The organism is Trueperella sp. LYQ141, from assembly GCF_046599555.1.
GTDB lineage: Bacteria > Actinomycetota > Actinomycetes > Actinomycetales > Actinomycetaceae > Trueperella.
In genome coordinates this window covers 57,672-114,209 of sequence record NZ_JBKIWQ010000010.1, presented here as the reverse complement: position 1 = coordinate 114,209, position 56,538 = coordinate 57,672, and the positions used below count along the sequence as shown (strand labels likewise).

Here is a 56,538-nt window from a genome sequence, read left to right as displayed (position 1 = left end):
ACAGACCTGGCGAGGCTCCGCCAGAGTACTGCGTCAAGGATGTGAAGAGATTGGAAATGAATGCTAGGACAAGGGCAGCCATCAAGGGCGGAGTACCGATAGCGATGGCAGCTCCGAGGAAAGCCGCATACATAGCTGTGATGTGTGCTGTTGCTGAAGCGAAGAAGTAATGCGAATAGAAGTAGAACAAAGTCAGGATGATGAACCCTACAATCCAGTGCATTCCGCTGACAGATCCAGCAATATATTTCGACACCCACGCCATGGGCCGAAAGCTGACAGCGCGTTTGCCATCATGACGAGAATGGCAAACCAGATCATCGTATCCCAGGCAGATTTTTCGCTAATGACGTCATCCCAGGTTAAGACGTTAGTAAGAATTAAAACGGCTAGTCCGATGAATCCGGCTGTGGTTGCTGGCAGCGCCCACAAAGCATCTGCGACGGTCCACAAGAAGAGCAGCAGAACGAAAGTGCCTGCCATAATGATCTCGTCGCGAGTTATCCGCCCGATTCTCTTAAGTTCAGCTTTTGCCATTTCCACGACTTCTGGAGTGCGTTTTAGCTCCGGTGGATATACGCGGTAGACGACGTAGGGAACGACTAATAATGCTGCTACTCCTGGAACGATAGAGGCTAATGCCCATTGCTCCAGGTGAGACTCACGCCTGCGGAATCTGCTGCAAGGGCGGCAATGAGAGGATTGCCGGCCATAGAAGTGAGGAACATTGCGCAGGTAATCGCGTTTACTTGCCCGACGTTAATGGCGAGAAATGCTCCGGCGCGACGGGCAGTTGGCCCTGGTTGGGAATCGTAGGTTTCAGCGACAGAACGCATGATGGGATACATGATGCCAGCTCCGCGAGCAGTGGCAGATGGAATAGCGGGGGACATGACTAAATCGGCGAGTGCTAAGCCGTAGGAGACGCCAAGCATGTGGCCACCGATTTTTGAGACAAACCATAAGGCTATGCGTCTGCCAAGACCCGTTTTGATAAAGCTCCGTGAAATCAGGAAAGCAGTGACGATAAGCCAAATTGTGGAGTTGCCAAAGCCGGACAGTGCAGTGACTTTTGCGTTTTCTGTTGCGCTTAACGGGGTGACTCCGATGAGTGCGCCCACGAGCATGCCGATAACAGATACCGCTCCCATCGGCATAGGTTTGGTAATAATAGCGATAATAGTGGCGCTGAATACCGCAAACATCGTCCAGGCATGTGACGTGCTCGCTGCCGGATGGGGGATGAGCCAGATGAGGAATCCGGCAGCAATCGGAACGAGGTAACGCCATAGCCGTTGCGATACGGTTGCCCCGACACTATGTGTGTGCTCAGCAGATGTTTTAGCTGCGCGCTCTTTCCTGGGATCGCGCCGTGGAGTGTGAGACATGTTCATTTTCTCCTGTTGCTGTGAGCTGGCAGGTTAGTTAGCTGCTGAGGCTAAGGTGTGGAGAGCGGGAGAGAGATCGAGGCACTGGGTGTCGTTCCAGCGGTCAATTGCAGCGCCAACCATGAGTTCTGCTTCGCCGATGTAATCTTGGGCGGTGACGAGCGGATCTGGTAATAAGTGATCTTTTCCTTGTTCGCGTGCGACTTCAGGGAGAACATCGGCGAGGATTCGCCCGCTCAGGCGTGCTCGGGTGGCAGCTTCGTAGACTAAATCGTGAGCATTTTCTCGCCCCATTGCGGCTGCTAGTTGGATCATCTGTGCTTCAGCCATAATGAGGCCGCCATCGAGCGTCAGATTTTGTATCATCCGTTCGGTATCTACTCGGAGTCCTGCAGCAGCTTCGTTGGCAGCAAACAGTCCAGAACTAGCCAGGCAGCCTAATTGTGGGATGATGAGCCATTCGGCTTGCCATTCTCCGGCTGCTCGTTCGTGCCCTGCTTCTTGCATCCGCACCAGAGATGACGCCATTGCGCCAGCGCAGGCTGCCACTCCGATCATTAGTTCGGAGGATATGGGATTGACTTTCTGTGGCATTGTGGACGAGGCACCCCGGTGTGGATTGTAGGGTTCAAATACTTCACCGATTTCCCTCCAGGATAAATCGACGATGTTCCGGCCAAATTTAGCTAATGTTCCAGTCAAGGTGGCGCATGTCCAGCCGAATTCGGCAAGAACATCACGGTCGGTATGCCACGGGATGACGGGATCCGTTAATCGGAGTATGCGGGCAAGGTGGGCGCGAATCTCAGGTGATTTTTCCCTTGAGCGGCATTGGTTCCGCCTGCGCCAAATAGGGATATGACGCGAACTCGTTGATGTGTGGCAGGGAGCCGTTCGCGTTGGCGGCGTACCTGATCGAGGAGCGTTGCTAGTGTTGCGCCGAAGGTGGTGGGAACGGCTTGTTGGGCGTGTGTGCGCCCCGGCATGATCGAGTGTGCGTGTTGGCGGGCATGTGTTGCTAGCGCATCGCCGAAGCGTTGCAGTTGATGGTCAAGGTATTCGACGGAACGGCTCATTTGTAGCGCCAGACCTGTATCCATGATGTCTTGCGTTGTTGCCCCGTAGTGGACGCGCCCGTTTGGACCTTCGGGTAGATGCGCAGAAATTTGACGAACTAACCCAAGGATGGGGTAGCCGACGTTTTTACCGACTTTCCATAGCTCGTCTCGGTCAATATTTTCTAATACTGCTGCGCGTGCGATGTGTTGCGCCGTGTCTGGATCAATAATTCCTAGCTCTCCTTGAGCTAGTGCTAGACCTCGTTCGGTGGCTAACCAGGATTCTATTGCGGAATCTGCAGACCATAGTGTGTTTTGTTCTGGGTCTGTGGCGAATTGCCACATCAAAGAGAAAGGACTGTGTTGTTGAGTTTGGCTGGTCATTTTCGGGAGATTATTCATGGGTTGTTCTCCTTAGACGACGGTGCCGTAAAACAATTCTTATGGAATCGTTACCATAATAATAGAATGTGAGAAGTAGATCCGCAATACCTTTTATATATATAAGGCGTATATTCAAGTATGCGATCGCTTTTCTAATCTTTATGGAATCGTTGTTATCAGGATTTTTTGGTGTGAATATAGGTGTTATCACACGTTTCTATGGGGGGGGGGAATTTCGCTGACGCGGCATGCGCCAAAGTGTCTACGCTGTACCGGAAACTGAAAATGTGTAGATAGCAAGTGCCTGGGGAAGAATTAGGAAAAGAGAACTCCTTGGAGGAGTGATTTCCTGTGTGTCCACCTAGACAGTCCATATACGGTAATCGCTATGCGGCGCCACTGGTAGCACTATATGGCAGAAAACTATGGATGAGCAGAGGAGAACAGATGCTATGGGGTTCACTCGTTGGCATATTGCAGGAATATTACGGGATCATGCCAGAGAATAACGTTCGTATCGTTGCTTTAGTTGAGTTGTCGCTAACAGCACGCTCAGCTAGGCAATACATTCCGGTATTCTAGGTAGGTACGCCGTATCCTCGGGAATCCCGAGTGGCGCTGTTTGATAACTGAACCGTGAGGATGTCATGTCTGATAGAGAATATAACGATCGTTCTGGGCGCCCGCAGAAGAAATCCTCCGGTTGGCAACCGGCCGCACGCGATGGTGGTTCCTCCCGTCGTGGTCGTTCGCAACGCTTTGCTTCCCATGCAGATGGGTGGTCCCGCGATGGCCGCGGTGCTGCTCGTCGCAATGATGACCGAACGGCGGGGCGCGGTGAAGCCCGCTACTCTCGGGAAGGTTCAGAGCGAAATGGCTACGCCCGAGAAGGCCAAGGTCGGGATGGAAAGTCATACGGCAGTTATGAACGTCGAGGGAATGGGCGTCGTGGATATGGGTCGTCTGCCCGTGCTGCTTCTGGTGGTTATCGGCGCTGGGAAAACACGGATGGCGGCGAACGGCGTTGGTCGCGTGAGCGCGATGGTGAGCGTTCAGAGAATCGACGTTTCTCGGATCGGGATACGCGGCGAGAATATCGTGGTAACCAGTGGTCCGACGCAGACGGCCGCAAGCGCTATGCAGGCAGTGGGCGAGATTCTGCTACGCAACGGGATTCCTGGCATGGTCGCACTCATAACTGGGATCGAGACGATCGTCGCTCGCATAATGCGTATTCGGACGGGAAACGCCAGTGGGCGCGTGAGGATAATACGAAGCGTGGCAGCGGGGAACGCACACAGCGTTTTGACTCGCGTCGAGGGCAATCTCGCTATGGTGAGAATCGATATGACCGTTATGAAAATGCGCATGTTAGATCCCGAGAAACCGAGCGTCATGACGGATACCGAGTGGAATATCGCGAGGGAAACCGAGGTTCTCGCCGGTATGAGGATTCTCGTCGGTCAGCGGATTCGTTCTCTGACAGGCGTTGGAGCGGCTCACGTTCGGGCGGTGAATCTCGCTTTAATCAACGCTTTGACGAGCGGCGTCAATCCCGCGATATGCAACGGGAAATGCCCGAAGAATACGGTGTGGGACGAGAAAATTATGAGGGAGCGGCCTCGGATTACCGTTTCCGTGCCGAGCATGGGCGCGATGAAGATCGCAGATACGCCGATCGTCCGCGTCCTGGGCGCTCTCCGCAGCGGGAACAAAAGGAGATAGGGGCTTCAATAGCCGATATTCCACCGTCAATTACCCCGGAATCCTTGGATGGGGCAGCCCGGAAACATTTACGTTCTTTGAACCGCGATAATGCCGATTATGTTGCGCGGCACCTCGCTTATGCCGGTGAAATGCTCGATATTGATCCAGAGGTTGCCTATCAGCATGCCCGAGCCGCATACGGGCGTGCGGCGCGCATTGATATTGTGCGGGAAGCGTTAGGGTTAACGGCTTATGCCACGGAACGCTACTCGGAAGCACTCCGCGAACTGCGTACCTATCGTCGAATGAGTGACGACTATACGCATGTGGCGATTGAAGCGGATGCGGAACGCGGTCTAGGGCGTTCGGAGAAAGCCTTGCGTTTTATTGAAGGTATTGCCCTTAATCGACTCGAACCGCAGGCACAGATCGAACTTGCATTAGTGACCTCGGGGGCGCGCGCTGACATCGGAGATAGTGAAGGCGGCTTACGGGTAGTAGAGAAAATTATTATTGACCAACTCCCTCGGGAATTAGCGGCGCGCGTGCAACTCATTAAGGCAGATCGACTAGAAGAATGTGGTCGAACGGAGGAAGCGGCTGCATTGCGCGAACAGTGGGAGCCAGTGTATTGCGATGTCGGTGGGGATATGATGATTGATCTCGACGACGTACTCGATGATTTGGTAGATACCTCGGCAACTCATAGTGTGCAGACGGTTGGATCTAATACTGATAATGAGGGACTGCAAGAGGGCGAATCCGATCGGGAATCCGATCCGCACGACCTATGGGCAGACGCTATTGACACAGCGGATTTCTCGGAGATTGACGGACTGGATGAGGACTACGTCGTAGCTGAAGAAAATGAGCGAGCTGGTGGCAAAGAAACCGGAGCTGACGCTGATCCTGAATATGCAGACGAGCCAGAGGGAAACGCAGATAACGCGGATAGCCGCCAGGAAAAATATGCGAGCCTAACCGATGAGCGTGCGAATCTGGGCGATGATGACGAAGGCGAAGATGTAAATGCTGACGAGGAAGACGCAGAGTTAACCGACGAAAAGGATACGGCTATCCCCGAGATAGATCCAGAATTATTCGATGAGTACAGTGCTGACGATAGCGATGAAAACGACCATCATGGGCGCACCGACCGCGGCATTGGTGGCGATCGTGAAGATACAACTGACCTAGATGAGCTCAGCGATCTCGATGGTCTTGACGCTTACGTCGATCGCACTCGTGAGGATGACGAGGACTAACAACAGCGAGGATTGACAACAATGGCGACGCTATTATCGAGTGAGAAGCCGCTGAGTAGCATGCACGACTATCTCTTACTCGATTTAGACGGTGTATGTTATCGGGGATCGCAATCAGTGCCGTATGCAGCTCAGGGCATTGCGCTGGCGCGTCACGCTGGAATGCGTACTGCTTTTTTGACGAACAATTCCACACGAACGGCACAGGCAGTAGCCGACAAACTCACTGAGCACGGTATTCCTGCCCATCCCCACGAGATATACACCTCCTCACGCACCGCAGTCCGTCAGCTCTGCCAACATGTGCCTCCAGGCGCTAAAGTCCTGGCCCTAGGAACAGAAGGCCTATTTGCTGAACTAGCCCAAACAGATCTGCGCGTCGTCACATCTGCAGACGAACACCCCGAAGCCGTAATCCACGGACTCAGCGCCGACATATCCTACCGTGAGCTATCCGAGGCAGCTTTGGCAATCCAAGCTGGAGCACAGTACATTGCCACAAACCTCGATGCCACCACCCCGCAAGATCGTGGGAACATGCTAGGTAATGGGGCGATGGTGGCAGCAGTGGTCTGCGCAACTGGGGTCCAGCCACTATCATCTGGAAAGCCAGCACCGGATATGTATGTTCTTGCCATGGAAGAAACTGGCGCGCGCAATCCGCTATGCGTTGGTGATCGCTTGGATACAGATATTGCCGGTGCCAATGCAGCAGGATTCGCTTCGTTACACGTACTAACAGGAGTGGTAAGCGCTCGCGATGTGCTGTGCGCACCACCGGAATATCGTCCATCGTATCTGGGGATTGATTTATCTGACGTGAATCGTCCAGCTCCTGAAGTGATCTGTGGAACGCGGCGGTGGTGCTGTGGCGCGTCGGTAGTGGAAAATGATGCGGCACAGATTCTTCTCAACGGTGTGCCTTTTACCGTGCAGTGTGGGCATTACCAGATAACGCTCAATGATTACCGTGCTTTGAGCGCGGCATTCTGGGCACTCTATGACCGCGGTGAAGCGGTGGAGATGAGCCAGATACCGCAATGTGAGGTGGTGCGTGATGAGCAGTAAGCGTCGTCGTCATCGGCCGACGGCAAGCCCGGCAAAACCCGTGCGCAGTCAAGCACCGGCTGGGGATCTCTCGTCGGGGCATGTGGGCGCGCGTGTGCAAACGGATACGTCGGGTAATGGCATATCGCAGCAATCAGGGCAAGGAGCATCGGCTCGCCCCGTTCCGATGCCGCCAGCACAATATCGGCAGACGTGTGATGTTTCATCATTGTTAGCTGAGCTGGAAGATGCCAGTATTGATGAGCAGATTGCTACTTTGGAGCAGATTCATCACGAGTTATCGAATCGTCTCAGCGGTATCCGGTAGCTAGCACTGAAAGAAAAAGAACGAAGCGGCAATGGCAAACTTTATTCGCGTAGACGCAGAGCTTGTTCGACGAGGTATGGCTCGTTCGCGTACTGAAGCGCAGGAGATGATCACTGCTGGACGGGTCACGTTAGACGGGACGCTCGTCACGAAGCCGGCCCGCCAAATGACAAAAGATCAAGCTCTTGTGGTATCCGATGCTGATCGGGTTGAATATGCTTCACGCGGGGCTTACAAACTGTTAGGTGCGCTCGAAGCGCTTGGCGAGAATGCACCGCAGATTCGCGGGGTACGAGCATTGGACGCTGGTGCCAGCACCGGCGGTTTTACGGATGTGCTTTTGCGCCGTGGTGCTCGGGAAGTTGTGGCAGTAGATGTGGGCTATGGTCAGCTCGCTTGGCGGTTACGCGAAGATCCGAGGGTGTGTGTGCGTGAGCGAACTAATGTGCGCACCTTAGAACCGGCGGATGTTGCTCCAGCTCCGGATTTAGTGGTGGGGGATCTGTCTTTTATCTCCTTAACTCTCGTTATTCCTGCGCTCGTGCGATGTGCCAGCGAGAGCGCCGATTTTTTGCTGATGGTTAAACCGCAATTTGAGATCGGCAAGGAGCGGTTAGGAGCAGGCGGCGTCGTGCGTAACGTGTGCCACCACGTGGAAACGGTGTATCGGGTTGCGCGATCAGCTCAAGAAGCAGGGCTGACGATTTGTGCGGTTGCGGCCTCGCCGTTACCTGGGCCTAAGGGAAATGTAGAATACTTTTTGCATATGAAAGCAGGCGGTGACGCGGACCGTGACATTGGGGATAACCTCTTAGCGGCCATTAAAACCGCAGTACGATCAGGTCCAGCAGGCCCAAGCGCTGAACTGGATACGATGGAACTGTGAGTGAAGGAGGAGCAAATGAGTGTCAGTGTCGGTATCCTCACCCATGAGACGCGCGAAGACGTCATCGCTTCTGCTGATACTGCTGCTCAACGTCTGCAACAGGCCGGCGCACACGTATGCATTATTGATGAGGCAACTGATCTGACGCATATCGACCTGATCTTAGTCATTGGTGGTGACGGCACGATCTTACGTGCGGCAGAACTTGCCCGTCTCGATGAAATACCCATTTTGGGTATCAATTTTGGGCACGTGGGTTTTTTGGCGGAAGCTGAACCCTCGTCGCTTCTTGACGTCGTATCCGCCATCGTAGAGGGGCGCTGGTCTGTCGATTCGCGGTTGACCATTGATATTACGGTGACTGAACCGGATGGAACAGTCCATCACGACTGGGCGTTGAACGAGGCATCTGTTGAAAAAGGTCCGTATGCGCGCATGTTGGAAGCCGATATTGGGGTAGACGGTCGTGGTTTATCGTCCTTCAAAGCAGATACCGTCTTACTTTCCACTCCGACGGGCTCTACGGCATACAGTTTCTCGGCTGGTGGCCCGATTGTTTGGCCAGATGTGCAGGCTCTGTTATTAACTCCAATTGCTGCGCATGCCTTATTTGCCCGTCCGCTAGTGGTATCAAAGGATTCCACGTTAGAGGTAGGTATTCGCAGTGAGGACGCGGTTGTGTGGTGTGATGGGCGTCGTTCAATCGCAGCTCCTGCTGGATCACGTATTACTGCTGTTAAAGGCGCGCATCCGGTGCGCTTAGCTCGGTTAAATGATTCCCCATTTTCTGGTCGCCTGGTACGGAAATTTCATCTACCAGTCAATGGGTGGCGAACAAATGTGATGTATGAAGAGAACGACGAATGATTGAGCAGCTCGATATTTATAACCTGGGAGTCATCGAAACAGCTAATGTTCGCTTCGATTCCGGAATGAACGCCATTACTGGAGAAACCGGCGCGGGGAAAACCATGGCGTTGACCTCGCTTTCTTTGCTGATGGGAGGCAAAGCGGAAGCGACTCTCGTGCGTGCGGGGGCCTCCGAGGCTGTTGTTGAGGCAACGTTTCTGGTTGCAGCGGATTCCCCAGTGGTGGATATTGTGCGTGAGGCCGGCGGGCAGGTGGATGAGGCTGACGGGGATCAGGTCGCGGTGATTCTCGCTCGCCATATTCCGGCGTCGGGGCGTTCGCGCGCGTATGCTGGCGGGCGTGCGGTTCCTATGGCAGTTTTAACTGATATTGCACAATATCTGGTGACGGTACATGGTCAGGCAGATCAGATTAAACTCCGCAGCGAAGCCCAACAGCGCAGAGCCCTTGATCGTTTTGGTGGTGAAGAATTAGCGCAGGTGGCTGCGCAATATTCTCTCGCTTGGCAGCGGCGTGAGCAGGCGCAACGGCAATGTGAGGAGTTTCGTTCTGCAATGCGCCAGGCTGGGGCCGAGCGTCTTGCGTTGGAAGCTCTTATTGCTCGCGTTGATGAGGTTGAGCCGCTTGCTGGGGAAGAAGATGAACTACACAGTCGCATTCTTCGCCTTGAGCATAGCGAAGAACTCCGCGTGGCCTTAGCACAATCTTCCGAGGCTTTAGACGGTGGCGATGAATATGCCGGAGCGGTAAGCCTGGTCGGGCAGGTACGTCAGCTATTAACGTCGTTACCTGATATTAATACAGATATAAGTGACATGGCGGCGGAAATCGCTGAGGTAGAAGGAATACTGGCAGATATTTCGCAGCGGATCGCCACGCAACTCCTTACTATCGATGCCGACCCGGAGGAGCTAAATCGGATTCATCAGCGCAGATCCCAACTCAGAGCGTTACAGCGAGAGCTGGGCATGTCAATAGATGAAATTATTCATCAACGTCAGATAGCTGAGCAGCGACGTGAAGCCTTGAGTCTGCCGGAGGAACATCTCGCCCAGCTCGAAGGCGAATATGAGCAAGCAAACGATCATATGTTAGCTGTAGGTAGGCAACTGACGAAGATTCGCCGTGCGGCAGCAGATCGTTTGGCAGAACAGGTGACCCTAGAGCTGCATCAGCTAGCCATGAAAGATGCCACATTTATTGTTGAGATGACGGAACGGGAAACTCCAGCGCAGCATGGATGCGATACTGTGGTCTTTCATTTGAGCGCCCATGCGGGAGCGCGACCGCTCCCATTGGATACAGCAGCATCAGGTGGTGAAATGTCACGCATCATGCTGGCATTGGAGGTCACGCTTAATGCGGATCCGCGCCCAGATCACACCTTTATTTTTGATGAAGTAGACGCTGGTATTGGCGGGAAAACAGCACTTGAAGTCGGGCATCGATTAGCGCGTATTGGTCGTCATGCCCAGGTGCTTACCGTCACCCATTTGGCTCAAGTGGCAGCGGATGCAAACTGTCATATTGTGGTCCTGAAACACTCTGATGGGCATACTGCACGTACTGATGTGCGCGTCGTGCGTGATGAGGAACGCCATGCGGAGCTTGCCCGGATGCTTTCGGGGCATAGTGAATCTGAGGCCGCACTCACTCATGCCGTTGAGTTACTTCAGGCCGCGAATATGCCATGATGATGGAATGGCATTCATTCGTAGGCGTAAAAGCGACGAACCAGCAACCGGCGATCTGCGTGGCACAGCGCGGATAGGTTCTCGCACCAAGCATCTTGTTAAGCGTCTCCAAGCGGGCGATATTGCCGTTATCGATCACGAGGACATGGATCGTATTGCTGCAGAGGGGCTTGTGGAGCGTCGCCCCGCGGCAGTTCTAAACGCTGCCCAGTCCACGTCGGGGCGCTATCCCAACCTTGGCCCGCAAATTCTGGTAGAGGCAGGCATTCCACTCATTGATAACCTTGGCTCGGAAATCATGGATTTGCGCGATGGCAGGGAGATACGAGTTACTCCGGAGGGAGAAGTCTACAGTGGCGATTCGTTGATCTCTCATGGGCAAGTTCAAACTGCGCAAACCGTTGCCCGAGATCAGGAGGCTGCTCGGACCGGAATGGCAGTGCAACTTAAGGCCTTTGCCAACAATACGATGGAGTACTTAGAACGGGAACAGGGGCTGATTCTTGATGGCTCTGGTATGCCAGATGTCTCAACCCGTTTTGAGGGTCGCCATGCGCTCGTCGTTGTTCGCGGGTATCGATATAAAGAAGATCTGGATACCCTGCGCCCGTATATTCGCGAATATCGCCCCTTAATGATCGGGGTGGACGGAGGCGCCGACGCAATTTTAGAGGCCGGATACGATCTCGACATGGTGATTGGCGATATGGATTCGGTTTCGGATGACGCTCTGCGTTCGGGAGCGGAGGTTGTGATCCATGCATATCGAGATGGGACCGCCCCGGGGCGTAAACGCGTGGAGGATCTCGGCGTAGAGCACCATATTTTCCCGGCGACGGGAACCTCGGAAGATATTGCTATGCTGCTAGCCGATGCGAAAGGCGCATCGATGATTGTGGCAGTAGGTACACACTCGAACCTGATGGATTTCTTAGATAAAGGCCGACGCGGGATGGCTTCGACGTTCCTGACGCGGCTAGCTGTCGGGTCAAAACTTGTCGATGCGAAGGGCGTATCGCGCTTGTATCGCTCTCGCATTTCTAACTGGCAAATTGCACTGTTGTTGGTGGCGGGTTTGACGGCAATTATTGCTGCGTTAGCTGCTACACAGGTTGGTCGAATTACTTTCGATCTGCTTCACGTGTGGTGGTCAGATTTCGTCTTCTGGTTCAAGAATCTGTTTTAGGTGGGCACACTGTGGTTGATTTTCGATATCACTTAGTTTCTCTGATCTCCGTCTTTTTTGCGTTGGCGATCGGTGTGATTCTCGGGGCTGGCCCGTTGCAAAATTCTATCGGCAATGTGCTACAAGGTCAGGTCAGCGATCTGCGGGTAAATAATGAGAAGCTCAAGGCGACGAATGCTGAACTGCAATCCGTTAATGAGGCCCATGATCGGGTATTTGACGAGTTAGCATCGGAGCTGATGAATGACGTGTTAAAAGGTCGTGCCGTGGCGATTGTGGTATTGCCAGGGGTGAACGATTCCGTCATCACTGCCGTATCTGATCGGTTGTCTGAGGCGGGAGCTACCGTGACCGGCAAAGCGAATGTGCAAGAATCCTGGACGCTAGCACGACAGACGACATTCCGTTCTTCTTTTGCCGACCAAATCAAGTCCTACGTCACGAGTGCCGCAAACGTCTCCGATACCAATACGATTTTAGCCCTGGCGTTAGATCAGCTTGCCCGTGGCGGGCGCAACGCCAATGAAACGCTCGCAGGATTGATGACTGGCACGGATTCGCCGATGCTCTCCATTGATGGGTTAGAAGCAAAGTCGGATGCGGTGGTTGTTCTTACTGCTTCTGTTAAGCCAAATGGGAGCAGCCTTGACGCAGATGAAAAGGCCCAGGCGGAATACGATGCGACAACTTTTACCGCGCTCAGTGCTGAGTTAAGCAATCATGGGCCGACGGTTATCGCTGGTCCGATGCAAAACGATGGAGATATCGTCCGGTCGTTGAATGAATCCAATGCTGATGTTTCGACAGTGGATACCATCGAATCTGCAATTGGCGCTATCAACTGTGTCCTCGCGGTACAGGCTGAGCTCAATAACTCAGTTGTGCACGTTGGCTTTGATGGTAGCGCGCAGGACGTCATCGCTCCTCGCCCCTTAGTGAAGGCAGCGCCACAGCCGGCAGATAAACAACCAGAGCCGCAGCCAGCTCCCGCGCCTGCTCCGGCGCCGACGGCAGAGAATCCGGCAACGAGTGGCTCATGATCCCCGCTCTCGCTGGTGTTCTTGGCTCACGGATTGCCCGTGCCGTATGTGATCGTCGTGATTTAACGAGCTGGAAACGGAAGTCGTATTCCGGTAAACAGGTCTGTTTAAGCGGTGGGCTTGATTTACTTGCCGGCGTGACTGCTGCCAATTGTGCGGGCAGTTTTGCTCAGCCGAGATACCGCGCTGCGTGTTTGTTAGCGACGGGGAGTGCCGGTTTGGCAGGGTATATTGACGACCATTGTGAGGATCGCTTTCCGGCGCATGGTAAAGGGTTTCGGGGGCACCTCGGGGCACTTCGCCGAGGTCAGCTTAGTTCGGGAGCGGCGAAGATTGCGATTATTGGCACGGGGGCAATGATGAGTGCTGCCTGGCTGGAGGTCTGTGGTCTATCTGGCTCAAATAGGCCTAACGGAGCACGTGATCTTCGCGTTCGATTTGCCTCTGGGCTGGTTAATACCGCCATTATTGCGCTGAGTGCTAATACGTTTAATCTTCTTGATCTGCGCCCGGGGCGCGCACGCAAAGTTGCTATTTTGCTTGGTGTGCCCACGGGAGGGCAGGTTGGTCGGGATGCTGCGGTGGCAGCGGCGGCAGGGATTGGTGAAGACCTCCTCGGACGGACCATGCTTGGCGATTTAGGGGCGAATGTGCTTGGGGCGCAGCTAGGAATGGGATGGACCCGCAGTTCCCTGCCAGTGCGTTGCGTGACCTTAGCTGCCTTGTTAGGAGTCAACGTTGCTGCAGAGCGGGTGTCTTTTTCTCAGTTGATTGAATCGACTCCCGTTTTGCGGGAATTCGACATGCTTGGGCGGTAGCTCGCTATGCGTAAGGTCGTGATCGGAGCGGCAGGCATCGTTTCGGCTTTGACCTTGCTTTCGCGGTTTTTTGGTCTGCTGCGTAAACTCGCTCAATCTTGGGCTATGTCGGATTCGCTGGTTGCCACCGCATACGATACGGCCAATACCGTGCCGAATGTGCTATTTGAGGTGGCTGCTGGGGGTGCTCTTGCCGGAGCTGTTATTCCGGTCTTGTCGCGCTATCTCGCTCATCCGACTCATTATATGGGGGATGAATCAGAGTCGCAGCAGCGACTGAATCGGGCTGCTTCAGCGATGGCAACCTGGGTGCTGCTCGCGGGTATTCCTCTGGCTGTGATTGTCGCCGTGGCTGCCGCACCAATAATTTCAGTAGTTATTCCGGCCGCTGATCCGAGTGTTCACCAGTTAGCGACGAATCTTTTGCGGGTATTTGCTGTGCAGATTCCGCTGTACGGGCTGTCCGTCGTTTTCACTGGCATATCCCATACCTATCAGCATTTCCTGCTTCCGGCGTTATGCCCGCTGCTGTCATCATGCGCGGTAACAGCAACTTTTATCGGCTATTCCTTATGTACTCCGACGTTTATTGATCCGGCTGATTTATCCTGGTCGCAGGTGGCGTTATTAGGGTGGGGAACGACGGGCGGTGTCGTGCTTTTTGCGCTACCACAGTGGATCGTGGTGCGCCGCTTTGTTTGTTTGCGACCGACCTTGAGTTTTCCTGAGGGAGCGGGACGCGCAACGATTCATCTTGCGGGCGCTGGCCTGGCCGCGATTATGGCCCAACAGATTGCCATTGTGGTGATGATGGTGACGGCGAATGCTAATGGCGGGACGGGGGCATACGCTGTATGGAATTACGCTTTTGCGGTGTTTCTCGTGCCGTATGCAGTGTTGGCTGTTCCTATTGCGACGGTGGTTTTTCCGCGAATTGCGCGCTGTTCAGATGTGCAGCGTATGGCGGAGCTGACGGCGCGTTCTACTCGGTTGATACTGATTGCGGGAATAACGGCTGCGGGATTGCTCTTTGCTTTGGCCAAGCCTGCGCAAGTTGTGATTGAGCTGGGGCAGCCGATGTTAGGGCTAGATACTGCCTTGCGTGCGATGGCTCCCGCATTGCTGGGATACTGTTTGCTTTATCACGGGGCGCGAGTGTGTTATGCGGCGCATGCGCCGCGACGAGTTGTTATTGCCAATACGATCGGATGGCTCAGCGTCGTGCTGGGTGGTCTAATTGTTCATATTGCGCATATTCACGGGCGGGTTCCGGTGCTCATTGGGCTGGGAGGCGCCTTATCGGTGGGAATGACCCTAGGGGCAGCCGCAATGTTATGGCATCTGTACAGGCAGCTTGGCAAGGCGGCATTAGCTGGGGTAGCCAGGCTAGTAACGCGGGTAATTCCTGTGGTTATCGTGGCTAGTGTGATTGCGTGGTGGGTGAGCGATCAGATATTAACGCTAGCTGGTAGCACGGTAACGTCTGCGATTATGGGGGCTTTTGCCGGAGCGCTCATTATTATTGGTGCGGCAGTGCTGGTGTTACGTCGGGATAGAAGTGCAATATCACTGTTACGGGGTAGCGCGATAGACTAACAGCCATGACATTGCGCGATGAATCAGCCCTAGATCATGTTGTGGTGTGCGAGCGTCACCAGGTATATCACGGGGCGATTTTCGATATTTACCATGACGAGATCCGGTTTGCTTCCGGCGATACGGCAGTGCGGCAGTGGATGGATCATGACGATGCAGTAGCTATTGTGGCCTTGCGGCCGGTTACCTTGCCAGGCGGGCACGCACAGCGAGATGAGCGCGATCCGTCTATGTGGGAGATTCTTCTTATCCGGCAGTATCGCCATGCGCCACAACGGATAATGTGGGAGATCCCAGCCGGTTTGCAGGATATTGCGGGCGAACATCCGGTGTGTACAGCGGCGCGCGAGCTCGCTGAGGAAACGAGTTATCGCGCGGCTCGCTGGTATCGTTCCGTCGCTTTCGTTACTTCTCCGGGATGTTCCAATGAGGATCTTCAGGTGTATCTCGCTTTTGATGTGGAACCGTGTGAGGTGTCTTTTGTGCGGGAATCAGAGGAAGCGGAGATGACTCAGCAGTGGGTTAATCTCGCTCAGGTGCTTGAGGCGGTAATGGCTGCAGATCTTAGGAGTCCAACTCTGGTAGCTGGTGTGCTTGCCGCAAGTATTGCCCTACAGCGCGGTCTGGCTGGATGTGTTGACGTGACGGGTGAACTTGACGGGTAAGAGAGTCATACTGAGGCGGTTGCTGCCTGAGGCTCAGCCGCTACAGCTAGTGAGCTGGGTGGTTCGGATTGTGGATGGGTACAGGCGCTGACGGCTCTCTGCGTGTCGGCAGGAGGCACGGCGTGGTGGTGTCCGTCACCAATAAAATATGAAAAAGATATGCTGATAGTAGTCAGTTTTGGGAGCAGATGACGGTGTTTTCCTGAGCGCTAGCAGGATTCATTTGTAATGATTCCAATTAAAATGTGTTGTGCTGAGAGTGTGCTGACCTATTAATCAGTAGGCCTTGTGCGAGATCCCGCCAGTTGTAGTGAGGCGCAGGGGCTATCAACTTGCTACACTGATTAAAGCAACATAGATTTTGCCTAAGTCGGAGGTGATGAGATGTCGAGCGACGAAGGGACGTATGAGCAGATCTTGCGGCTCATTGTAGAGCGGGGGCCAATCACCGCCGGAGAGCTCGCGAAAATCCTTGTTCTGACGCCAGCGGCAGTCCGGCGACATCTCGGTGTCCTCGTCAAGAATGCGTATATTGATGAATATGACGGGCCAGCGAAAGGGCCGATTCGTCGCGGTCGCCCTTCACGTCAATACGTGGCAACTGCTGAAGGTCAAAGCCAGTTAGGGCATGGATATTCCGTCTTGGCGTCAAACGCATTAGGCTTCGTGCGAGACGCGATGGGGGAGGAAGGCCTAGAACGCTTCATCCAGGCACGTGCCGAGGCACTAGAGGCAACCTATGGGCCGATTCTGGATTCTATGGGATCAACTCCAGCCGAACGAGCCGCAGCACTGACCGACGCGCTCAATCGTGATGGATACGTCGCAACATTGCGTCGCGGTGGTCCAAATGCTCTCGCTATCCAGATTTGTCAGGGGCACTGCCCGATCCATCAGATCGCCCAGGAATACCCCTTACTCTGCGAAGCCGAAACGGAGGCTTTCGCACGGTTGCTCGGCGTACCTATTCAACGGCTGTCAACCTTAGCCAATGGTGGGCATGTATGTACAACGAACGTCCCGCTCGGGCTTCCGCGAAACTTGCGACATCGATCGCGTAACACTGCGCACTCTGTCGAGGGCGCTGCAATACCGCCACGTTCCCGTGGCGCCTTGGAAGGAAAGTGATGACCCAAACAGCACCGGGTATGAACGAAGGTCTAACACAGGAAGAGACCATTGCCTCGATTGGTCATTACCAATATGGCTGGCATGACGAGGATCCCGCTGCGGCACAAGCCCAGCGGGGTTTGAATGAAGAGGTCGTGCGTCGGATCTCAGAACTGAAGAGCGAACCGGAGTGGATGCTCAATAAGCGTCTGAAAGCACTGGCCTTATTTGAACGTCGTCCTATGCCGACCTGGGGAGCCGATCTATCGGAGATCGACTTTGACCAGATCAAGTATTTTGTGCGTTCTACTGAGCAGATGGCTAATTCTTGGGAAGATCTGCCGTCGGAAATCAAGAATACGTATGACCGCTTAGGTATTCCGGAAGCGGAAAAACAGCGTCTAGTTGCCGGTGTTGCGGCTCAGTACGAATCTGAGGTGGTCTACCACAAGATCCGGGAAGATCTCGAAGCTCAAGGCGTGATCTTCCTCGATACCGATACCGGATTGAAGGAACACCCGGAAATCTTTGAAGAGTACTTCGGTACAGCCATCCCTATTGGGGATAACAAGTTCGCCGCATTGAACTCTGCGGTGTGGTCCGGCGGATCGTTTATTTACGTCCCGAAGGGCGTTCATGTTGAGATCCCCTTGCAAGCCTATTTCCGGATTAACACGGAGAATATGGGGCAATTTGAGCGGACCCTTATTATTGCTGACGAAGGCTCGTCGGTACATTACGTCGAAGGATGCACGGCACCGATTTATTCCTCAGATTCCTTGCATGCGGCAGTGGTGGAAATCTTTGTTAAGAAAGACGCCACCGTGCGATACACGACCATTCAGAACTGGTCCAATAATGTGTACAACCTCGTCACTAAGCGGGCAATCGTCGATGAGGGCGGCACAATGGAATGGATCGATGGAAATATCGGATCGAAAGTGACGATGAAGTATCCAGCGGTCTATCTTATGGGTCCCCACGCTCGAGGAGAGACGCTATCTATTGCCTTTGCTGGAGAAGGTCAGCATCAGGACACCGGCTCGAAGATGGTGCACATGGCGCCGCACACCCACTCGTCTATCGTTTCTAAATCGGTGGCTCGATCTGGTGGGCGTGCCTCCTACCGTGGGCTAGTCCAAGTCAATGAGAATGCGGCCCACTCGAAGTCGAATGTACTGTGCGACGCGCTTCTCGTCGATCAAATTTCTCGTTCCGATACCTACCCCTACGTTGACGTTCGAGTTGATGACGTGGAAATGGGGCACGAGGCGACCGTTTCGAAAGTCTCTGCCGATCAGTTGTTTTACCTCATGAGCCGCGGTATTGAAGAGACGGAAGCAATGGCGATGATTGTGCGCGGTTTCGTGGAGCCCATCGCGCGCGAGCTACCGATGGAATACGCTTTGGAGCTCAACCGCCTTATCGCACTTCAAATGGAAGGATCTGTCGGCTAATGACGATGAATTCACAACCTGTTTCGAGTCGGGCAGATCGCCCTTTGTCCTTTGAGCTTGCGGATTATCCGGTTCCGCAAGGAACGGAAGAAGAATGGCGCTTTACGCCGCTAGAGCGGATGTCGGCATTCTTTGCATCGGAGGCCCCTGGTACTGCTCCGAGCGTGAGGGCCTCTCATCCGCAATATGTTGAGCAGGTTTCGCGGGAGGATCAGCGCTTAGGTACCGTTTTGGCGCCAGAAGATCGGGTTGGCGCGCTGTCATGGAACAGTTTCACTCATGCGTATGTGGTGACCATTCCGCGTGATGCCGTATTGGCTGAGGAGCTGACGCTCACGGTAACTGGAACGGACCGCACGCAGGTTGCTCCGCTGCATATATTCTTTGACGTGCAGGCAAACGCTCAGGCCACTATCGTTTTGGATCATCGCGGGTCGGCGCAGCTTGCGGAAGGTATCGAAATCTCAGTGGGTGAGGGTGCACACCTGACGTTCGTCACAATCCAAAACTGGGATGACGACGCGGTACACACCTCCTCGAATCGTATGCAGGTTTCCAAGGATGCGCAGGTTAAACACATTGTGGTTTCCTTGGGTGGCGATCTCATCCGGGTGACGACGGCAGCCGATTTCCGCGGGGAAGGCGGCGACGTCAATCTGTTGGGCGCATACTTTGTGGACGAAGGGCAGCACATTGAAAACCGGCTGTTCATGGACCACAATCAGCCGAACTGTACCTCGAATGCCACGTATAAGGGCGCACTTCAAGGAAAGGACGCGCACTCCGTATGGATTGGTGACGTGCTTATCCGCCCGCATGCGGAGGGTACAGATACCTACGAGCTGAATCGCAATTTGGTCCTTACTGAGGGGGCACGCGCTGATTCCGTCCCGAATCTGGAAATTGAGACGGGTGAAATTGAAGGAGCCGGGCATGCCTCCGCGACGGGTCGCTTCGATGACGAGCAGTTGTTCTATTTGCGTTCTCGCGGCATCCCAGAAGATCAAGCCCGTCGTTTGGTGGTTCGGGGATTCTTCGCGGAACTCATCAATCAAATCGGCGTCGAATCAGTACAAAAGACGTTAATGGATTCCATTGAAAAGGAACTGGATTTGACGATGGGGCATGCTGATGACTGAGGTCCAGGTATGTTCGGTTCATGATGTTGCTTGCGGCACTGTAGCTGGTTTTACGGTCGATGTTGCGGGCCAGCCGGTGGCAGTGGCCATTGTGCGAACAGCCGACGATCGCTGGTACGCCTTGGAGGATCGGTGCTCGCACGGGCGCGTCAAGCTCTCATGCGGTGAAGTAGAAGATGGCGGGGTGGAATGTAGCCGTCATGGGTCGGTCTTTAATGTGGAGACTGGTCAACCGCTCAATCCGCCGGCATCTTCACCCGTTCCCACCTATCCAGTTCGCGTGGACGATGATCGCATCCTCGTCACGTTCTCTTCGTCATCCTGATATTTGAAGCTATTACAGAAAGAAAAACACCGTGTCTACTTTGGAAATTAAGAATCTGCACGTGTCAGTCGAAACGCCGGAAGGTCCTAAGGAGATTCTTAAGGGCGTGAATCTGACAATCGAACATGGCGAGATCCACGCCATCATGGGGCCAAATGGCTCGGGAAAGTCCACATTGGCGTATGCAATTGCTGGTCATCCTGACTACGAGATCACTGATGGTCAGATCCTGCTTGATGGCGAGGATATTGTTGAACTATCGCCGGATGAGCGCGCTAAAGCTGGACTGTTCTTAGCAATGCAGTATCCCGTTGAAGTTCAGGGCGTGACGGTTACGAACTTCTTGCGTTCGGCGAAGGCCGCGATTGATGGAACCGCTCCTAAGTTGCGGGAATGGGTCAAGGACCTGAACGAGACGATGAAGAACTTCAAGGTTGAGCAGGACTGGGCGCAACGCGATGTCAACGTCGGTTTCTCTGGTGGCGAGAAGAAGCGCCTAGAGGTGCTGCAGATGGAACTGCTTAAGCCGAAGTTTGCCGTCCTTGATGAAACGGATTCCGGCCTGGACGTAGATGCTTTGCGGTTAGTATCTGAAGGGGTCAATCGGGTTCATGAGACGAATGGCAACGGCATTATGCTCATCACCCATTACACCCGTATCTTGAAATACATCAAGCCGGATCATGTGCATGTCTTTGTTGCCGGGAAGGTCGCCGAATCAGGCGGGCCCGAGCTGGCAGATCGTCTTGAAGCAGAAGGTTACGAGCGCTACGAGAATGCAACGGCATAAATAAATGTTTAGTCCTGCACCGCGAGCCGATTTCCCCATTCTGGATATGACCATGCAGAGTGGGGAACGGCTGGTGTACCTCGATTCTGGGGCGACCTCCCAGATGCCTCAGTACGTCATCGATGTGATGAATGAGCATATAGCTCAGGCAAATGGTGCAGTAAAACGAGGTGCGCATGAGCTGGCAGGGAAAGCGACCCTGGCGTTTGAGCAGGCGCGACAGCGCGTCGCCGATTTTGTTGGTGCCCGCCCTGATGAGATTTTATGGACGAAAAACTCTACTGAAGCGCTGAACTCGGTGGCATATATCCTCGATAACCTCTCGCGGGGGCGCGGTCAGAGCGTGGTGCGCGGTGGGCGCAGCCGGCGGGAAAAGATAACTGCGGCGCAGGATTGCCGACGGATCGGCCAGGGGGACAATATCGTCGTCACCCGAGCAGAACATCATGCGAATCTGTTGCCGTGGCAGGAGCTGTGTTACCGCACTGGCGCGGAGCTTCGCTGGTTTGATTTGGATGCAGCTGGCCGTGTGGTGGTCCGTCCTGGTGTGATTGATGAGCACACAAAAGTTGTTGCCATGACCCATATTTCTAATGTGACTGGGGCAGTTTCTCCAGTGGCACAACTGGTCGCGCTGGCCCGTGAGGTGGGGGCATTAACTGTTTTGGACGCCTGCCAATCGGTGCCGCATATTCCTGTGAATTTTGCGGAATTGGGCGTGGATTTCGCAGCTTTTTCCGGGCATAAAATGTTAGGCCCGACGGGGATCGGTGCGCTGTATGGGCGCCGTGAACTATTGGAGATCTTGCCGCCGTTTTTAGTCGGCGGTTCGATGGTGCAACTCGTAACAATGGAGCGCACAACCTATGCGGATGTGCCGGCACGTTTTGAGGCTGGAACTCAGCCTGTGGTTCAAGCTGTGGCGATGGGTGCGGCAGCAGAGTATTTAGGGCGGATCGGCATGGATACGATTGCCGCCCACGAGGTCCATTTAACGCAACGCGCATTGGCGGCGATGGAGAATATCCCGGGAGTGCGTATTCTTGGGCCAACTGATAGCAGTGAGCGAGTCGGTGTCATTTCCTTTGTGGTTGACGCAGTACATCCGCATGATGTCAGTCAGCTTCTCGATGCGCGTGGAATTGCGATTCGAGTGGGGCATCACTGTGCGCAGCCGATTCATCAGCATTTCGGGGTGACGGCTTCGTGTCGGCTCTCTTTTGGCCCATACAACAATGAGGCTGATGTCGATAGATTTATATCCGCGTTGGAGACGGTTCGACCGTTCTTTATTCGGGAAGGAGGAATATCATGAGCCAGATGGAACAGATGTATCAAGAGATCATTCTGGATGCTTCCCAGCAGCGTTATGGAGAAGGGCGACTTTCTGATCCGGATGGGGAATCCTTTCAGATGAATCCGACGTGCGGCGATCAAGTGACCCTGGACGTCAAAATTGTGGATGGAAAAATTGCTCAGATTGGCTGGGATGGTTCTGGCTGTTCGATTTCTCAGGCGTCAATTTCGATTATGACGGAACTTGTGGAAGGGAAAACCCTTGAGGAGTTTGCGCAGCTCTACGAGGTATTCCGTACCATGATGGATAGCCAAGGTGCGCCATTGTGTGACCATGATGCAGATTTCTTGGCCGATGCGAGTGCTTTTCATGGCGTATCGAAGTTCCCTATGCGAATTAAATGTGCGCTATTAGGGTGGATGGCATTGCGGGATGCGACCGATCAGGCGCTTGACGATCTTTGTACTATAAATCTATCCACCGAAAGGAGTGAGGAATGACCCAGCCAGTGTCTAGCCCGAATGTGGCTGATATTGAAGAAGCCTTGCGGGATGTTATTGATCCAGAACTTGGCATTAATATCGTTGATTTGGGTTTGCTGTATGGCGTGACGATTGAGGACGGGACGGTCGTCGCCGATATGACGTTAACCTCTGCCGCGTGCCCTTTGACAGACGTTATCGAAGAACAGGCTCGCCATGCGGTTGCCGGTTTGGCTGATGACTTCCGAATTAACTGGGTGTGGTTGCCACCGTGGGGGCCAGAGCGAATTACGGACGATGGGCGCGATCAGCTACGTGCTTTAGGGTTCAACGTCTAAGCACAGTGTGGGCAGCAATGTTAGGCTTGCTGCCCACACGTGTATGTATCGCGTGATACGCATGGAGCTATCTCGCTGATGCGCGCCTGGCTACTGAGATATTTTGGCAGGCGCGGGGCTGTGCGCTTCTTATTTTGGGGAGGGGGAAAGCATACCCATGTAACTGCCGGTTGGTAGCGCATAATTTTAGGGGTGTGCGACGTCCCAGGTGTTACACGCGGCAAAGGTGCCGTTTTCCATTCCGCGGGTGAGCCACTCCATACGTTTTTCTGCGGATCCATGTGAGAAGTTATCCGGATTGGCTTGCATACCTGCGGATTCGTATATGCGGTCATCTCCGACGGCTTGTGCTGCGGCAAGTGCGTCCTGTAGCTCTTGGGCCGTCGGTGCTTTCATAAGTTGATTGCCGTGCTCATCAACGGTGTGCGACGCATTGTGAATCCATGCTCCGGCAAGGCAATCGGCCTGTAGTTCGGAGCGAACCATTGAGGAATCTTCACCAGAGGAATGATGATCGATACGTTGCAAGATGCCGGTCATGAGCTGGATGTGATGACCATATTCGTGGGCCAAAATATAGAGTTGAGCAAGCTCTTCATTGCGCGCACCCATCTGGTTGAGCTGATCGAAGAAGGCAACATCAATATAGATAGAATCATCGCCGCCACAGAAGAAAGGCCCAGTTTGGGAGGTGCCAAGCCCGCAGGCGGTTTGCACCGATCCGCTGTATAACACAAGTTCTGGCTGCCGATTCGAGGTGCCAGTTTCTTGGGGGAGTTGCTGATTCCAAAAGTTGTTGATGGAGTTCATTCCGGCCACCATGCGGCACTCTACGTTGTGATTGGCGTCAGCACCCGTCCGGCACATTTCCGATAGCGGAGTTTCATGGGCATTAACGGGAGCTTCATAGGATTGGCCAAAGTCGGGAATTTGGCCGGTGAGCATGAAGTACAGCACCGCACCGATTAATCCGAAACCACCCAGCCCGCCACCGATGGCCGCCCCACGACCGCCGCGGCGAACTCCAGATGTGTTTAACGAAGCATTGTCATTGAAGGTCATTACTCGATGCCTTTCACCATATCGGAAGCAAGTACAGCAAATATAGCGGAATCTTCGCAGATAGGAGAACGCACAGGAGTATTTTGTCGGCTACACTATAGGGCGTGATTCACGCCCAAGACTTTCAGATGCGCATTGGTCCTCGAGTGCTCTTAGATCCGGTGACGCTCACCGTTGATCGTGGCAAACGCATTGGTTTGGTTGGGCGCAATGGGGCAGGCAAGACGACCTTGCTCAGGCTGTTTGCTCGCGAGGATAATGCACATAACGTCGTGGAATATGACGGGCAGATTCATCGTCGTGACACTATCGGGTATTTACCACAAGATCCTCGGGCGACCGACGCTCAGCAGATTGCTCGGGAACGAGTGCTTTCTGCCCGTGGTATCGAACAGATGATTCGACGCATTAAACGTGCTGAGTGGGAGATGTCGAATCTTACTGGCCCTAAGCAAAATAAAGCGATGGAACGCTATGTTCGCCTCGATGCCGAGTTCACTGCAGCTGGTGGCTGGGCAGCGCATGCGGAGGCGGCGCGTATTACGGCAGCTTTGGGGTTACCTGAGCGCGTCCTTGACCAAGAGTTGGGAACACTTTCCGGTGGGCAACGGCGACGAATTGAATTAGCGCGAGTCCTGTTTTCTGGCGCGCAAACGCTGCTGCTAGATGAACCGACTAATCATTTGGATCACGATTCAATCGTGTGGTTGCGAGAATGGCTGCGCAGTTATTCCGGTGGCTGCGTTATCGTCTCTCATGATGTGGAGCTATTGCGCGAGACGGTTAATACGGTGTGGTATTTCGATGCGATTCGGCACACAATTGACATTTATTCGATGAATTGGGAGCGCTATTTACTTCAGCGTGATGCGGATGAGCGTCGGCGTCGCCGAGAGCGTGCTAATGCGGAAAAGAAAGCGGCGGCGTTACACGCTCAAGCAGAAAAAATGCGTTATAAAGCTACGAAAGCTGTTGCGGCGCAGAATATGGATCGGCGGGCAGAACGTCTGTTAGCGCAGACGGAGGAGGATCGAACGCAGGAGCGCATTGCTCAATTGCGTTTTCCGGATCCGGCTCCCTGTGGAAAGTTACCACTTAGCGCTGAGGGATTAACGAAGACCTATGGGTCTTTAGAAGTTTTTGCTGGGGTGGATCTCGCTATTGATCGCGGCTCTCGGGTTGTGGTGCTTGGGCTGAATGGTGCCGGAAAAACAACGCTCTTGCGTCTGCTTTCTGGGGTGGAGTCACCAGATGCGGGGGTTGTTCACCAGGGGCACGGTTTGAAACTTGGGTACTATGCCCAGGAGCACGAGTTTATTGATCCGCAGGCAACCGTTATGGAGAATATGCGTCGGGCTGCTCCTGATACTTTGGATGATACGGGTGTTCGCACTGTGCTGGGCTCGTTTCTGTTTACTGGTGACGATGTGGATAAACCCGCGGGGGTGTTATCCGGCGGGGAAAAGACGCGATTGGCTTTAGCAACGCTCGTGGTTTCTGCGGCGAACGTGTTGTTACTTGATGAGCCGACGAATAACCTTGATCCGGCTTCACGAGAGAAAATTTTAGGGGCGTTGCGCCGATATACGGGTGCGGTGGTGCTGGTAACGCATGATGAGGGTGCGGTACGTGCCTTGAATCCGGATCGAGTGCTGTTGCTTCCCGATGGTGATGAGGATTTGTGGTCGGAAGATTACCAGGAGCTGATCTGCCTAGCTTAGGATGAGCTCATGGCACGCCTGATGTTTATGCGCCATGCACAAGCTACGCATGGATGGAACGATCATGGTCGAGGGTTGACGGATATTGGTCGGCGGCAGGCTCGACAGGTGGCAATTCAGTTGGCTGAGTATGGGCCGATTGATTGCGTATTAGTTTCGGATGCGCAGCGCACCCAGGAGACGTATCGCCAGTTACATGCTGCTGGTTGTTCGGGGGCTGAGGTGTACTATCTTTCGCAGCTTTATGGTGGGGGTGTGGCAGATGTTTGGCAGGCGGTATGCGATTATGCCCATGTTCTTGCCAATCCACAGGCAGCTACTATGCTGGTTATCGGTCATGAGCCAACGATGTCTGCCGCTGCTTTCGCTACCTGGGATGGCGTGGTGGCGGATGCGGATACGGCCAGTAACGCAATGAGTGGTGGCGTGGCGCTGGAGTCTCGCCAATCCTCGTCAGATCACGGGGATTGTGGGCAGGTCGGTTCCGGTGATTGTGCGGTTTTGGCCGACGGGGATGCGCGCCAACAGCGAAGCGCAAAGGCGGGGAACGCTCCGCGAAATATGGTGTTAGGGCGTGGTTTTTCTACGGCCACCTGTGCGATATTTGAGTGCGATGATCTGCGGGTTGTCGGTGCACGGGTAGGGAGATTCGTAGGGGGATGCCAGCCTAGCAGCTATTGAGCGTTAGGAATTAGTCATCATCAGAGAGATCCCAGCCAAGGAGGGCAGCAACTGCGTCAAGGCGGGGGATATTTACTGCAGCGTCGGCGTAGCGAGTGACGAGGGGTTTTCCGCAAAAGGCGATGCCGGCTCCTGCGGCGGCCATCATTGGCAGATCATTTGCTCCATCTCCGACGCATACCACCTGTTCGGGGCGGATACCCCAGTGGGAACACCATCGGAGGAGAGCGGCAACTTTGGCTTCGGCATCGACGACGGGGCCGGTAACTCTTCCGGTTAGTTTGCCTTGGTGTATCTCGAGATGGTTAGCAAGGAAAGCGTCAATCTGGAAGCGTTGTGCCAGCGGACCAACAATTTCATCAAATCCGCCAGAGACTAAACCAAAGTAGCCGTCGCGTTGGTGGACGGCGTGAACTAACTGGTCAGCGCCGGATGTGGGGCGAATATCGTGAAGTATATCGTCGAATACCTGACGTGGTAATCCGCTGAGCGTTGCCACTCGGGCATTGAGGGACTGCCGGAAATCCATCTCGCCAGACATGGCTTGTCGGGTGATGTCTTGTACGAGTTCGTAGCTGCCTGCGTGTTGTGCCAGCATTTCGATGACTTCGGTAGTGATAAATGTGGCATCGACGTCGGTGATGATGGCTCGTGGACCGTATTGGGCGAGTTCGCCACTGAGCCATGCGCAATTGACGTTAGCGCATTGTGATAGGGCACGTAGCTGAACGTAAAGATCGGTGGCAGATGACGGGGAACAGCTATTGGCAGGGGCAATGCTCTCGTCGGTGAGGGCATCGGGATCGAAAGAATGAATAGCGGTGGAATTATCACAAACACAGGACCTAGCAGCAGGTGGGGCCATTGAAGGAAAATGAGGTGCAGATAGGTCAGTCGAAGAATGTGAATTGCTGGATTGAGCAGGGCGGGTGAGTCCGGTTAGATCGGGCATAATATCTGACGGATATGCCCGATCAATTTGCGTACTGCCAGCCAGCTTGCCACACCAGGTGTACGCATCTAAATCATGGGCGCGAACTGGACGCTCGCGGAGGTTGCTTGCTGCCCTAGCAAGCAACCTCCGCACATGCGCTATTAATGTGTGCGGGATGGGATGATCTGCTACCAGGGAGAACCGAAAGATCACGTGTTGATACCTCGTTGTTATTAGCTGGTGCAGATCTGCGCCATAGCGACGTCGGTTAGGCGACGGCTCAGTTCGGTTAGTCGCGGGTAACGCGCATACCCTTTGGCACGACCACAATTCCGGCTTCAGATACGTAGAACCCGCGAGCGCGATCGTGGTCATGATCGATACCGAGCTGCGCTCCCTCGTCGATTTGTACGTATTTATCGACGATTGCCCGTGAGACGGTGGCATTGCGTCCGACGTTGACTCCGTCAAAGAGGACCGAGTCACGCACAGAGGACCACGAGTTCACGCGGACATTGGGGGAAAGCACCGAACCGATGACCTCACCGCCGGAAACAATGACGCCGGGGGAGATGATGGAGTCTAGGGCGTGCCCGATACGCTGATGGTAGCCATGCACGAATTTTGCCGGCGGTAATCCGGTGTATCCGGTGTATAGCGGCCATTTATCGTTGTAGAGGTTGAAGATCGGATTGACTGAGATCAAGTCGATGTTGGCCTCGTGGAACATGTCGATTGTACCGACGTCTCGCCAGTAATTCCGATCGCGGTCGGTAGATCCGGGGACGTCATTGAAGGTGAAGTCATACACTCCGCAGTCGCCGTTGTTGACGAACATCGGGACGATATCGCCGCCCATATCGTGCTTGGAGGCCGGATTGACGGCGTCTTCATGGAGAGCTTCGTAGAGCTGATCAGCACTGATAACGTAGTTCCCCATTGAGGCCAGAATCTCCTCGGGAGAGTCTGGTAGCCCTTCACATTCGCTTGGCTTTTCAAGGAATTCCACGACGCGTTTTTGGTTGTTGGGGTCGGTCGCGATCACTCCGAAGGATGTTGATAGGGATTTCGGCTGGCGAATCCCCGAAATCGTCATAGACACGCCTTCGTCGATGTGCTGTTGGACCATCTGCGAAAAGTCCATCCGGTAGATGTTGTCCGCTCCGGTGATGAGCACGATGTCCGGGCGTTCGTCATCCAAAATGTTGAGGGATTGGAAGATTGCGTCGGCAGATCCAGAGAACCATGACTTTGATACGCGCTGCTGGGCTGGTACGGGTGAGACGTAGTTACCTAACAGTGAGGACATGCGCCAGGTTTTCGAGATATGGCGATCAAGGGAATGGGACTTGTACTGGGTCAACACCACAACTTTGAGGTAGCCGGAGTTGACGATGTTCGACAAAGAAAAGTCGATAAGGCGGTAAGTGCCTCCGAAAGGCACTGCTGGTTTGGCGCGATCCTGGGTGAGGGGCATCAGGCGCTTACCTTCACCGCCGGCCAGGACGATTGCAAGTACACGTGGATTCGATCTCATAAAATTAGCCTAACTGTTTTAGCGATTAAATATGTGTCTTTCGTCAAATTCGAGACGCAAAGCGGGTTAAGGTGTAGGTATAACGGTTGCCATTTTGAAGAAAGGACCATCATGAGAGTCGATCTGCTCACCCGCGAGTACCCGCCGCATGTGTATGGGGGTGCTGGTGTTCACGTGACAGAGCTGGCAAAAGTCTTGGCGCGGCATGCCGATGTGCAGGTCCATGCCTTTGATGGGCCACGCGAGGAAAACGATAGCTGGGTGCATGGTTATTCTGATCTGCCGCAATTGGCGCAGTCGAATGCGACGCTGGCGACCCTCGGGGTGGATTTGCTGATGGCAGATAAGACGGCGGGGGCGGATATCGTCCATTCGCATACTTGGTATGCCAATATGGCTGGGCATATTTCACATCTTTTGCATGGGATCCCGCATGTGATTTCCGCTCATTCTTTGGAACCTTTGCGCCCGTGGAAACGCGAACAGCTCGGGGGCGGCTATGCCGTGTCATCGTGGATTGAAAAGACGGCATACGAGGCGGCAGACGGTATCGTCGCGGTTTCACATGGGATGCGCGATGATATTTTGCGGGCCTATCCGCAGGTCGATCCGCAGCGCGTTCGGGTTATCCACAACGGTATTGATCTTGTGCAGTGGAAAGCGCCGCAAACGGATGAGCAATGGCAGGCAGCACGCGATTACTTCCGCTCCTTTGGGTTGGATCCAGATGTGCCGACGATTATGTTCGTCGGTCGTATCACCCGGCAAAAAGGGGTACCGCATCTGTTGCGAGCTTTGCATTATGTGCCGCGCGATGTGCAGGTGATTCTCTGTGCGGGAGCGCCGGATACTCCGCAGATTCTTGAAGAGACTCGGGGATTGGTCAGTGATTTGCAGGCTGGTCGCGAAGGTGTGGTTTGGATTGACGAGCATCTATCGCATAAGCAGATTTTGGCTTTGGAGGCGTGTTCTACGACCTTTGTTACCCCGTCGGTGTATGAACCGCTCGGTATCGTGAATTTGGAAGCGATGGCGGTGAATTTGCCGGTGGTAGGTACGGCTACTGGCGGTATTCCTGACTGTATTGATGATGGCGTGACGGGCACGCTGGTTCCCATTGAACAAAAGCAGGACGGGACGGGTACCCCGTTAGATCCGGAGAAGTTTGAAGCGGATTTGGGTCATGCATTAGCGGATATGGTGGCAGATCCGCAGCGTGCTAAGCAGATGGGCTTGGCTGGCCGGCGTCGGGTAGAGGAGCACTTCTCCTGGGAGTCAATTGCGGTAAAGACGATGGATTTCTATTCGCATGTGCTGGAGCAGGCGAACTCGGCCCGCTGAGATGCAACGGTTAGGGATGAATGCATGACACGAGTGTTAGACGTTCGGGATGTAACGGTTGTGCGCGATGGGCGTGCGATCGTCGATCATGTTGATTGGTCTGTTGATGAGGGGCAACGTTGGGTGATTCTCGGGCCAAATGGGGCCGGGAAGACCACTCTAATGCGGATGATTGCTGGGCGGTTGTTCCCGACTACTGGCCAGGTATCCATCATCGGGCACGATATTGGCCACACAGATATTACTCAGTTGTTGCCCTTGGTGGGTTTCGCGTCCTCGGCATTGGATCAGCGGATTCATGAGCGGGAGAGAGTATTAGATGTGGTGCGTTCGGCGGCGTATGGGGTTATCGGCACCTGGCGTGAACAGTACGATGAGGAAGATGATGCACGCGCGCATGAGTTGTTGGCAGCGTTAGGCGTCGATCATATTGCGCAGCGGCGTTGGGGGACGCTCTCTTCAGGGGAACGTAAGCGTGTTGGGATTGCGCGGGCCTTGATGCCGGATCCGGAGATTCTTATTTTGGATGAACCGGCATCTGGGCTGGATTTGGGGGGTCGTGAGCATTTGATGCGTTCGTTGTCCCAGCTTGCTCATGGCCGGTTCGCACCAGTTATCGTCCTTATTAGCCATCATGTTGAGGAGATTCCGGCGGGCTTCACGCATGCGATGCTGATGAAAGAAGGGCGGGTCCATGCCAGTGGCACTATGGGCGAGGTGTTAACTTCGGCGGAATTGAGCGAGGTTTTCGAGGTTCCGGTGCAGCTTGAACACCGAGATGGGCGCTTTGTGATCTATCCTGCTACGCCGTAGATGCGGTAGAATCAGGCTAGTAAGAGAAAAAATACGGATATGACGAGCCGAGTTAATGGTAGTGATCTCGGCTGTACGGGAGAGCGATATGGCTTGGCAAATTTGGGCGATCATTACGATCGTCTTGTTAATCATCGAAACGCTTAGCGTTGATTTTCTGTTTGCCATGTTGGCAAGTGGTACCGCAGCAGCCTTGTGTGTCTCTCTTTTATGGCCCGACGGATTAGCCATCCAGGTAATTGTTTTTGCGGTGGTAGCCGCTTTAGGAATCGGATTCGTTCGCCCCTGGGCGAAGCGTCACGTCAATGATTCTTCACATGGTGAATCGAATGTGTATGCGATGGTCGGGCAAAGCGGCGTTGCGGTTACAGATATTACTGAAGATGCTGGTCAGGTTCGTATTAGTGGTGAAGTGTGGAGTGCGCGCAGCGCTGAGGGATCAATTGCTTCTGGGCAAGAGGTGATGGTGGAGTCCATTAGCGGGGTGCATGCTGTTGTTCGTCCTAAGGAGATTATCTCTCGCTTATAGCTGAGGAACGGCGGTAACTTCAGCTACCGCACGAGAATGGTAGAGACGCTAGAGGGAAATACCGCGATAGAGAAAGTGGGTATGCGATGGAACCTCAGGATGTAGTGCTGTGGGTTTTGCTCGGCATTTTAGCCTTGTTTGCCATTGTTGCAATCGCTCGTTCGGTAATCCAGGTACATCAAGGATTTACCGTCATCATTGAACGTCTTGGAAAATATAACAAGACACTACGACCAGGTTTGCATTTCCTGATACCGTTTTTTGATTCTGTTCGGCAGCGTATTGATATGCGTGAGCAGGTTGTGCCTTTCCCTCCTCAGCCGGTGATTACTGCCGATAATATCGTGGTCAATATCGACACCGTTATCTATTTCCAAATTACTCAACCGGAGGCAGCAACCTACGAGATCGCTAACCCTATGTCAGCCATTGAGCAGTTAGCTGTGACGACGTTGCGTAACATCATTGGCGCGATGGATATGGAGCAGGCTCTGACGGGGCGTGATCAGATTAATAGCCAGTTGCGGGTTGTCTTGGATGAAGCTACGGGGCGTTGGGGAATCCGAGTGTCCCGCGTTGAGCTGAAGGCGATTGATCCGCCGGCAACCGTCCAATCGGCAATGGAACAGCAAATGAAAGCAGAGCGTGATCGCCGTGCGGCTATTTTGACTGCGGAAGGTGTTAAGCAGTCAGCAATCTTGAAGGCGGAAGGTGAGAAGCAGTCGGCGATTTTGCGTGCGGAAGGTACCGCTCAGTCGGCGATCTTGGAAGCTCAAGGTGAGTCACGAGCAATTTTGCAGGTCTTTGATGCTATTCATCGCGGTAACGCAGATCCTAAGTTGCTTAGCTACGAGTATTTGAAAATGTTGCCACAGATTGCTAATTCGGCCTCTTCAAAGTTGTGGATTGTCCCCACGGAGCTTACTGCCGCTCTCAATGCAGTTACTAAGGGCTTCACGGGTCAAGGTGAGCCGAGTGATGGCGAGCCGATTACGGTAGATTTTGGGGCGGAAGGCGATCATATTGCGAATTCCCTGGCTAATACGACGTTGAAGGATATTGACGAAGCCTTAGCCGATGCGCGTGGAGAAGCCGATCGTGCCACCTCTGAAGCGGGAGACTCGGATACTAACGGGTGATTGTAGAACTTGATTCGCTGGCTGATCCTCGGCTGGCTGATTTTACCCAGCTCACGGATACTGCCTTGCGGCGTAAGCTGGAAACTGAGCGAGGATTGTTCCTGGCGGAAAGCGATAAAGTTATTCGTCGCGCCTTAGCTGCCGGCCATCACCCGCGAGCCTTTGTGATGGCTCCGCGGTGGTTGGCCGGCATGCGCGATGTTGTTGAGCAGTGGCCGGATGTTCCCGTTTTTATCGTGGCGCAGGAGCTGTTGCAGGAGCTCACGGGGTATCGGGTTCATCGCGGTGCTTTGGCGTCGATGTATCGTCCGCAGTTGCCTTCTGCAAGCGATTTTCTCCGTGCGCACCCCGCGGCACGTCGGCTGTTTATCTTAGAAGACTTGGTTAATCATACGAACGTCGGGGCTATCTTCCGTTCTGCGGCTGCCTTAGGCTGTGACGGAGTGCTGGTTACAGATCATTGTTGTGATCCGCTGTACCGGCGTTCTGTCAAGGTTTCAATGGGAACGGTGTTCCAAATTCCGTGGACCCGCATTGAGCATTGGCCTCATTCAATGGAAATATTGCGGGATCATGGGTGGATTACTGCGTCATTGGCGCTTCGAGAGGATGCCTTAACCTTGGCGGAGTTCTCACAGATAATTGATACGCCAGATTCAAAGGTGGCTCTTATCCTCGGCAGTGAGGGCGATGGGCTGGCTCCCGCGACGATCTCACAGGCGGATTACGCCGTTCGTATCCCGATGGCTGGTGGGGTTGATTCTTTGAACGTGGCTGCAGCTGGTGCGGTAGCTGCATGGGAACTACGGGTTCGATAACTCGGGGTGCGGCGTAGCAAATAAGTGTACGCCCCACCCCGAGCTACCGACTGTGCACATCAATAATGAGGAGACGGAAATACTATCCGATGTGCGAGCGGGCAACTTCGGCGTTGTAGTCACGCAAGGCTGCTTCAAGTAAGTCTGGGACGCTGCAGTCGAATACCCGAGCAAGTTTGATCAGGGTGGATAATCGCGGATTTAGTGGATTGTTCGTCCGTCGATCTGACCGCGCATGTTCCATGAGCTGATAGTGGTTGCGGTCAATGCCAGCATGTAATGCGACTTGTTCTTGAGTCAGACCGCGTTCGTGACGGCGCTGGACCAGCGTCCGAGCAAAAGTGGTTGCGAGCGCACGCTCGGCAGCAGAATGTTCGTTCACAGTATTAGTTTCCGTGTTTACCCCGCATAAGTCGGCCGTGTATACACGGCATAAATGAGTATCCATTCGTTCCCTCGATATGTGTGGTGAGGTTGAAGGGTACGTATATCGAAATTGAGCTTAGCGGGGAAGCTGTGCGAGCGGAGCAAAGACCTGGGGAGTGTTGGAATCTTTGAGCCATATTGGCAAGCGGCTATTAGGAAAAGTCGGCTGCATCGGAAAAACTGAGCTGACGCCATGCTTCGTAGACGGCAATCGCAGCAGAATTTGCTAGATTAAGGGAACGCCGCCCAGGGAGCATCGGAATACGAACCTTTTTTGTAATACGCGGATCGTCAAGAACGTCTTGTGGGAGTCCGGTCGGCTCGGTGCCAAAGAGGAATATGTCATCATTGCGATATGTTTCCTCGGCAAAATTGTTATACGTATGACCAGTAAAAGCAAAGATTCGTTGCTCGGCACCGAAATATGCTTTTGCGGCTTGCCAGGATGGGTGGATAACTACGTCGGCAAGATCGTGATAATCCAATCCAGCTCGGCGCAAATGTGCATCGTCAAGTGAAAACCCGAGAGGTTCAATCAGATGCAGGCGCGCGCCAGTACATGCGGCAAGCCGGATAGCGTTTCCGGTATTTCCAGGGATACAAGGTTCATGGAAAATAAAATCGAGCACCCAAGGATTTTAGCAAATCGATGGATGCTCAATCGAGATGTGCGCGCACGAGAAAATGCGATCGCGCACCCGCTAGCTAGCAGCATAATTACGTGTTAGCCAGCGGGGCGTCACTTACGACTCAGCTAGCTAACTAATACGTTGAATATCTTAACGCTGATAGGTCACGGTAAGAGTTGCTCGGGCAATGGTGTGGAAGAGGCTGAGGAACGCAATCGTCGTGGGAGTGACTTCCTGTGGATCAACCTCTAATGAGGGAATATCAAGAGCGTGTACTGCAAAGATATAGCGATGTGGATGGTCGCCAGCAGGGGGAGCCGCTCCGAAATATGCAAACTCATTCGCATCATTTCGCACATGGCTGGCAGCGCCGGGAAGAAAAATATCAGATTTTCCGGCGTCTAACTCCAGGCTGGTGGTATCTGCAGATAAGTCAATAACCGTCCAATGCCAGTATCCAGATGGTGTTGGGGCATCGGGATCAAAACAGGTGACGATAAATCCTTGAGTCTCCGGTGGGAAACCGCTCCAAACTAAATCCGGCGAGATGTTTTCGGTAAAGCCAAGATGCTGTTGTGGCATAGTGTGACCGTCTATTAACGTCGAGCTGGTCACAGTGAATGACGGAACCTGGGGAAGAATCGCATACGGATCCGGGGCGATAGGGCGTTGTAAATCCATGCTCTCAGCATATGCCATCTGCCGCAGGTGCGATGGGTTATAGAAAAAGAATGGCTATCCGGGAGCGGGTATATATCCAGTAGAAAGACGAGGCAGGAGATTGTCTGTAGGTGATAGAAAGCGTGTCTCGGTATCTCGGGGTGGAGGGTAATGCGCAATGAGTGCGCAAGAGGTGGCAGTGGCGTAAAGATATGCGGGTCGCGATGCTATCTGTAGTGCGTGCGTTACTCTGATGATGTGAATATAAGCGCCGCATATCGGAGGGGGAGTCCTGGTATTTTTCCGGTATTTTGCGCAGTTTTGCGGCAGTGAGTAGGAAACATGGCGGATAGCTATAGATGAGCTAGCGTGGCAACGAGTATAGTCCGGTAGGTGGACGCTATCAGTGATGGTCGTATCCGACGCGGTAGTCGGGAGTACCGCTATGCGCTGGTGTCCTTATTTTGTTTAGGAATCAGCGCTTTTTCTTTGCTTTATGCGCCGCAGCCCCTGCTGCACACAATTGGTGGTGAATTCCGGGTAACGGCATCGCAATCTGCGTGGTTGATGTCTGCAACAATGACGGGATTGGCCCTGTGCGTCGTGTTGTGGGGGCAACTCAGTGCACGGATAGGAGAACGGAAGATTATTATTGGCGGGCTGTTTGGCAGTGTCGCCTTATGTTTAGTCTTTCCGTTATTACATACGTGGTGGGCGCTCATTGTAGTTCGTGCCGTACAAGGAGTGACCTTAGCTGGGCCGATTGCTGCCGCTTTAGCTTGGGTGGGGCGGCATATTGAAGCTGCTGCTATTGCCCGAGTCTCTGGTTTGTATATCGCTGGAACAACAGTCGGCGGAATGTCTGGGCGGCTGTTGAGCGGCATTATGAGTGAGACGTTCACAAGCTGGCGGATCGGCGTGGCTGCTGTGGCGCTATTTGCTACGGCTTTAGGCGGAATTTTTCATAGTACCTTGCCACAGTCAGCGGGAATGAGACGGGAAGCATCATTGTCAGTGCGTCCAGATTCGCCAGCTCAACGCCGGCAACGAATATTAGCTTATGCTTATGGTCTAATCGGCATGGGAATGTTCGTCGGCATATATACGGTATTGGTCTATCGCGTTGCTGAGCCGCCGTGGCGATTGGGAACCTCAGTGACGTCAATGCTGTTTTTGTCGTACCTTGCAGGCACATTGTCTTCTGCTAAGGCGGGCGCATTGGTCATGCGTTGGGGGCTGCGTCCAGTAATGTTATTCGGCGTTGTGACGATGGCAGTCGGGGTAGGATTAACTATTCCAACAAATATCGTGACGTTGTGGGTGGGGCTTTTCGTGCTCTGTTCGGGATTTTTTGGAATGCACGCGCTCAGTTCTGGGCGGGCGGCAGGCCTGCATCCATATCCGGGCCGTGGGTCTGGAATATACCTCATGTGCTATTATGTTGGTTCTTCTCTTGGGGGAATTCTCTTTGGTCACTGTTGGGATATTGGCCGTTGGCCAGCGGTATTAGCCCTGATAGCTGGATGTCTTATCGCTCTGGCGGTGATAGCGAGCGCTGTGCGAAGCGAAGAATCTGCGCTAGGCTCTCGTAAAGAGAAAGAAAAATAGGATACAGAAAGGGAAAACGGTGAGGCGGTTTCGCACATTGCTGCGGTTAGCTACTACAGCCGGTCCTGTTGTCTACAGCGTGATCCGCAACTATGGGCCGCAACTGCAGCGGCTTTTAGCTGATAATCCAGCGCTTTTTCAGAAGCTGACATCGCGTTTTGGCATGTTTTCTGCGTCGGGCCAACGCGCAAAAGTAAATAATCAGCTTGCCGATCGTATTCGCGTATTACGAGATCAAGCGGCGTATTTATATGCTGCTGCGCGTACCGCATCGGCAGCAGAAGAAACGGCATCATGGCGACGTGAATTGGATTCACTGCATTCGTCACTGCCGATTATCGCAACGATGCCGACGAAACAGCGCAAGGAACAAAAGCGGATTATTGAACAGCGCATCGATGAATTATCGGCAAAGATTCTGGCAGCAACGTTGAAAGATGATATTGAAGACGCAGAAATCATAGATGACGGTGAGTGAGGTTTTGCTTTTCTAGATACCGAGATCGAGTGCTCGCTGGCAGCAGCGGAAATGAAATACTTTCTTTGGTAGAGCTAAACGTCATACAAACCTCTATACAATGAGAGAAAGCTGAGAGGCTGCGTACCAGTGGTTATGGCAGAGAGGACTCACCATGGTCGCATCGATGAATAATTCATTTGTTCCACATCAGGAGGGGCAGCAGTCGGCGATGCCCACGCCAGATGGGTATCTCTCTGGAAATTCCTATGTTTCCGGCAATACTGCCGCGCAGTATTCAGCGCCGCGCTCGTATGACCCCTCACACTACACTGTTCCATCGAATGCGCCCACACTGCCCGCGAATTCGGTTTTCGGTGCAGCTTCGGGATACGGGTGGTCTGCGGGAAACTCATTGTTTTCGCCTAAGACACCCCGCATGCCGATTCGGGTGGTGCTGGGATTGCTGGTCAGCTCGGTTGGGTATCTAGTATTTGCTGCTGCCTGTGCGCTCCCGTTTTTTGATGGTCATGGCTTGTTTGATTGGACGAGTGGGAAGCCTATCGAAGGATCGATCTTTGCCTCGCCAGTTTTTGAGCCAACATCTTTGATGCGCTCCAGCTTTATCTGGTCCTTGGTGCTAGCAATAGCGGGAGTGATTGTTGCCGTAGCGATTATTCAACGAAATAGGCCTGCTATGTGGCTGACCATACTTGGCCAGCTTATTGCGACGTTAAGTTTAAGCGGCGTTGCGGTATTCATGGTGTTTGGTTCGAGTTTTACTCCGCTGTATGACGCTGGGGCAAGCCGTGGTTTGGGGCAGTGGGTGCTACTGGATGCGGTGGCAATGATGCTGTTCGGGATGGTCTTGACGATCTTAACAAGTGGTCGGCGGAGCGCCTTTTCCGCTATGACTGGTGTTTCTAATAGATAAGATACGTCGGCGTAGCTTACTGGCTTAACGTATCTGGCCTTCCCGAGGTTAATAGCCGAGCACGCGGGCAATATTTGGCGGGTAAAAATTCGGACCTTTGAGGACTTTGCCGTCTGCTCGGTAGATGGGTTTTCCGTCGGAATCTAATTTCGACATATTTGATCCTTGGATCTCATCAAGGACTTTCGCCATCGGAATACCTAATTCCAGAGCCATGCCGTAGATGACGTAGATCAGATCACCCAATGCGTCGGCAATTTCCACTGTATCGCGGGTGTTATCATCGCTAGCGCGGGCTTGCTGGAAAGCTGTTTCTATATGCTGGCGTGCCGCCTGACCATAGACCGCTCCAACGAGCTCGGCGAATTCTTCGGCAATTAGGCTCAGCCGCATGTGAATACGCTCCCGATCCGCATTGGGGCCATCATCAACGATAGGTAACCCATACGTGCGGTGGAAGATCCGCACTAGCTCCTCCGGGCGGGTGGGATCTCCGAAACGTTGGGGGAGTTCCGCGTGTGAATCAGCGTTATCAGCGAGGCTCTGGGAAGAGCATGCGCATGAAGGAATGCTGCTATCGGCACCAGCAATGCCGCCCTTGCTAGGAGTGGCATTGGTATAGGGCGGTGTATAAGCGCATGACGCGGTATTTTCGTTTGTATCCTGGGTTTGCCCTGTAGGTGCAGCCTGTTCACAGTCGCGTTTTTCCATAGGAATAATCTACCCTCTTTTCCAAACATGGCAGAAAGCCGTCCGATGGATAAACATGAGGCATAACTCAAATCACATCCCAGGGCAAGTGGTGAAAGTGGAAAGGTTCGGCGGGCAGTGATACATTTTTACCTGTTGCTCTCGCAACGTCACCGCGCGGGTGGCGGAATAGGCAGACGCGCTAGCTTGAGGTGCTAGTCCACGTATTAGTGGGTGGGGGTTCAAGTCCCCCTCCGCGCACGAATAGGCACTCTGTGGATCTTTTCCACAGAGTGCTTTTGTTTTTCTCGTGGCGTATGTGCGGTGCATAGGCTGCAAGATGAGATGGGAATATGCCTGCGATATGCCGCTGAATGTGCCGTGAAGTGCTCCGAAAAGACGTTTTCGCATAGAGAACGCCACAACGTTAGCTGAGCCAGTCATGCAAGAATACCCCCATGACACATCCCTCTTTGATAACGAGCGGTCATACGCAGTTGCTTGCCCTTATCGGCATGCCTGCCCGACATTCGAAATCTCCGCTCTTGCACAGCGTCGCTTTTGCTGTGTTAGGCATTGACGCGGCGTACGTGGTGCATGAGCTCGATACTCCGGAATTATCGGCAGCTTTTGCTGGAATTCGGGCATTGGGGTATCGCGGAGGTAATCTAACTATGCCGCACAAAACTGCTGCGATGCCGCTGATGGATCACGTCTCTATGGTTGCCACTCTCATGCAGGCAATAAATACATTTACTTTGCGTGATGGGGAGCTGTGGGGTGATAACACCGACGGAGCAGGAATGCTCAATGCACTTCGCCGCCGCGGGGCACAGATCGAGGATACGAATATCGTGGTCCTGGGCGTCGGAGGCGCCGCGCGTGCTATTTGGACGCAAGCGGCCTTGGACGGTGCGCGTCATATCTTTGTTATTAACCGCGATATTGAGGACCGCCCGTATTTACGGGCGGCGATTGAACAATTGCGTGAGCATTGTGATACCGAGATCTCACTGATTGACTCCGCACATCATGAGCAAGTTGCCTACGCGTGCGAGCAATCTGCCATCATTATTAACGCGACGAGTGTGGGGATGGGGAAGATGGCAGGAATTTCTCCGATACATCCAGCGGTGATTACCCCACAGCATATTGTGGCTGACGCGGTGTATTATCCACGGCAAACCGCACTTTTGCAGGCCGCTCACGAACGCGGCGCACAGACTGTTGAAGGCTTGCACATGTTGATCGAACAAGCAGCGCTATGCGAGCAGCTATGGTTCGGGGTGGATATGCCTCGTGACGTGGTAGAAGCGGTCTTATTTCGGGAGGAAGCAGAATGAAACCCTTTGCTTTTCTTGCCGCGCGTCCAGCAACGGCGGCTGCCATTCGTGCCGATGAGTATGCAGTTGTTGCTCGCAGCGCCGGGTTAGCTGCTGGGGATCTGCGTCATTTTTTCCTTGACGAACGCCCGCACCTTGATCTGGCAGAGTTTGCTGGAGTGATCGTTTCTGGTTCGCAATATGGTTTCTTTGATGATCCACAGGCAAAAACGCCGGAACAATTGGCTACGGAAGAAAGTCTATTTGCACTCAACGAGCGTATTCTCGCAGCAGATTTCCCGTATCTAGGAATCTGTTATGGTCACCAGTCGCTGGCTATCTCGCGAAATATTCCGCTGACGAAAGATCATTTTGAAAAACTAGGAGCGGTAGATATTCGGCGCACACCTGCCGGTGAAAAAGATCCAGTTTTCGCTGTTCTGCCACAGCGTTTTACCGCTATCGTCGGGCATGCTGAAGCAATCGCTCCTCAGTGTGCTCCCTTTGTCGTGTTGGCAGAGTCCGATATGTGCCCAGTTCAGGCAATTCGCTATGGGGATAACGTCTACGGGGTGCAATTCCATCCTGAGATTGATGAAGCCGGATTAGATTTGCGCTTGGATTATTACAACGGGTCGAAATACTTTAGGCCTGGTCAACTCGATGCGGTTCGTCGGCAATGCGGTGGTCGGGATTATTCCGCAGGTAAAACGCTCATCCGAAGTTTCGTTGAGCGCTACCGGCAACACTAGCCTGCGAGGTGTATGTCGGAGGGATCTAGCCGCTAGATACGGCACGACGCCCGTCTTTGTTTCGGTTATGTGATGGGGGAAGAACTCCCGTCCCCTCCCATGAGAAAGGTAAGGAATGACAATGGAATTTGCGTCATCACCACGGTCAACCCTGGGTATCGAATGGGAATTGCAGCTCATTGATAAAGATTCCAATGACCTACGCCAAGCCGCCGACTACATCTTGGCGCTTACCCGTAAATTAGAACGCGATACGTCGATTATTCACGGGGAAATGTTGCTCAATACCGTTGAATTGGTTTCGCGTCCACATCAGACAGTTGCTGGCTGCGCGGATGATCTGCAACGCGGAATAGATATTCTTGAGCCGATTCTTGCGCCAATGCGCATTACGGTGGCCTCCTCGGGGACGCATCCTTTTGCCAATCCGGTCTATCAACGGGTTACTGATTCTGAGCGCTATGCCGAGTTAGTGAACCGTACCCGATACTGGGGCCGTCAAATGCTGCTATTTGGAACGCACGTCCACGTCGGAATTGATGACCGAACCAAAGTGCTTCCCATTCTTAACGCATGTTTAACCCGTTTTGCTCAGCTTCAAGCCCTGACGGCCTCGTCGCCATTCTGGAACGGGAAAGCTACCGGCTATGTGGATAATCGGGCAATGGTTTTCCAACAGCTCCCGACGGCTGGCACTCCGCATCAGTTCGATACCTGGGAAGAGCTCGTTGCTTACTCGGAAGACATGATGAAAACTGGCGTGATCTCTCATTTCGATGAGGTCCGTTGGGATATTCGCCCCTCGCCTAAGTACGGGACGCTGGAATTTAGAATGTGTGACGCGGCAACGAATATTACTGAAGTACGCATGATTGCCGCCCTTTGCCAATGCCTCGTCGAATATTTCTCTCGTGAGTTAGACGCTGGTCATAGCCTGCCAACGCTGCCGCCGTGGTACGTCGATGAAAATAAATGGCGGGCAGCCCGTTATGGTATGGATGCCGTGCTTATTTTGGATGACTTCGGCAATCAAGAGCCTGTACGTGAGACGATTCTTGCGATGGTAGAGCAGTTAACTCCGATTGCTCAGGATCTTGGTTGTGCCGATGATCTGCATACGGTTCACACTGTGTTAGAGCTCAATCCGCCCTATAAACGTCTACTTCAGGCTGGAGAAAAGTATGACAATCTCCGAGAGGCAATTGTGGATTTCATGATTGCCGAAATGAAAGCGGGTAAGCCGCTAGATCCGCGGTATTACGGGACGCAGGGAATTGCTGCTGTTGATTCGCGAACGCCGCATGCTTACAGTGACGTTCAATAATGATGATGAAAAATTGCGGCAATACGTGGCATGTTGTGCGTAGCGAGAAAAGAGAGTCGTGGAGTTATGACGAAGACGAATGAGGATTATTCAGAGGTTCTGGAGATCGCCCAGCAGCTTATTCGATATGACACCTCCAATGACGGGCGTGAGCAGATCGAAACACCGGCGGCTCACTATGTGATGGATTTATTGACTGAAGTGGGTTTGACCCCGCAGATATATGCGCCAAAACCTGGGCGCGAATCCGTGATCGTGCGCATACCTGGGCGTTTTCGGGAAGTGGAGAGTGATCCGCAGACGGGGCAGCGGCGTGGCGCGGTGGTCATTCACGGGCATCTTGACGTTGTTCCGGCGCGTGCGGAGGATTGGTCGGTGGATCCTTTCGGGGGTGTCGTTCGCGACGGTATGCTCTGGGGGCGCGGCGCGGTTGATATGAAGAATATGGATGCAATGATCTTGGCGGTTGTGCGGGATATTGCGCGCGCTGGCTGGGTTCCGCCGCGGGATCTCGTCATTGGATTTTTTGCCGACGAGGAAGCGGGCGGCAAGATGGGGGCGCAGTGGCTGGTATCTGAGCATCCGGAACTGTTTGCCGGAGCAACCCATGCCATTTCTGAGGTGGGTGGATATAACACCTACGTCAATGGCACCCGTGTTTATCTCGTGCAAACGGGAGAGAAAGCGTTGACGTGGTATGAATTGCGAGCGGAAGGAACGGCTGGGCACGGTTCGCAAGTCAATACGGATAATGCAGTTGCGGCTTTGGCGCATGCGATGTCGGCAATTGGAAATGAACAATGGCCTTTGGTTCTACGGCCAGCGGTGCGCACTTTGCTTGAACAGACGGCAGAATTGGCAGGATTGCCTTTTGATCCGCAGGATGAGGAAAGCATTGGAGCCATCGTTGCGGCCTTAGGGCCGGCGCAGGCGTATGTAGCGGCCACGTTGCGCACGGGTGCTAATCTGACGCAACTTCATGGTGGCTATATGGCAAATGTGATTCCGCAGCATGCTGTGGGCACGGTTGATGTGCGAGCCATTCCCGGTACTGAGCAGGCAGTCGATGCGCGAATTCGCGAGCTGGCTGCAGGGTGTCAGGTACGAACGTTGCATGATTCTGCCGGTATCGAGATGCCAATGTCGGGCAGTTTTATGGATGCGATGGTTCATGCTGTGCAGGCCTGTGATCCAGGCGCGCGAGTCTTGCCGTATCTTTTGTCTGCTGGAACAGATAATAAAGCTCTTGCGCGTCTTGGCATTGCTGGATATGGCTTTGCTCCGGTGCAAGTTCCCCCGGATTTTGACTTCCCAGCAATGTTCCACGGGGTTGATGAACGTATTCCGGTGGACTCGTTATATTTTGGGTGTCGAGTGTTGCGAGAATTTATTGAGCAGGTATAGGCGCTTAACGGTTTCCTATTGCCCGTGTCGTGGGCTAGGCTTCTAGCTATGGCGGACGCAGCGGATTACGAATTGGAAGCGCTCATTGCAGCGCTACGCGATTTTCATACGGCGGCTAAGCAGCATGGCCCGGATGGTGGCGAGTTACTTGCTGCACTCAGCGAGCAACTCGCTGACCAGTACACCCTCTATGACGATGTTATGTTCACGACGTATCACGTCGAATGTCCCTTAGATACCTATGACGGGTATGACGAGGACGATGACGACCTCGACGAGTATGACGATGATTTCGATGATGAATATGACGATGAGGATGAGGACGACGAGGACGATGATGACCTCGATGATGATGACTTTGACGAGTATGACGATGATTTCGATGATGAATATGACGATGAGGATGACGAGGAAGACGACTAATAGCTCGGAGTTGTCGTCCTGACGGTGGTCATTAGAACGTAAAACTGCGAAATCTGGCAATCGCTAATCGCGATTGCAGGTCAGGATCTCCCAAGGATATGCGCCGTGCCTCGGTGGCTATTGAGATTGTAGCCACCGAGGCCTTTTGCTACGTTGACACCGACGTGGATATTTCCAGCCGATGTGCTTTAGGGGGGGCAGTAAAGATTCGCTGCACCCCAAAGATCCGCTGCACCCCAAAGCTATGGCTCTCGTCATTGGGGATAACGCCTGCTCGCTACGTTCTGCGGCGGCTAGGAGGTAAGCGGCTGCGCTGCGAAGAGAAGTGGCTAAGAAATATCTGAGATTGCGCGGTGTACGGGCTCGGGAAGCTCGCAGATATCGAGTTCGAGGATTTGATCGAATTGGGCGTGGGTGCGAGCTCCGACGAAGGCGCACGCGACCTGTGGGCGCGATAGTAGCCACGCTAGTGCAATATCTGCGGGGGTGCGCCCGAGCCCGTCCGCAGCTTTGGCAATAGCTTCGACGGTTCTTCGCGGTTTATCCTCAAGATGCCGTTCCACGCTTGAGCGCAGGTGCTCTGTTGCTGCCCGTGAGGTAGGAGGAATGGTGTGCCGATATTTGCCGGTTAATACCCCGCCGGCCAGCGGCGAATATGCGCATATTCCAAGTCCAAACTCCTCGCAGACGTCGGTGAGATCCCGATCTGCATGCCGATCAAGAACCGAAAATTCTGTTCCGATGCCGGCCAAGATGGGGGCGTGGTGGTCAGTGAAGTATTGGGCGTAACGGGCTACTTGCCATGCGGGGAAGTTACTCAGGCTGATATATCGGGCTTTTCCGGCCGAAACGATGGCGATGAGGGATTCAATGGTTTCTTCGAATCGAGTGTGGTGGTCTATACCGGCGACACTGACCACATCGAGATAGCTGGTATTCAATTGCTCAAGCATCTGTTCTACCGATGCCATCAGCGCGCCGCGCCCGGTGTTGCATCGAACTGCTCCGCTATCTGTACGAAAGAAGGTGCCGACATGGCCGATGATGCACAGTTCTGAACGGTCTACTGCGCCGTCAAGGACGCTGCCTAATACGGTAAGTGCTAAACCGTCTCCATATACGGCAGAGATGTCGATGGCATTTCCGCCATGATCGAGTAGGTTGGCGACCATCCGGTGGGCGTCGCTGGATTCGGTATCTCGCCCCCAGGTGAGAGTCCCCATGCCGATATGGCCGATTTGTAGACCGCTGTGTCCGAGAAAGATGTGCTTCATATCCCAGAGCCTAATGCACGAGGAGAAAAATCGCGGGGTTAGGCTAGGCGGGTGGGTATTTTTGAAGCCATTGTGTTAGGAATCGTTCAAGGATTGACGGAGTTTCTCCCGATCTCATCGTCGGCACATTTGCGTATTGTTGGGGAGTTGTTTCCATCCTTAGGCGATCCGGGAGTGACTTTTACGGCTGTGACTCAAATCGGCACTGAGACGGCTGTTGTGCTGTATTTTTGGCGCGATATTGTGCGCATTATTAGCGCGTGGTTTCGCTCATTGCCGGTGGTTTCACCGCCGCGGCGAGTTCCGTCAGCCAATCCGGATGTGCGCCTAGGTTGGATCGTTATTTTCGGGACGATTCCGATTGTCGTTCTGGGATTATTGCTGGAGGAAAAGATCGACTCCGTATTCCGCAATTTGTATATAACAGCCGCTATGCTCGCTATCTTCGCGGTTTTGCTTGGCGTAGCTGATCGGCTGGGGCGTCGGGCGATTCCGCTGGAGCAGATGTCTGTACGCGATGGCGTGGTTTTAGGTTTTGCGCAGTCGATGGCGTTGATCCCAGGGGTCTCGCGCTCTGGCGGGACGATCACCGTCGGCTTGGCTTTGGGGTACACTCGATCCGCGGCGGCGCGAATTTCTTTCTTGTTGGCGATTCCAGCTATTATGGGGTCTGGTTTCTACCGGCTTTTATCTGATGACGGGACGGGGCCACAGGTTGGTGGGATACCAACATTAGTCGCTACTGTTACAGCCTTTATTGTGGGGTTTGCTGTGATAGTAGGATTCCTGCGTTTCGTAGAGACTCGTTCTTACGCGATCTTCGTGGTTTATCGTTTTGTTCTGGCAGCTACCGTTATTGCCCTCTTAGGGACCGGGTTGATAAATGCGTATTAATGGGGAAATTACCACATGCTGAGATGCATAGCCGACGATGTATTGCGTATAACGCACAATGAGTGACGGTGGCTCAAGTAAACGGTACACGAATGGCATCTCGGGAGAGCGGATGAGTTAAATCCCTGCGAGCCGGGTGATAGCTTGCGCCCGTGCTTTCGCACCTAGCTATTCATGCGTTGACCGCGCTTATTTCTATTGATAAGGAGACGAGAGATATGTTGCCCCAGGCTGTCCTTTTCGATATGGACGGTACCCTCACTGACTCAGAAGAGCTGTGGTTTGCTGCTGAAGAAGAGGTCTTTGCTGCCCTAGATCGCCCGTGGAAACGAGGCGATGAGACAGCAATTATTGGGATGTCTCTGACGGATTCCACCCGATATTTGTGTCAGGCATTGCAGTTAGAGATCAGCCCAGCTCAGTTAGGGACGCTGCTTACCGATAAGGTTGCCGAACTTGGGCGTCGGCGAGGAATGCCGTGGCGGCCTGGTGCCCAAGAACTCCTGACCTTGTTGGTCGAACTGCAGATCCCCAGCGCGCTAGTTACATCGTCATTCCGTTCGTTTGCCGATTTGACCTTAGCCAATAGCCCTCAGGGAGCGCTAACCGTCTGTGTTACTGGTGATGAAGGACTAGCCGGTAAACCTGATCCTGAGCCGTATCGCTGTGCAGCTCAACGCCTCGGAGTGGATATTTCCCGCTGCCTGATCTTCGAAGATTCGATTCCTGGGTTAACAGCAGCCCATGCCTCTGGTGGGCGGGCGGTAGGAGTTCCACTTCATGTAAAACTCCCGCAGTTGCCCGGCGTCCAACTGATCTCATCCCTGACGCAGGTGGACGAAGAAAAATTACATCAACTGATGGGCTGAGCTATCGCCGTGCGCATTGTGCTGGGCTGAGGAGGTGGAGATCTCTGCCGTCAGTAAATAGGCGGCGCCCTGCTCACTCATTTGCGGCGGCTGCCCCCCGAATTCAGGGCATATCGCTTGGAAATCGCACCATTGGCATAATGGGTTGCGCCGCGCTTCAAAGTGCCCATTATCTAGCCTGGCTCGGATCTGCGCCCACAGTGTGTTGATCTCTGATTCGATGGCCTTAACGTCATCGCTATGCGGATCGTAGGTGAGGGTGCGCCCATCCCCGAGATATAACAGTTGCGTGCGAGCCGGCAGATCCTTGCCAGAAAAGACGAGCGCAGCAGCATAAAAACACATCTGGAAAATGGCGCTGCGCTGGTATTCTGGGCGTGGAGAACGACCAGTTTTATAATCGATGACGCGAATCGCCCCATTGGGAGCAATATCGAGACGATCAATAATTCCGCGTATCGCCAATCCTGAAGGTAGTACGGCATTGACGAAAGATTCTCGGGCATGAGGTTGGAGATACTGTGGCTGCTCAAGAGTGAAATATCGGCTTATTAGTGGGCGAGCTGATTCAATCCATGAGTCAATGTCTGCTTGTGAGGAAAAGATCTCTGCGTCCTTGGGGTGGCGTTGTTGGTGGGCCTGCCAACGGGGAAGGAGTAAGGATTGGGCGTGATCTTCAGTGCGCTGTTCAGGGCACGCATCAAAGATGTGTTCCAGGACGGAGTGTACTAGCGTCCCGCGCAACATCTCAGGAGTGGGCTTTTCGGTAATGCGATCAATACTCCGCAGGCGAAACTTCAAAGGGCAGGTACGAAAGTCGCTTGCCCGACTCGGTGAAATAGCAGCATGTGAACTCATTCTCTCACCATACCCGCGGTTGTGAAGATGCGGTCGGTAAGATAGCAGTGATGAGTACTTATCCACACCCGTATGGGGCAGAACGTCGCCGCGGTCCATTTCGTGCCGGTGAGCGAGTGCAGATCACTGATATTAAAGGTCGCAAGTACACCACGATGTTGACCACAGATGGTTACTTCCAATCCACCCGAGGAAACTTTTATCATCGCGAGGTTATTGGGCAACCTGAGGGGACAATACTGGTGACGCAATCTGGTCACAGCTTGCAGTTAATGCGCCCCTTGGTATGCGACTATGTGTTGTCTATGCCACGCGGAGCTACTCCGATTTACCCGAAAGACGCAGGGCAGATCATTCAACATGGCGATATTTTCCCTGGGGCGCGCGTCCTGGAAGCCGGAGTGGGCTCAGGGGGTCTGACCTTATCCCTGCTTGCCGCCGTGGGTGAAAGTGGCCAGGTGACCTCAGTGGAGCGCCGCCCCGAATTTGCTGAGATTGCTCAAGCAAATGTGCTCTCATGGTATGGACCGCAGTGCCCTCCGTGGCAGCTCTGCATCGGCGATGCAAATGACGTGTTATCTGAAATGGAGCAGGAAAGCCTCGATCATGTCATTTTAGATATGCTCGCTCCGTGGGAATGTATCACTGCGGCTGCTCAGGCATTGCGCAGCGGCGGAGTCATTATTGGATATGTAACAACGACGACGCAACTATCGCGATTTGTGGAAATGCTGCGAGATTCTCAGGCCTTTACCGAACCGGAAGCACTGGAATCGATGGTGCGCACCTGGCATTTGGATGGTCTTGCAGTTCGCCCAAATCATTCGATGGTCGCTCACACTGGCTTTTTGGTGTTTGCCCGCAGAATTGCGCGTAATTCTTACCCGTTAATTCCGAGTCGGCGGCCGGCGCCAGCAGCACATAGTGAGGCCCTATCCTGGAGTGAGAATTCAGCTCAGGAGATGAATGAGCGAGAGATCGCACAGCGCAAGCTGCGTAAAATCCGTCGAGATATTGCCCATCGTGCGGATGTGGAGATAAGTGGAACGTCGGCGCCTGGTGAAAACGCGCGTGCGATGGATGAACGGATTGCAGCGGAACTGCGTGAACGTGATATGCAACGCTATGCCCAGCGAGCGGCCGCCCGCCAGGAAGCAGCTAAAGAACGCTCATGGGAAACTGAACAATCCTATGATCCGGGCTGTTGTTCTCCTGATTCTTCGTCTGTGCCTTCTCGGCTCGCTACCTCACAATGCGATGATGTGTCGGCAAGTGCCAAGCAAACAATACGCCCAGAAACTGAAACAGTAACAGTAACCGAGCCATATCCAGCACAGGGAGAGGATGCCCATGACGGAGCACACTGATTCACTGGAAAACGGCGAGATATTTTCGTTGCGTGCAACCCTGAGTTCGGTTTTAGAGAAAAACGAACGTCTCAGCCGTGGTTTACAAGAAGCGCGCCAACGCATCACTGACCTGAATGCTCAAGTAGAACGGCTATCCCAACCGCCTGGATCGATTGCAACCTTCATCAGTGCCAACCATGACCGTCGGGAAATTTTAGCGATGGTCAATGGGCGGCAGATGATTCTCGCTGTTTCGCATTTAATCGACCTAGGATCTATCCGTCCTGGTCAAGAACTCATTTTGAACGAGTCATTAGTGGTGATCGGCACGCAATCCTACGATCGTATCGGAAGCCTTGCCACAGTGGCGTTAGTTATTGATTCCGAGCGGGTGGTTGTGCGCTATGGGGCTGACGATGAGCGCGTCATGCGGTTATCGGGTCGGTTAATGGATCGTGGCGTGCGGCTCGGAGATACCGTACTGGCGGATATGAAAGCAGGATACGTCCTTGAGCATGTGGAACGACCAGATGTGGAACACCTGCTATTAGAGGAAATTCCCGATGTTACCTACGCTGATATTGGTGGATTAGATGCTCAAATTGAGCAGATTCGCGACAGTATCGAATTGCCTTTTGAACATCCGCAACTCTATCGCGAACACGGTCTTAAACCTCCGAAAGGGGTGCTACTTTACGGCCCGCCTGGTACTGGAAAAACCCTTATCGCCAAGGCGGTGGCGACCTCTATCGCCGAAAAAGTCGCACAGCGTAATCAAGCGGCAGCGTCGGAGGATCCAGCAAAGAGTAAAACGCAACTATCGCGATATGCCCACCAGCCGCGTTCGTATTTCTTCAATATCAAAGGTCCACAATTGCTGGATAAATACGTCGGAGAAACCGAGCGGCAGATTCGCCAAATCTTTGCCCGCGCGCGCGATCGAGCGGCTAGCGGTATTCCGGTCGTGATCTTCTTTGATGAAATGGAAGCCTTATTCCGTACCCGTGGCTCGGGAGTTTCGTCGGACGTCGAAACAACCATCGTTCCTCAGCTATTGACGGAAATTGATGGAGTCGAACAGCTGGATAACGTGATCGTCATTGGGGCGTCGAATCGAGAAGATATGATCGATCCGGCGATTTTACGTCCGGGTCGTTTCGATGCCAAGATCCGCATTGATCGCCCGACGCGATCCGGCGCACGAGAGATTATCCTGAAGTACCTCACTCCCGATTTGCCTATTCACCTGGCAGAGATTAACCGCTGTGGATCGGCGGCGGCAGCGGTAGAAACTATGGCACGCGAAGCTGTGGATATGCTTTTTGAACGCACAACACAAATGGAGTTCGTGGAGTTGACCTATGTAAATGGCCAGCGCGAAAGGCTTTACGTATGTGATTTCGTATCGGGAGCCATGCTTGCTGCCATTGTGGATCGGGCAAAGAAATATGCGATTAAGGATTTCTTACAAAGCGGTCAGCGGGGAATTTCGATGACGCATATACGGGCTGCAATTTACGATGAAGTAAAACAAAATGACGAAATAACCCAGCTCACCAATCCGCAAGAGTGGGCGCGTATTCATGGTCGGCATACACCGTGGCCGGTAGCAAATGTGCGCCCGATCTGCGCAAGTAGTGAGATCCTCAGCTCGCCATCACAGGAGGAACAGCAAGCGGCGTTAGGGGATGTGCCAGGGGAAAACGTTGGAGAATATCCCTCGGAAGCTGAACGGGAGCAGTCATGAGTGTTCATCGCATTATGGGCTTAGAAACTGAGTTTGGAATCTGCCGAGAAGATCGTGAGTCATCTTCGCTAACCGCTACTCCGATGCCGAATTCCTCAACTGTTATACATGCTCGCGGCCATGCGGAGAATCACAAAGCACCAGGGCGTGAACCAAGCGGAATGAATAACCCGATTGTATGGTCAATCCAGTTGGTGCAGGCCTACGCTCAAGCTGGAAGCGCCAGCGGTAGGGCAGGGGCAATTCCCTGGGATTATCGCAGTGAAGATCCTCTATGTGATGCCCGTGGGTATCGCTTAGATCGCGCCAGCGCACATCCATCACAACTCACTGATGATCCGATCGCGAGCGCGCCAGATACCGAGGGCGTCATCTGCCGGATGCCGCGTCCAACACCAGCGCAACAGGCACTGATTCGCCCAGCCAATGCCGTCTTAACCAACGGCGCCCGATTCTATGTGGATCACGCTCATCCCGAGTATTCTGCGCCGGAAGTGGCCAGCGCGCGCGAAGCTGTGCTATGGGATCGGGCTGGTGAAGTCATCGCTCGTCATGCCATGAAATGTGCCGAGGAGCAAGGTCACCACCTCGTGGTGTATAAGAACAATACCGACAGTAAAGGCGCCGCTTACGGCTGCCATGAGAATTATTTGATGGAACGTCATGCGGATTTCACGGACGTTATCCGCTACCTCACCGCCTTTTTCGTCACCCGTCCGATTCTGTGTGGAACGGGTCGGGTTGGTTTAGGGCAACGCAGTGAATATGCCGGTTTTCAGATTTCGCAGCGGGCCGATTTCGTCGAAAATGATGTCGGTTTGGAAACCACTTTTAATCGTCCGATTATCAATACTCGCGATGAGCCGCATGCGCACGCTCGGTGGCGCCGCTTGCACGTTATCGGGGGAGACGCCAATCAGTTTGACATCTCGAATCTCCTTAAGGTGGGTACGACGTCACTCGTCATTTCCCTGATTGAATCGGGAGAGATTCCGCTGGAGTGGGATAGCATCTTGCTCAATGATCCGGTGCGAGCCACCTGGGAAATCTCGCATGATCCGCAACTTCGTCGGGAAGTGGATATGTTTGATGGGCGCTCTCAGAGTGCCATCGCCATTCAACAGATTTATCTCGATGCGGCACGTGAGCATGTGGAACGGCATGGGATGAACGATGAAGAAACCGCACAGGTGCTCCAGATATGGCAAGAAGTTTTAGATGATCTGCGCACAGATATGATGCGGGCGGCCCGACGGGTGGAATGGATTGCCAAATATCAGGTTCTGGAATCGCTACGTCAGCGTCTAGGCGGATCGTGGGATCACGATAAGCTGCGTGCCTGCGATTTGCAATGGCATGATTTACGGCCAGAACGCTCCATCGTGGCTCGGTTGGAGGCCGCTGGTCAGGTAGAACGCATCGTGAGCACCTCTGAGGTTGACCATGCGGTGCGTTATGCTCCGTCATCTACGCGGGCATACCTGCGAGGAGGGCTCATCCGTCGATTTGCAAAGCAGGTGCAATGCGCCGGATGGGATAGCGTGACGGTTGACGACGGTACCGATTTACTCCGAGTGGCAATGGCTGATCCAGCCGCATATTGTGCTGATCGGCTGGGGTGCGTCCTTGAGGAGGGGGCGTTAGCCGATATATTGGCCGCAGTTCGCGAGCAGCGGTGATCTGTAATTCACGAGGCGAAACGGATGTGAATAATCCCCATATCCGGTTCTCTGTTAGCCGCGATCCAGGTGTACTAGAGTAGCCACCAGAAGGAAGGGAGCGCATGTCCGAACAACAGTTTCGTCAGGTCCGTCGGCGTGAAGAGGAATCGGAAAATAATGACGTACCGACTCCAGCGGTGGCAGCTACGGTATTCAACGTTGACGATGTTCTTGACGATATCGATGCCATCTTGGAAGAAAATGCGACGTCTTTTGTGCAGGGGTTTGTTCAAAAGGGCGGCCAGTGATCCCGCGTCGCGTCATTGGAGTGGAAACCGAGTACGGAATCTTTTGTGCGTCGACCTCGGGTAGTGAAGCTCCGTTAGATGCGGAGGAAAGCGCGCATCGGCTCTTTGCTTCGGTAGTGGCACATACCCACTCCACAAGTACGTTTTTACCCAACGGCTCGCGTCTATATCTCGATGTGGGAGCGCACCCGGAGTATGCCACGGCTGAGTGTGATGATATTGCTGATCTGATTGCGAATGATCGGGCTGGGGATGCGATTTTTGCTCATCTTGCTGAGCAAGCTAATACCCAGCTAGCACATGAGGGGATTGCTGGGCGTATCCACTTACTGAAGAATAATCGAGATTCTTATGGCAATGCCTTCGGATGTCATGAAAATTATTTGCTGCGGCGTCGGCGAGATTTTCGTTCTCGGATCGATGCCCTGATCCCGTTTTTCGTTACTCGGCAGCTTCTCGTCGGTAATGGGTATCTGCGCCAGGATGATACTGGTATGCATTTCGCGTTATCCCAGCGCGCAGACCACATGGACGATGCGATTTCGGCGGCCTCTACCCGCACGCGCCCGATGATTAATACCCGCGATGAGCCGCATGCTGACGCGGAACGCTATCGTCGAATGCACGTCATCGTGGGGGATTCCTCCATGTGCCAGGCGACGCTCGCATTAAAAATTGGCATGACGGAAGCCGTGCTCAATGTACTGGAATCGGGAGCCGCCGTGCCGGAGTGTACGTTAGCCGATCCTGTGCAGGCGATCCGCACGGTCTGCACAGATCTGTCGGGGAGGCAGCCGCTGCCGCTGGCTCATTCTGGCGCAATGTCGGCTCTGGATATTCAGCGGGAAATATACCAGGTCGTTGTCACGCATTATCAGCGCCACGGCTGGTTTGACCAGCTCGATGCGACGCGCCGTTATGTTTTTGATCTGTGGGCGCGGGCGCTCAATGCTATGGAATCCGGTGATGTGCAGAGCCTGGTACGGGAAATTGACTGGGTTGCTAAACGCTACACTCTGCAACGCTATTGTGAGCGTTCGGGCGTGAGTTGGGATGATCCGCGGGTTGCCCGTCTCGATCTGGCCTGGCACGATATTACGCCTTATGGGCTTCGGCAACGGTTGGAAGCCAGCGGCGCACTCCACATGATTGTTCCGGTAGAGCGAATAGAACAAGCCCGTACAATTCCTCCGCAAACCACTCGGGCGAAGTTGCGCGGCGATTTTGTTGCCGCTGCGATGGATCGGCGTCGCGATTATCTGGTGGATTGGTTGAACCTGCGGTTACTAGAGGATGAGGGATCACGAGGTGTTTTGCTCCCTGATCCACTGTGTTTTGCCGATTCACGAGTTGATGAGTTGATTGCAGGTATTGATTCATGAATCGTCGGCGTATCGTGCTCTATATCGGTGGAATCATCCTAGGGCTGTGGTTAGGCTTCGTTGGATCGACGGTGAGCTACCGGCTGCAACATTCCCCGCAGGATTTTGTCATGACGACTTCCGGGGAATTGGGGCAAACCCCGGTGCTGACGCTCAGCGGAAAACCACATTTCGATGAGCACTCAACGCCGGGGACGCGTTCGCTGGCGGTTGATCGTTCGGGGCAAGGGCGCGAGATTACAGAAAAATCTCCGGTGGTGTTATCCCTGACGGCTTTTCACGTTACGTCGCGCGCAACCCCCGAAGAGCATGGGCGTACGTTAATCGTCAATTTTGCAACGCCAAATGCGCTTTCGCGGTTTTATTCTGACATTATCGGGCAGCGAGAAGGAAGTCGGCTGATCGTCACGGAACCTGAAAGTGAATACAGCGCTGTTGTGAGCGTCATTGATATTTTGCCAACCTCGTTGCCCCAGGAGCATGCAGCGATTCCGGCGCATGATGGTATGCCAGCGGTGGATATTGTCTCTGGCATACCGACGATTACAGCGGGTGGCGGGCCTGTTTCTGAATTGGTCTACAACTCCGTCATCACAGGTAAGGGCGCACAAATTGGTGAAAATGATGCTGTTGTCGTCAATTACGTCCTCGCAGATGCAAACGGTCAGGTTCGAGAAAATACCTGGCAGCAAGGGAAACCGGCGTTACTGAACATGCCAGAAGTGTTCCCTGGTTTGCGCGATGCTTTACTGGATGCGCGCGTCGGGAGTCGAATAGTGGTGGCGATTCCGTCGCGATTAGCTCAAGGAGGCGGAGATCGCGCCCTTGTCGTCGATATTTTGGCGGCAGCACCTGCAGCGGCAGACTGAATTACGTACACCGAGAGAGCAGCGATGGGTGAGCCTTGGGTGTTTGCGCTTTTCCTCTCCAGATTTCATCTCTCTTCTCATATCTTCATATCTGTGCTAGCTGGGCTATATCTGTTTTTATAGCTGGCAGCAGTAATTATTCTCGCCATGAGAGGGGAAAAGGAATCACGCATAACAGGAAAATACGAGGCGATAGGACCGCATATAGGGGAGGGGGAAAGCGGTAGCAATTTCCTTTATATTTGCACCAGGGAGGGAAAAGTAAAGGTCCAACCTGATTGTGATTACGGCAGTGTTTCCGGCTCATCGGTGTGCAGCACATAATCTGCACGCGCATCTGAAGCAGACTCAGCGCGTAGCTGTTCTTCTGCCTGCGCCCATACCTGCCAATACGCTGACCAATCGTAGGCATCGCGGTAGCGCACTCGGCTCTGGCGAAGATCGCTACTGGCCTCTAGCCATATTCTGCAATCGAGCAGCGTGGAAAGGTGGGCCGATATTGCTCCACTGCCAACCACAATAATGCGCTGCGCATACCCGTATTGCGGCAGACGACGCAGCGGCCCAGGGCGGTTAGCCTGCCAATCCCACGGGCGCGCCCAGACGTATCCGTTTTGGCGCAGCTCAGCGAGGAGAACTGCCAGATATGGAATATCGGCAACGAGACGATCCCAGCCCCGAATATAATCTTCAACTTCGATAGTGACAATAGCGGGCGGCGAGGGAACCGAACAGGAAGCTACGGGGGATTCGGCACGATTGTGGGTAGCTTCCTCCGCATTGAGCTCACTGAGCAACTGTTGTGCGATCTCATGGGCCAAGGTGGTTTTTCCAGCACCGGAGCGTCCGTCAATCCCAATAATAAAAAGTGAGTGTTCGGCGGCAGCTGCACAGACTTTAGCAATGATCTGCTGCCGTGATCCCCTAGCGTTCACACTGTGGATAGACCCCATGGTCTGTACCTTAGTTGTTGTTACCATGAAGCGAAACTTCAACTTAGGGGAGGGCTGATGGGGGCTGGTATTCGAGTTATTCCTTGTCTTGATACAAAAGACGGGCGGGTAGTAAAAGGCGTGAATTTCGCCGATATTAAAGACGTCGGAGATCCAGTAGAGCTCGCCAAACGTTACTGTGAGATGGGCGCTGACGAACTGGGTTTCCTGGATATTTCTGCCTCTGTTGAGGGGCGCGCAACCATGCGTGAGGTCGTCCGGCGTACCGCACAGGTGGTGACGGTCCCGTTCACCGTCGGG

The 56,538-nt window shown here is 53.6% G+C and carries 56 protein-coding genes, 1 tRNA gene and 3 pseudogenes (2 of these 60 running past the window's edge); 45 read left to right on the top strand and 15 right to left on the bottom strand.

What is annotated here, in order from left to right; translation table 11 throughout:
* From ACLHIJ_RS08025 to ACLHIJ_RS08005, 5 genes and pseudogenes are all read right to left on the bottom strand, one after another.
* On the bottom strand, nt 1–256 hold the 5' portion of the coding sequence (locus ACLHIJ_RS08025) for an anion permease (RefSeq protein WP_411296431.1). Its footprint begins 122 nt before the window's first position; the window shows 256 of its 378 coding nt (coding positions 1–256); its start codon is at nt 254–256; its stop codon lies beyond the left edge, outside the window.
* A pseudogene (locus tag ACLHIJ_RS08020) lies at nt 208–1,388 on the bottom strand (DASS family sodium-coupled anion symporter). Before ACLHIJ_RS08020 ends, ACLHIJ_RS08025 begins: the two are co-directional and overlap by 49 nt.
* Nucleotides 1,389–1,421: 33 nt before the next feature.
* Complete coding sequence (locus ACLHIJ_RS08015) at nt 1,422–1,982, bottom strand: hypothetical protein (protein WP_411298890.1); 561 nt, start codon at nt 1,980–1,982, stop codon at nt 1,422–1,424.
* Between the two features lie 6 nt (nt 1,983–1,988).
* A pseudogene (locus ACLHIJ_RS08010) lies at nt 1,989–2,147 on the bottom strand (3-carboxy-cis,cis-muconate cycloisomerase); the annotation flags it as partial.
* 11 nt (nt 2,148–2,158) lie between these two features.
* Nucleotides 2,159–2,848 (bottom strand): lyase family protein, encoded by a 690-nt coding sequence (locus ACLHIJ_RS08005; RefSeq protein WP_411296429.1) that lies wholly within the window; start codon nt 2,846–2,848, stop codon nt 2,159–2,161.
* Nucleotides 2,849–3,277: 429 nt separating this feature from the next.
* Here ACLHIJ_RS08005 and ACLHIJ_RS08000 point away from each other — a divergent pair, with 429 nt between their 5' ends.
* The 20 genes from ACLHIJ_RS08000 to ACLHIJ_RS07905 all read left to right on the top strand — a co-directional run bounded on the left by ACLHIJ_RS08000 (nt 3,278) and on the right by ACLHIJ_RS07905 (nt 22,870).
* Nucleotides 3,278–3,412, top strand: coding sequence for a hypothetical protein (locus ACLHIJ_RS08000; protein WP_411296428.1), 135 nt, complete (start codon nt 3,278–3,280; stop codon nt 3,410–3,412).
* Between the two features lie 65 nt (nt 3,413–3,477).
* Nucleotides 3,478–5,802 carry a hypothetical protein gene (locus ACLHIJ_RS07995; RefSeq protein WP_411298889.1) on the top strand — a complete coding sequence of 775 codons (2,325 nt, stop codon included), beginning with the start codon at nt 3,478–3,480 and terminating at the stop codon, nt 5,800–5,802.
* Nucleotides 5,803–5,823: 21 nt separating this feature from the next.
* Nucleotides 5,824–6,870 carry an HAD-IIA family hydrolase gene (locus ACLHIJ_RS07990; RefSeq protein WP_411296426.1) on the top strand — a complete coding sequence of 349 codons (1,047 nt, stop codon included), beginning with the start codon at nt 5,824–5,826 and terminating at the stop codon, nt 6,868–6,870.
* Nucleotides 6,860–7,177, top strand: coding sequence for a hypothetical protein (locus ACLHIJ_RS07985; protein ID WP_411296425.1), 318 nt, complete (start codon nt 6,860–6,862; stop codon nt 7,175–7,177). Before ACLHIJ_RS07990 ends, ACLHIJ_RS07985 begins: the two co-directional genes overlap by 11 nt.
* Before the next feature lie 31 nt (nt 7,178–7,208).
* Entirely contained in the window at nt 7,209–8,063 is an 855-nt protein-coding gene (locus ACLHIJ_RS07980) for a TlyA family RNA methyltransferase (protein WP_411298888.1), read from the top strand.
* 15 nt (nt 8,064–8,078) lie between these two features.
* Nucleotides 8,079–8,930, top strand: a complete 852-nt coding sequence (locus tag ACLHIJ_RS07975; RefSeq protein WP_411296423.1) for an NAD kinase — start codon at nt 8,079–8,081, stop codon at nt 8,928–8,930.
* The gene (recN, locus tag ACLHIJ_RS07970; protein WP_411296422.1) at nt 8,927–10,627 is read left to right on the top strand and encodes a DNA repair protein RecN; all 1,701 of its coding nucleotides are present in this window, start codon (nt 8,927–8,929) and stop codon (nt 10,625–10,627) included. Before ACLHIJ_RS07975 ends, recN begins: the two co-directional genes overlap by 4 nt.
* 7 nt (nt 10,628–10,634) lie before the next feature.
* Nucleotides 10,635–11,813, top strand: coding sequence for a putative cytokinetic ring protein SteA (gene steA / locus ACLHIJ_RS07965; protein WP_411298887.1), 1,179 nt, complete (start codon nt 10,635–10,637; stop codon nt 11,811–11,813).
* 11 nt (nt 11,814–11,824) lie between these two features.
* Nucleotides 11,825–12,853 carry a copper transporter gene (locus tag ACLHIJ_RS07960; RefSeq protein ID WP_411298886.1) on the top strand — a complete coding sequence of 343 codons (1,029 nt, stop codon included), beginning with the start codon at nt 11,825–11,827 and terminating at the stop codon, nt 12,851–12,853.
* Entirely contained in the window at nt 12,850–13,671 is an 822-nt protein-coding gene (locus ACLHIJ_RS07955) for a hypothetical protein (RefSeq protein ID WP_411298885.1), read from the top strand. The genes ACLHIJ_RS07960 and ACLHIJ_RS07955 overlap by 4 nt, the downstream gene beginning before the upstream one ends.
* Nucleotides 13,672–13,677: 6 nt before the next feature.
* Nucleotides 13,678–15,267: a murein biosynthesis integral membrane protein MurJ gene (gene murJ / locus ACLHIJ_RS07950; protein WP_411298884.1), complete on the top strand. Its 1,590-nt coding sequence runs from the start codon at nt 13,678–13,680 to the stop codon at nt 15,265–15,267.
* 5 nt (nt 15,268–15,272) lie between these two features.
* The gene (locus tag ACLHIJ_RS07945) at nt 15,273–15,932 is read left to right on the top strand and encodes an NUDIX domain-containing protein (protein WP_411298883.1); all 660 of its coding nucleotides are present in this window, start codon (nt 15,273–15,275) and stop codon (nt 15,930–15,932) included.
* 384 nt (nt 15,933–16,316) lie between these two features.
* A complete protein-coding gene (locus ACLHIJ_RS07940) occupies nt 16,317–17,060 on the top strand; it encodes a helix-turn-helix transcriptional regulator (protein WP_411296416.1) in 744 nt (247 codons plus the stop codon).
* On the top strand, nt 17,060–18,499 hold the full coding sequence (gene sufB / locus ACLHIJ_RS07935) for a Fe-S cluster assembly protein SufB (protein ID WP_411296415.1): 1,440 nt from the start codon (nt 17,060–17,062) through the stop codon (nt 18,497–18,499). The genes ACLHIJ_RS07940 and sufB overlap by 1 nt, the downstream gene beginning before the upstream one ends.
* Nucleotides 18,499–19,638 carry a Fe-S cluster assembly protein SufD gene (gene sufD, locus ACLHIJ_RS07930; protein ID WP_411296414.1) on the top strand — a complete coding sequence of 380 codons (1,140 nt, stop codon included), beginning with the start codon at nt 18,499–18,501 and terminating at the stop codon, nt 19,636–19,638. Before sufB ends, sufD begins: the two co-directional genes overlap by 1 nt.
* Complete coding sequence (locus ACLHIJ_RS07925; protein ID WP_411296413.1) at nt 19,631–19,963, top strand: Rieske (2Fe-2S) protein; 333 nt, start codon at nt 19,631–19,633, stop codon at nt 19,961–19,963. The genes sufD and ACLHIJ_RS07925 overlap by 8 nt, the downstream gene beginning before the upstream one ends.
* A 31-nt stretch (nt 19,964–19,994) precedes the next feature.
* A complete protein-coding gene (sufC, locus tag ACLHIJ_RS07920) occupies nt 19,995–20,753 on the top strand; it encodes a Fe-S cluster assembly ATPase SufC (RefSeq protein WP_411296412.1) in 759 nt (252 codons plus the stop codon).
* A gap of 4 nt (nt 20,754–20,757) precedes the next feature.
* Nucleotides 20,758–22,068: an aminotransferase class V-fold PLP-dependent enzyme gene (locus ACLHIJ_RS07915; protein ID WP_411296411.1), complete on the top strand. Its 1,311-nt coding sequence runs from the start codon at nt 20,758–20,760 to the stop codon at nt 22,066–22,068.
* Entirely contained in the window at nt 22,065–22,550 is a 486-nt protein-coding gene (sufU, locus tag ACLHIJ_RS07910) for a Fe-S cluster assembly sulfur transfer protein SufU (protein ID WP_411296410.1), read from the top strand. The genes ACLHIJ_RS07915 and sufU overlap by 4 nt, the downstream gene beginning before the upstream one ends.
* Entirely contained in the window at nt 22,547–22,870 is a 324-nt protein-coding gene (locus tag ACLHIJ_RS07905; RefSeq protein WP_411296409.1) for a metal-sulfur cluster assembly factor, read from the top strand. Before sufU ends, ACLHIJ_RS07905 begins: the two co-directional genes overlap by 4 nt.
* Nucleotides 22,871–23,056: 186 nt before the next feature.
* Here the strand turns inward: ACLHIJ_RS07905 and ACLHIJ_RS07900 are convergent, their stop codons facing one another.
* Nucleotides 23,057–23,932 (bottom strand): neutral zinc metallopeptidase, encoded by an 876-nt coding sequence (locus ACLHIJ_RS07900; RefSeq protein WP_411296408.1) that lies wholly within the window; start codon nt 23,930–23,932, stop codon nt 23,057–23,059.
* 104 nt (nt 23,933–24,036) lie between these two features.
* On the opposite strand from ACLHIJ_RS07900, the gene ACLHIJ_RS07895 reads away from it, so the two are divergent.
* Nucleotides 24,037–25,653: an ABC-F family ATP-binding cassette domain-containing protein gene (locus tag ACLHIJ_RS07895; protein WP_411296407.1), complete on the top strand. Its 1,617-nt coding sequence runs from the start codon at nt 24,037–24,039 to the stop codon at nt 25,651–25,653.
* A 9-nt stretch (nt 25,654–25,662) separates the two neighbouring features.
* Complete coding sequence (locus ACLHIJ_RS07890) at nt 25,663–26,334, top strand: SixA phosphatase family protein (protein WP_411296406.1); 672 nt, start codon at nt 25,663–25,665, stop codon at nt 26,332–26,334.
* A 10-nt stretch (nt 26,335–26,344) separates the two neighbouring features.
* Here ACLHIJ_RS07890 and serB read toward each other — a convergent pair whose 3' ends face one another.
* Together serB and glgC are read right to left on the bottom strand one after the other, a co-directional pair.
* Complete coding sequence (serB, locus tag ACLHIJ_RS07885; protein ID WP_411298882.1) at nt 26,345–27,481, bottom strand: phosphoserine phosphatase SerB; 1,137 nt, start codon at nt 27,479–27,481, stop codon at nt 26,345–26,347.
* A 76-nt stretch (nt 27,482–27,557) separates the two neighbouring features.
* Nucleotides 27,558–28,805: a glucose-1-phosphate adenylyltransferase gene (gene glgC, locus ACLHIJ_RS07880; RefSeq protein WP_411296404.1), complete on the bottom strand. Its 1,248-nt coding sequence runs from the start codon at nt 28,803–28,805 to the stop codon at nt 27,558–27,560.
* Between the two features lie 111 nt (nt 28,806–28,916).
* Here glgC and glgA point away from each other — a divergent pair, with 111 nt between their 5' ends.
* From glgA to ACLHIJ_RS07855, 5 genes are all read left to right on the top strand, one after another.
* Nucleotides 28,917–30,146 carry a glycogen synthase gene (glgA, locus tag ACLHIJ_RS07875; RefSeq protein WP_411298881.1) on the top strand — a complete coding sequence of 410 codons (1,230 nt, stop codon included), beginning with the start codon at nt 28,917–28,919 and terminating at the stop codon, nt 30,144–30,146.
* Nucleotides 30,147–30,170: 24 nt separating this feature from the next.
* Nucleotides 30,171–30,959: an ABC transporter ATP-binding protein gene (locus ACLHIJ_RS07870; RefSeq protein WP_411296402.1), complete on the top strand. Its 789-nt coding sequence runs from the start codon at nt 30,171–30,173 to the stop codon at nt 30,957–30,959.
* Nucleotides 30,960–31,047: 88 nt separating this feature from the next.
* A complete protein-coding gene (locus ACLHIJ_RS07865) occupies nt 31,048–31,488 on the top strand; it encodes an NfeD family protein (RefSeq protein WP_411296401.1) in 441 nt (146 codons plus the stop codon).
* An 86-nt stretch (nt 31,489–31,574) separates the two neighbouring features.
* On the top strand, nt 31,575–32,627 hold the full coding sequence (locus ACLHIJ_RS07860; protein WP_411296400.1) for an SPFH domain-containing protein: 1,053 nt from the start codon (nt 31,575–31,577) through the stop codon (nt 32,625–32,627).
* Entirely contained in the window at nt 32,624–33,445 is an 822-nt protein-coding gene (locus ACLHIJ_RS07855) for a TrmH family RNA methyltransferase (RefSeq protein WP_411296399.1), read from the top strand. Before ACLHIJ_RS07860 ends, ACLHIJ_RS07855 begins: the two co-directional genes overlap by 4 nt.
* Before the next feature lie 82 nt (nt 33,446–33,527).
* Here the strand turns inward: ACLHIJ_RS07855 and ACLHIJ_RS07850 are convergent, their stop codons facing one another.
* The 3 genes from ACLHIJ_RS07850 to ACLHIJ_RS07840 all read right to left on the bottom strand — a co-directional run bounded on the left by ACLHIJ_RS07850 (nt 33,528) and on the right by ACLHIJ_RS07840 (nt 35,181).
* A complete protein-coding gene (locus ACLHIJ_RS07850) occupies nt 33,528–33,827 on the bottom strand; it encodes a helix-turn-helix domain-containing protein (protein WP_411296398.1) in 300 nt (99 codons plus the stop codon).
* A gap of 196 nt (nt 33,828–34,023) precedes the next feature.
* Nucleotides 34,024–34,500 (bottom strand): tRNA (cytidine(34)-2'-O)-methyltransferase, encoded by a 477-nt coding sequence (locus tag ACLHIJ_RS07845; RefSeq protein ID WP_411298880.1) that lies wholly within the window; start codon nt 34,498–34,500, stop codon nt 34,024–34,026.
* A gap of 150 nt (nt 34,501–34,650) precedes the next feature.
* Complete coding sequence (locus ACLHIJ_RS07840; RefSeq protein WP_411296396.1) at nt 34,651–35,181, bottom strand: YbhB/YbcL family Raf kinase inhibitor-like protein; 531 nt, start codon at nt 35,179–35,181, stop codon at nt 34,651–34,653.
* 372 nt (nt 35,182–35,553) lie between these two features.
* Between ACLHIJ_RS07840 and ACLHIJ_RS07835 the strand changes: the two genes are divergently transcribed.
* The 3 genes from ACLHIJ_RS07835 (at nt 35,554) to ACLHIJ_RS07825 (ending at nt 38,159) form a co-directional block, all read left to right on the top strand.
* The gene (locus tag ACLHIJ_RS07835; protein WP_411298879.1) at nt 35,554–36,768 is read left to right on the top strand and encodes an MFS transporter; all 1,215 of its coding nucleotides are present in this window, start codon (nt 35,554–35,556) and stop codon (nt 36,766–36,768) included.
* Between the two features lie 19 nt (nt 36,769–36,787).
* The gene (locus tag ACLHIJ_RS07830; protein ID WP_411296394.1) at nt 36,788–37,246 is read left to right on the top strand and encodes a hypothetical protein; all 459 of its coding nucleotides are present in this window, start codon (nt 36,788–36,790) and stop codon (nt 37,244–37,246) included.
* 166 nt (nt 37,247–37,412) lie between these two features.
* The gene (locus tag ACLHIJ_RS07825) at nt 37,413–38,159 is read left to right on the top strand and encodes a hypothetical protein (RefSeq protein WP_411298878.1); all 747 of its coding nucleotides are present in this window, start codon (nt 37,413–37,415) and stop codon (nt 38,157–38,159) included.
* A 48-nt stretch (nt 38,160–38,207) separates the two neighbouring features.
* Here the strand turns inward: ACLHIJ_RS07825 and ACLHIJ_RS07820 are convergent.
* Nucleotides 38,208–38,681, bottom strand: a pseudogene (locus ACLHIJ_RS07820) (GNAT family N-acetyltransferase); the annotation flags it as partial.
* Between the two features lie 343 nt (nt 38,682–39,024).
* On the opposite strand from ACLHIJ_RS07820, the gene ACLHIJ_RS07815 reads away from it, so the two are divergent.
* The 6 genes from ACLHIJ_RS07815 (at nt 39,025) to ACLHIJ_RS07790 (ending at nt 44,074) form a co-directional block, all read left to right on the top strand.
* Nucleotides 39,025–39,110 (top strand) — tRNA-Leu (locus ACLHIJ_RS07815).
* Nucleotides 39,111–39,307: 197 nt separating this feature from the next.
* Nucleotides 39,308–40,192, top strand: coding sequence for a shikimate dehydrogenase (aroE, locus tag ACLHIJ_RS07810; RefSeq protein WP_411298877.1), 885 nt, complete (start codon nt 39,308–39,310; stop codon nt 40,190–40,192).
* A complete protein-coding gene (locus ACLHIJ_RS07805; RefSeq protein WP_411296390.1) occupies nt 40,189–40,923 on the top strand; it encodes a glutamine amidotransferase-related protein in 735 nt (244 codons plus the stop codon). The genes aroE and ACLHIJ_RS07805 overlap by 4 nt, the downstream gene beginning before the upstream one ends.
* A gap of 121 nt (nt 40,924–41,044) precedes the next feature.
* The gene (locus tag ACLHIJ_RS07800; protein ID WP_411296389.1) at nt 41,045–42,247 is read left to right on the top strand and encodes a glutamate--cysteine ligase; all 1,203 of its coding nucleotides are present in this window, start codon (nt 41,045–41,047) and stop codon (nt 42,245–42,247) included.
* Between the two features lie 66 nt (nt 42,248–42,313).
* Nucleotides 42,314–43,651 (top strand): M20/M25/M40 family metallo-hydrolase, encoded by a 1,338-nt coding sequence (locus tag ACLHIJ_RS07795; RefSeq protein ID WP_411298876.1) that lies wholly within the window; start codon nt 42,314–42,316, stop codon nt 43,649–43,651.
* Nucleotides 43,652–43,699: 48 nt separating this feature from the next.
* Nucleotides 43,700–44,074, top strand: coding sequence for a hypothetical protein (locus ACLHIJ_RS07790; protein ID WP_411296387.1), 375 nt, complete (start codon nt 43,700–43,702; stop codon nt 44,072–44,074).
* A gap of 329 nt (nt 44,075–44,403) precedes the next feature.
* Here the strand turns inward: ACLHIJ_RS07790 and ACLHIJ_RS07785 are convergent, their stop codons facing one another.
* The gene (locus ACLHIJ_RS07785; protein ID WP_411296386.1) at nt 44,404–45,348 is read right to left on the bottom strand and encodes an aldo/keto reductase; all 945 of its coding nucleotides are present in this window, start codon (nt 45,346–45,348) and stop codon (nt 44,404–44,406) included.
* Nucleotides 45,349–45,399: 51 nt separating this feature from the next.
* Between ACLHIJ_RS07785 and ACLHIJ_RS07780 the strand changes: the two genes are divergently transcribed.
* Nucleotides 45,400–46,242, top strand: a complete 843-nt coding sequence (locus ACLHIJ_RS07780) for an undecaprenyl-diphosphate phosphatase (protein ID WP_411296385.1) — start codon at nt 45,400–45,402, stop codon at nt 46,240–46,242.
* 218 nt (nt 46,243–46,460) lie between these two features.
* Nucleotides 46,461–47,111, top strand: coding sequence for an HAD family hydrolase (locus tag ACLHIJ_RS07775; protein ID WP_411296384.1), 651 nt, complete (start codon nt 46,461–46,463; stop codon nt 47,109–47,111).
* On the opposite strand, the gene ACLHIJ_RS07770 is transcribed toward ACLHIJ_RS07775, so the two are convergent.
* On the bottom strand, nt 47,091–47,969 hold the full coding sequence (locus ACLHIJ_RS07770) for a RecB family exonuclease (protein ID WP_411296383.1): 879 nt from the start codon (nt 47,967–47,969) through the stop codon (nt 47,091–47,093). The two genes, ACLHIJ_RS07775 and ACLHIJ_RS07770, sit on opposite strands and share 21 nt — an antisense overlap.
* Before the next feature lie 50 nt (nt 47,970–48,019).
* Between ACLHIJ_RS07770 and ACLHIJ_RS07765 the strand changes: the two genes are divergently transcribed.
* From ACLHIJ_RS07765 to ACLHIJ_RS07740, 6 genes are all read left to right on the top strand, one after another.
* Nucleotides 48,020–49,336, top strand: coding sequence for a tRNA (adenine-N1)-methyltransferase (locus tag ACLHIJ_RS07765; protein ID WP_411296382.1), 1,317 nt, complete (start codon nt 48,020–48,022; stop codon nt 49,334–49,336).
* Entirely contained in the window at nt 49,320–51,065 is a 1,746-nt protein-coding gene (arc, locus tag ACLHIJ_RS07760) for a proteasome ATPase (protein WP_411296381.1), read from the top strand. The genes ACLHIJ_RS07765 and arc overlap by 17 nt, the downstream gene beginning before the upstream one ends.
* On the top strand, nt 51,062–52,744 hold the full coding sequence (gene dop / locus ACLHIJ_RS07755) for a depupylase/deamidase Dop (protein WP_411298875.1): 1,683 nt from the start codon (nt 51,062–51,064) through the stop codon (nt 52,742–52,744). The genes arc and dop overlap by 4 nt, the downstream gene beginning before the upstream one ends.
* 104 nt (nt 52,745–52,848) lie before the next feature.
* Nucleotides 52,849–53,034 (top strand): ubiquitin-like protein Pup, encoded by a 186-nt coding sequence (locus ACLHIJ_RS07750; protein WP_411296379.1) that lies wholly within the window; start codon nt 52,849–52,851, stop codon nt 53,032–53,034.
* Entirely contained in the window at nt 53,031–54,416 is a 1,386-nt protein-coding gene (pafA, locus tag ACLHIJ_RS07745) for a Pup--protein ligase (RefSeq protein WP_411296378.1), read from the top strand. Before ACLHIJ_RS07750 ends, pafA begins: the two co-directional genes overlap by 4 nt.
* On the top strand, nt 54,413–55,285 hold the full coding sequence (locus ACLHIJ_RS07740) for an FKBP-type peptidyl-prolyl cis-trans isomerase (RefSeq protein WP_411298874.1): 873 nt from the start codon (nt 54,413–54,415) through the stop codon (nt 55,283–55,285). Before pafA ends, ACLHIJ_RS07740 begins: the two co-directional genes overlap by 4 nt.
* A 284-nt stretch (nt 55,286–55,569) precedes the next feature.
* Here the strand turns inward: ACLHIJ_RS07740 and ACLHIJ_RS07735 are convergent, their stop codons facing one another.
* Complete coding sequence (locus ACLHIJ_RS07735) at nt 55,570–56,238, bottom strand: uridine kinase (protein ID WP_411296376.1); 669 nt, start codon at nt 56,236–56,238, stop codon at nt 55,570–55,572.
* 57 nt (nt 56,239–56,295) lie between these two features.
* Here ACLHIJ_RS07735 and hisF point away from each other — a divergent pair, with 57 nt between their 5' ends.
* Nucleotides 56,296–56,538, top strand: partial view of an imidazole glycerol phosphate synthase subunit HisF gene (hisF, locus tag ACLHIJ_RS07730; protein ID WP_411296375.1) — the 5' end (the start) only. It continues 525 nt past the right edge of the window; only the first 243 of its 768 coding nucleotides appear in the window; it begins with the start codon at nt 56,296–56,298; its stop codon lies off the right edge, out of view.

Excerpts from the sequence above, each read along its gene's own strand:
- ACLHIJ_RS08015 (WP_411298890.1), bottom strand. The coding sequence starts at position 1,982 with ATGCCACAGAAAGTCAATCCCATATCCTCCGAACTAATGATCGGAGTG.
- ACLHIJ_RS08005 (WP_411296429.1), bottom strand. The coding sequence starts at position 2,848 with ATGAATAATCTCCCGAAAATGACCAGCCAAACTCAACAACACAGTCCT.
- ACLHIJ_RS08000 (WP_411296428.1), top strand. The coding sequence starts at position 3,278 with ATGCTATGGGGTTCACTCGTTGGCATATTGCAGGAATATTACGGGATC.
- ACLHIJ_RS07995 (WP_411298889.1), top strand. The coding sequence starts at position 3,478 with ATGTCTGATAGAGAATATAACGATCGTTCTGGGCGCCCGCAGAAGAAA.
- ACLHIJ_RS07990 (WP_411296426.1), top strand. The coding sequence starts at position 5,824 with ATGGCGACGCTATTATCGAGTGAGAAGCCGCTGAGTAGCATGCACGAC.
- ACLHIJ_RS07985 (WP_411296425.1), top strand. The coding sequence starts at position 6,860 with ATGAGCAGTAAGCGTCGTCGTCATCGGCCGACGGCAAGCCCGGCAAAA.
- ACLHIJ_RS07980 (WP_411298888.1), top strand. The coding sequence starts at position 7,209 with ATGGCAAACTTTATTCGCGTAGACGCAGAGCTTGTTCGACGAGGTATG.
- ACLHIJ_RS07975 (WP_411296423.1), top strand. The coding sequence starts at position 8,079 with ATGAGTGTCAGTGTCGGTATCCTCACCCATGAGACGCGCGAAGACGTC.
- recN (WP_411296422.1), top strand. The coding sequence starts at position 8,927 with ATGATTGAGCAGCTCGATATTTATAACCTGGGAGTCATCGAAACAGCT.
- steA (WP_411298887.1), top strand. The coding sequence starts at position 10,635 with ATGGCATTCATTCGTAGGCGTAAAAGCGACGAACCAGCAACCGGCGAT.
- ACLHIJ_RS07955 (WP_411298885.1), top strand. The coding sequence starts at position 12,850 with ATGATCCCCGCTCTCGCTGGTGTTCTTGGCTCACGGATTGCCCGTGCC.
- murJ (WP_411298884.1), top strand. The coding sequence starts at position 13,678 with ATGCGTAAGGTCGTGATCGGAGCGGCAGGCATCGTTTCGGCTTTGACC.
- ACLHIJ_RS07945 (WP_411298883.1), top strand. The coding sequence starts at position 15,273 with ATGACATTGCGCGATGAATCAGCCCTAGATCATGTTGTGGTGTGCGAG.
- ACLHIJ_RS07940 (WP_411296416.1), top strand. The coding sequence starts at position 16,317 with ATGTCGAGCGACGAAGGGACGTATGAGCAGATCTTGCGGCTCATTGTA.
- sufB (WP_411296415.1), top strand. The coding sequence starts at position 17,060 with ATGACCCAAACAGCACCGGGTATGAACGAAGGTCTAACACAGGAAGAG.
- sufD (WP_411296414.1), top strand. The coding sequence starts at position 18,499 with ATGACGATGAATTCACAACCTGTTTCGAGTCGGGCAGATCGCCCTTTG.
- ACLHIJ_RS07925 (WP_411296413.1), top strand. The coding sequence starts at position 19,631 with ATGACTGAGGTCCAGGTATGTTCGGTTCATGATGTTGCTTGCGGCACT.
- ACLHIJ_RS07915 (WP_411296411.1), top strand. The coding sequence starts at position 20,758 with ATGTTTAGTCCTGCACCGCGAGCCGATTTCCCCATTCTGGATATGACC.
- sufU (WP_411296410.1), top strand. The coding sequence starts at position 22,065 with ATGAGCCAGATGGAACAGATGTATCAAGAGATCATTCTGGATGCTTCC.
- ACLHIJ_RS07905 (WP_411296409.1), top strand. The coding sequence starts at position 22,547 with ATGACCCAGCCAGTGTCTAGCCCGAATGTGGCTGATATTGAAGAAGCC.
- ACLHIJ_RS07900 (WP_411296408.1), bottom strand. The coding sequence starts at position 23,932 with ATGACCTTCAATGACAATGCTTCGTTAAACACATCTGGAGTTCGCCGC.
- ACLHIJ_RS07890 (WP_411296406.1), top strand. The coding sequence starts at position 25,663 with ATGGCACGCCTGATGTTTATGCGCCATGCACAAGCTACGCATGGATGG.
- glgC (WP_411296404.1), bottom strand. The coding sequence starts at position 28,805 with ATGAGATCGAATCCACGTGTACTTGCAATCGTCCTGGCCGGCGGTGAA.
- glgA (WP_411298881.1), top strand. The coding sequence starts at position 28,917 with ATGAGAGTCGATCTGCTCACCCGCGAGTACCCGCCGCATGTGTATGGG.
- ACLHIJ_RS07870 (WP_411296402.1), top strand. The coding sequence starts at position 30,171 with ATGACACGAGTGTTAGACGTTCGGGATGTAACGGTTGTGCGCGATGGG.
- ACLHIJ_RS07865 (WP_411296401.1), top strand. The coding sequence starts at position 31,048 with ATGGCTTGGCAAATTTGGGCGATCATTACGATCGTCTTGTTAATCATC.
- ACLHIJ_RS07860 (WP_411296400.1), top strand. The coding sequence starts at position 31,575 with ATGGAACCTCAGGATGTAGTGCTGTGGGTTTTGCTCGGCATTTTAGCC.
- ACLHIJ_RS07840 (WP_411296396.1), bottom strand. The coding sequence starts at position 35,181 with ATGGATTTACAACGCCCTATCGCCCCGGATCCGTATGCGATTCTTCCC.
- ACLHIJ_RS07825 (WP_411298878.1), top strand. The coding sequence starts at position 37,413 with ATGAATAATTCATTTGTTCCACATCAGGAGGGGCAGCAGTCGGCGATG.
- aroE (WP_411298877.1), top strand. The coding sequence starts at position 39,308 with ATGACACATCCCTCTTTGATAACGAGCGGTCATACGCAGTTGCTTGCC.
- ACLHIJ_RS07805 (WP_411296390.1), top strand. The coding sequence starts at position 40,189 with ATGAAACCCTTTGCTTTTCTTGCCGCGCGTCCAGCAACGGCGGCTGCC.
- ACLHIJ_RS07800 (WP_411296389.1), top strand. The coding sequence starts at position 41,045 with ATGGAATTTGCGTCATCACCACGGTCAACCCTGGGTATCGAATGGGAA.
- ACLHIJ_RS07795 (WP_411298876.1), top strand. The coding sequence starts at position 42,314 with ATGACGAAGACGAATGAGGATTATTCAGAGGTTCTGGAGATCGCCCAG.
- ACLHIJ_RS07790 (WP_411296387.1), top strand. The coding sequence starts at position 43,700 with ATGGCGGACGCAGCGGATTACGAATTGGAAGCGCTCATTGCAGCGCTA.
- ACLHIJ_RS07785 (WP_411296386.1), bottom strand. The coding sequence starts at position 45,348 with ATGAAGCACATCTTTCTCGGACACAGCGGTCTACAAATCGGCCATATC.
- ACLHIJ_RS07775 (WP_411296384.1), top strand. The coding sequence starts at position 46,461 with ATGTTGCCCCAGGCTGTCCTTTTCGATATGGACGGTACCCTCACTGAC.
- ACLHIJ_RS07770 (WP_411296383.1), bottom strand. The coding sequence starts at position 47,969 with ATGAGTTCACATGCTGCTATTTCACCGAGTCGGGCAAGCGACTTTCGT.
- ACLHIJ_RS07765 (WP_411296382.1), top strand. The coding sequence starts at position 48,020 with ATGAGTACTTATCCACACCCGTATGGGGCAGAACGTCGCCGCGGTCCA.
- arc (WP_411296381.1), top strand. The coding sequence starts at position 49,320 with ATGACGGAGCACACTGATTCACTGGAAAACGGCGAGATATTTTCGTTG.
- dop (WP_411298875.1), top strand. The coding sequence starts at position 51,062 with ATGAGTGTTCATCGCATTATGGGCTTAGAAACTGAGTTTGGAATCTGC.
- ACLHIJ_RS07750 (WP_411296379.1), top strand. The coding sequence starts at position 52,849 with ATGTCCGAACAACAGTTTCGTCAGGTCCGTCGGCGTGAAGAGGAATCG.
- ACLHIJ_RS07740 (WP_411298874.1), top strand. The coding sequence starts at position 54,413 with ATGAATCGTCGGCGTATCGTGCTCTATATCGGTGGAATCATCCTAGGG.
- ACLHIJ_RS07735 (WP_411296376.1), bottom strand. The coding sequence starts at position 56,238 with ATGGGGTCTATCCACAGTGTGAACGCTAGGGGATCACGGCAGCAGATC.